We start from the raw sequence: 57,671 nt of genomic DNA, 5'->3' as shown, positions 1-57,671 counted from the left end.
ATAGATTAAACCTGATTGCATACTCGTTATGGTATTACGGCCAATTACCTTTTTAGGCTTCACCAATTCGATGCGAGGGAGTTTCGCCGCCCGCTGGAAAAGGGCTTCTGTGGCGATTCCTATGCCTGCCGTAATGGCGCCGCCTATGTACTCACCTTTGGCGCTGATCACACAAAAAGTTGTGGCAGTACCAAAATCTACAATAATCAGAGGTCCCCCATAAATTTCATATCCTGCTACAGCGTTAACTACTCTATCGGCCCCTATTTCCCGGGGATTTTCATAAAGAATAGGCATTCCCGTCTTTACCCCCGGTCCTACAATAAGAGGGTCAACATTGAAATACTGGCGGGCCATTTGTTCCAGAGTGGGCATCACCGGCGGTACCACAGAAGATATAATAATAGCTTCTACTTTGCGATAATCTAAATTACTGTGATTGAAAAGACTGCAAATCATGATGCCATATTCATCAACAGTCTGGTTGCGGTTGGTGGATAAACGCCAGTGCCTGATCAACTGTTCCTGCTCATAAACCCCCAGTACAATATTTGTGTTACCAACATCAAATACTAATAACATTATGGAGCACCATCCTTTTATCTCCTGTTAAACCTGCTCTAAATAGCGCTGCAGGGCTTTTACCAAAGCTACGACAATCGCCACCGCGACAATAACTTCGAAAATACTGTGAGTAGCAATGATCATCCAGACCACAGCCCATTTAATATATCCTTGTAAAACACCCAAACCTAAAAAACCAATGGTATTCGTCATAGTCCCGGCAACAGCGGCCACTCCCGCCCCAATAACGGGTCGTTTACGGAAAAGGGTGTATACATAATATGAAACAATACCAATTAAAATGCGAGGTGTAATAGCTACAACAGGATCTGCGGCCAGGGGACTGCTGGCAGAAAGAAAACTGTACAAACCAAAAATTAATCCCACTAAGGCCCCGACAACAGGTCCTTCCATAATTCCCGCCAGGATAGCGGGTATATGAAGAATAGTTGCTTTACCAATGGGTGTAGGCACCGGTATAAAGCCAATCCCTGTGGCTCCTAATACAATAGCAATAGCACCAAGCATACCGGTAATGACAATTCTCCGGGTTGATAAGGCCATTATTAATACCTCCTACGCGTAAAGCGATTTTATTCTAACAAAGATGTTGGAAAAATGCAAATTAAAAGCGTTAGGAGTGTTTCCTAACGCTTTTGGGGTTATTCAAATCTTGGGGTACTCTGGTTCGCCAGGCGTGTACGGATACCTCTGGCCGCTACTGCGGCCAGCAAACCTTTGATCAGGTCTAATCCGATGAAGGGCAGTAAGCCAACCTGTACTGCTTTCCAGAGTGTAAAGGGTTTACCAAGATAAAATTTGATAATCCCATAAAGGTAGGGAATTCCCACCAGATACATGACAGCTATCCCTACCACCATTGCCCCCAGGTATCTTACCATACTGCCTTGAGCTGCCCCTTCTAAGAGGAGGCCAATCACGTAGGCCGCTACAACAAAGCCTATAAGGAAACCAAAAGTAGGCTGGAAGATGTAAGTAAGTCCGCCGTAGGGCGGCTTAGCAAACACAGGAACCCCCATTAAGCCAATAAGTACATACACTAAGACACTGAGAGCACCTAAACGTGGCCCCAGAACGGCTCCTGCCAGCATTGTCATCAAGGGCAGGATACTGAAAGGCACCACCACTTCTCCGCCAAACTTAAGGATAAGGGAGGCTACACAAATAAGAGAAGAAAATAAAGCAACTTGAGTCATTTCCCGAATACTTAGTTTCACGATACTACGCCCTCCTTGTTAACCTGATTTCATAAATTAGTTAACATTCTTCTCTTATTATAGGTGGGGGGTAGGGATTATGTCAACCTATCGCCTATTAAGTTGCGATTGTTTACATTTAAGTTACAGTAAAAGCCGTTTCTTCACCCGCCCTTATCACTTTATTGTTTTCATCGACAAAAATCGTAAGGGGTTTATGTTTTAAGACCTGTTCCTCGGGGACAGCGGCGTAGCTGATAATAATCACGATATCCCCCGGCTGTACCAAACGGGCTGCCGCACCATTAAGGCAGATAACCCCCGAATGAGGAGGCCCGGGTATCACATAGGTTTCCAAACGTGCCCCGTTGTTATTGTTTACCACCTGAACTTTTTCATGAGGCAAGATATTGGCGGCTTGCAGCAAAGCCTCATCGATGGTAATGCTCCCCATATAGTTCAAGTTGGCTTCCGTGACTTTCGCCCGATGTATTTTAGATTTAAACATGATCCGGTACAAAGGATTCCCCTCCTATCACCATGTTGTCTATTAAACGGGTCCTGCCAATTTTTACGGCCAGGGCCACAACAACTCTGTTTCTTATTTCCTTCACGGGAACAAGAGACTCGGCATCGCAAATGGCAACATAATCTATCTGGGCATTGGGTTCCTGGTTAATCCTGGCAGACATGGCTTCAATGAGTTCACTTGTTGCAGTTACCCCTTTTTCATAGAGTTCCTGACACAGTTTTAAAGCCTCGGAAAGACACAGGGCCTCTTTTCTTTCCTCCGGGCTTAAATAAGTATTACGTGAACTCATGGCCAAACCGTCCTCTTCTCTCTTGATGGAAACAGTTTTTATAGTTACGGGAATATTGAGGTCCTTCACCATACGTTTAATCACCTGAACCTGCTGGTAATCTTTCTGCCCGAAATAGGCCCGGTCAGGCTGGACGATGTTAAAGAGCTTGGTGACCACCGTGGCCACACCGGCAAAATGCCCAGGTCGTGAGGCTCCACATAAGCCTTTGGTAATTTCCTTGACATCAACCACAGTAAGGGGGGGATAGTCGGGATACATTTCCTCCACCCCAGGGGCAAAAACAACATCAACACCCGCCTCTTCCGCAAGCCTACAGTCACGGGCCAAATCTCTGGGATAGGCAGCATAGTCTTCCTGGGGTCCGAACTGTGTCGGATTCACAAAAATGCTCATCACCACCCCCTGGTTCTCCTGGCGGGCAGCAGCAACCAGGCTGAGATGGCCATCATGAAGGTACCCCATCGTTGGTACAAAGCCTATTTCCTGTCCACTGTCTCTTCTTTCCTTTACCCAGTTCCTCATCTCCTGAATCTTAGTGAATACCAGCATCAAATCCCCCCTTAATACAATTTTGGTAAGAATGCACTGTTCATACCAAAACAGTGTTCCTCTGCCGGGAATTTACCGCTTTGCACTTCATCTTTATACGCTTTTAGCGCCTGTAAAATATGGGTGTATAAGTCAGCATACCTTTTTACAAAACGTGGTTTCATATTTTGCGTAATCCCTAAAAGGTCATGCCAGACCAGAACTTGACCGTCACATTGGGGCCCGGCACCAATACCAATAGTGGGAATGGTTAAGGAACGAGAAATGACCTGGGCCAGGGGAGCGGGAATACATTCTAAGACCAGGGCAAATACGCCCGCCTCTTCTAAAAGCTTAGCATCCAAAAGCAGCCTTTCCGCCTGTTCTTTTTCTTTCCCCTGGACTTTATAACCCCCCATCTGGTGAACGGATTGGGGTGTCAACCCCAGATGCCCCAAAACTGGAATGCCGGCAGAAATAATGGCCTTAATCACATCCAGCTTCTCCTGACCTCCCTCCAGTTTAACGGCCTGGGCTCCCGCTTCCTGGAGAAAACGGCCGGCATTGGTAACAGCATCTTCCCGGGAACGGTGATAGGAAAGAAAGGGCATGTCGCCTACCACAAAAGTATTTGCCGCCCCACGTACGACGGCCTTGGTATGATAAATCATTTCATCCATAGTTACCGGCAGCGTAGTTTCATGGCCCAAAACAGCCATAGCCAGGGAATCTCCCACAAGGATCATATCAATTCCCGCTTCTTCAGCTAACCTGGCACTGGGGTAATCATAAGCGGTAACCATAGTAATTTTTTCCTCTCTAGCCTTTTTTTCCTTAAGGGTGGTAACTGTTTCTCTAGCCATGGGTCATTCCTCCTGTACATGATTTTATTAAATCCCGATACTGTTCCGGGGACAACTTACCGGAGGCAAAAGCCATCTCCCCTATTACTGTAGCCAGGGTACAATAACTTGGTAAAGCAGAGGGTAATTCCCGGGCAAGACAGGTGATATGTCCCTTTATCACCTCCATATCCCCGCGGGATATGGGCCCGGTTAAAGCCGACTCAGGCGGTAAATGGCCGAGATTATGGAAAGTGCCTCTCATGAGGGGTAAAATAGCTTCTCTCGCTTCCCCTTCACTGAATCCTGCCGCCCGGAAACACTCCATGCTGAGTTTAAACAGGGCCACCAGGTAATTAGAGGCGATACACGCACCCGCATGATAAATCATTTTGCTCGCCGGAGATGACAGGATTTTCAGTTTGCCGCCCCACCCTTTTACCACGGTCGTCACCCATTCCTCCAGGCAAGAATCCCCTTCATAAGTGAAATAAGACCCTGGTAAATTATTGATAGCGCACTGGTGACTTGCAAAACTCTGCAAGGGATGTAAAGACCCTACAGCTATTCGCCTCTTTTTAAGGGGGGAAAGAACATCGGAGGGAAGAGCGCCGCTCATATGCAAGACAGCTTTGAGGTTAATTTCGCTATAATTCGCTAACTGCTGAACTATCGTACTGATGACACCGTCAGGTGTGGTAATAAAAAGAACTTCTGCTTTCTGCACCACGTGAGAAAGCTCACCTACCGTATAATTGCCTTCTCCCGAGACCTTTCCCTGTGAAGTACCCTTTGTGGCGGCATAAACAGTGAAGCCACATTTTTGAAAGGATAGGGCTAAAGCTGTGCCCACCCTTCCAAGACCAACGATCCCAATATTTCTCATTAAATCCCCCTTTCTCCCCCAAACCGTATGGGGTTTCGTTAACCGTTAACCGTGAACAGTTAGTTTTTAAATTAAAAAAACCTTCCGGACACAAAAGTCCAGAAGGTTATGCTTACAAAATGAGCTAAGCTGCTTTTCCTTCCGTCTCGGTCCACAGTGGCTCCAAGCGGTTTGTAAGTTAATCAGTATTTTGTTAAAGTTTGAAACAGCCTTTGTTACTACAGCTCCCGAAGGATGCCGTTTAACGCCGCTATGTTCAAACCTCTTTCTTCAGCTCCATTGTAACATCGCTACTCTCAATTAGCAAGACAACTTTTTGCGGAGGAATCACAACCCCCAGCTGGTGAAACACATCGGGAGCAATTTCCCGTAAGGGCACCAAGACAAAGGCCCTCTCTTTCAGGCGGGGATGAGGGATTTGCAAGTCTTCCTCATGAACCAGCCGCTCACCAAAGAATAAAATGTCTATATCAAGAGTACGGGGACCCCAGGGGATTTCCCGCACCCGACCAGACTCAACCTCTATGGCCTGACATATTTCCAGCACCTTACGGGGTTCAAGATCAGTCTCCATTTTTATAACCATATTATAAAAATCCGGCTGGTCAAGATACCCTACAGGCTCGGTCAGATAAATCCCGGAGGGTTTGATCATTTTAAGTCCCGCTTCTGTCAGCCTCTCGATAGCCCAGAGAAGATTCCTTACCGGATCACCTACATTGCTGCCTAAGGCCAGGAACAGTATTTCAGCCATAGTTCTTGCTCCTGACTATTTCTATTCCTGCATAACCCATAGGTCCTCCTAAAGGTGCACCAGGTTTTTTCACACGAACCTGCACTTTTTGTATCGAATCTATCTCCAGCAGTGCTCCTGCTATTTGGGAGGCCAGTTTCTCCAAGAGATTTACACTGGGCCCTTCTATGACGGTCTTAACCAGTTGATAGACTATACTGTAATCCAGGGCATCTTCCAGGTTATCTGTCTTCGACGCTTGCGTAAAATCCCCCCACATCTCCAGGTCCACTTCAAACCATTGCCCCAGCTTTTTCTCTTCAGGCCAGACGCCATGATAACCGTAAAACCTCAATCCATAAAGGAGTACTTTATCTAATGGTTCCATCACTTTCACCTGCACTTGACATAGCCTCCAGCATTCTTACCAGGCGTACTGTTTCTTTCACATCATGAACCCTTACCGCCTGGACTCCTTTCATGACACCCCAGGCCACCGCCGCCAGAGATCCTTCTAACCTATCATTTACAGGGGTGTCCAAAACAGCGCCAATAAAAGACTTCCGGGAGGCACCTAATAAAAGGGGCTTGCCCAGGGATTGGAAACTCAATAGGTGACGCATCACCACCAGGCTTTGCTGCGCATTTTTACCAAAACCTATCCCGGGATCCACCATGATTTTTTCGGGAGGCAAGCCAGCCTGTTCGTAGAGTTGAATACTTTCTTTTAAATCCTCAATAATATCTGGCACCAGAGACCTGTAGTTTGGTTCCGCCGGGTTATGCATGACTATGACGGGAGCATTTTTCTCTGCTACTACCTGAGCCATGTGGGGGTCCTTTTTTCCCCCGCCTACGTCGTTAATGATATGCACTCCTAAGAACAGGGCGTGCCGGGCTACTTCAGATTTATATGTGTCCAGGGAGATAGGGACCGGCAGCTCTTTTAACAATACTTCTAATACAGGCAGGACACGGTTTAGTTCTTCCTCCAGGGATACAGGCCGGGAACCGGGACGGGTGGATTCACCACCTACATCGATAATATCGGCTCCCTCTTCCACCATCTTTATGGCCTGTTTGCGGGCCAAATCTAAAGTATTGTACTTCGCCCCGTCAGAAAAAGAATCCGGTGTAACATTTAAAATGCCCATTACCAGGGTTCTCTCACCTAAAGTTAAGCTACGGTCGGCCCAGTTCCATTCCACCCGTGTTTTTTTACCAAGCTGTGCCGTTAAAGCCTTAATCTTCTTTCCCAGTTCTTTTAAGCCCCAGGGTTGATACACAAGCTTTTCCGTCAATCCCTTATACTGTTTTAAGGTACCCAGGAGTAACACATCTGAAGTGGGCTGACTGTTGTTAATCACACCTCTCCCCACCACAGCATCACCACCTAAAGAGAGCATGTGCTGTTTGAGGGCGTTGGCTCCCGGGCTTTTTACATCTTTAACTATCAGGGGGTAGATCTGGGCTTTATTTAACATAAGCTGCACACCTACGGGATCGCAGCCAATCTCGTAGAATACCTTTTCCGCATCTTCTTTTCCCTGTAAATCCAACAAGTACGGTCCCTGCATACTTTACCCCCTTTTAATACTGCTTTTCCCTTGATAATACAGGGCACTGCCTGACCCTTCCCTAGGACGTATAGCCAAACAGACTTGAATACCTTCTCTAAATCTAAAATAATCCCGTAATTCTACCCTCGGCATCTATATCAATCTCATTGGCCGCAGGCTTTTTCGGTAACCCGGGCATGGTCATGATATTGCCCGTCAATACCACCAGGAAGCCCGCCCCCGCCGACAGTCTCACTTCTTTGACATTGATGGTGAAACCTACGGGCCTGCCTAATTTGGTGGCATCATCAGATAAGGAGTACTGGGTTTTGGCCATACAGACGGGTAGGTGCCCATAGCCTAGGTCCTCGTAGCGCTGGATGGCTTTTAAGGCCTCGGCACTGTAGGAGACTCCCGATGCTCCATATATCTCCCGGGCAATTATCTCCACCTTTTCTTGCACAGGAAGCTTCCAGTCATATAAAGGTTGATACTTACTTTCCTTGTTTTCCAGGACATCCAGGACCTTTTGGGCCAGTTCCTCCCCGCCTTTACCTCCTTCAGCAAAGACCCGGGATAAGGCTGCATCTACCCCCAGCTCCCGGCAGCGATTGAGCACCAGGTTAATTTCTTCTTCGGTATCAGTGGGGAAGTGGTTGAGGGCTACCACTACAGGCACTCCATATTTCTGTACATTCTCGATGTGTTTTTCCAGGTTGGCCATACCTCTGGCCAGGGCCTCGAGATTGGGTTTGCCCAGTTCAGCTTTAGATACGCCCCCGTGCATCTTGAGGGCCCGAATAGTGGCCACAACCACGGTGGCAGCAGGCTTAAATCCCGCATAGGGACAGACCAGGTCAAAGAACTTCTCTGCTCCCAGATCAGCGCCGAAACCGGCTTCCGTCACTAAAATTTCTCCCAGCTTTAAGGCCATCTTGCTGGCCATAATAGTATTGGCGCCATGGGCAATGTTGGCAAAGGGCCCGCCATGGACGAAGGCGGGTGTATTTTCCAGGGTTTGCACCAGATTAGGCTTAATGGCGTCTTTTAAGAGGAGCGCCATGGAGCCTTCAGCTTTCAGGTCACGGGCCGTCACGGGTTTTCCGTCATAAGTATAGGCCACCACAATCCTGGCCAGGCGTCCTTTCAAATCCATCAAATCCTCGGCCAAACAAAGGCTGGCCATGACCTCCGAGGCTACGGTAATATCAAAACCGCTTTCCCGCGGTACTCCGTCTACTTTGCCGCCTAAACCAATGACAATATTTCTTAAGGCCCTTTCATTTAAGTCCATGACCCGGCGCAGGACTACCTGGCGGGGATCAATATTTAACTCATTTCCCTGGTGCAGGTGATTATCCAAGAGTGCCGCCAGCAAATTATGGGCGGTAGTGATGGCGTGAATATCACCGGTAAAATGGAGATTGATGTCCTCCATAGGCACTACCTGGCTGTAGCCACCCCCTGCGGCTCCTCCTTTCACGCCAAAACTCGGGCCCAGGGAGGGCTCGCGCAAGGCAATAATCGCTTTTTTACCCAAACGATTGAGTGCCTGTCCCAAACCTACTGTGGTAGTGGTTTTACCCTCGCCGGCTGGTGTAGGATTTATGGCTGTCACCAGGACCAGCTTGCCATTGGGTCTGTCTTTAATTTTTGGCCAGAGGGCCAAGGACAATTTGGCCTTGTATTTGCCGTAAAGTTCGATATCATCTTCTGTGATGCCCAATCCTCGGGCAATTTCCATGATGGGCAGCATTTTAGCCTCTTGGGCAATTTGGATATCGGTTTTCAGAATTACTCCTCCTATCCTAATTTCTTTTCTTCATTTTTTGCTAAAAACTTAGGGAGGTTGATAATATAGCGCTCATGGCTGCCTTCCCCAACCTTTTCACGTTCATCAAAGGCCTCCACCCGGAAAACCAGGCGCCGCCCGTCGATCTCTTGCAGTTCGGCTTTGGCGGTAACCGTCATGCCAACGGGCGTGGCCGCCATATGTTTGACATCAAGGTGTGTTCCTACGGTAGCCCATCCTTCCGGTAGTAAAGGGTCCACACAGCGCAGAGCAGCATTCTCCATTAAACCAATCATGGCTGGAGTTGCATAAACCGCTACACCACCACTGCCATACTTTATGGCAGTATTTTCTTCCGATACCAGTTCTTTTGCTTCGCCTACTAATCCAGGCTTGAGATTAAATTCCAAAGGTATTACCCCCTTTTATGTGATATGATTCGAGTTACCCTTATAAAAATTGCCCTGCTGTCCTAAAGCAAATGCGCTATTTGAAATAGGGAAATATTTAAAGTTATTCGCTATAGTAATTTATATTTCCTCCTTGCAGGTAAATATATGTATGTTTTGCCAATTAAAAAACTTATTATATACTAATAACTAACAACCATGAATAATAAAACCCAGGGCCTAGGGCCCTGGGTTTTATTATTCATATATCCACTTATCCATATCCCTTTGGTAATCCACTAATTCCTCTTCTTTAAAATAAATCGCGATTTCCCTCTGGGCGCTTACGGGTGAATCGGAGCCGTGGACCACATTTCTTCCCATATCAATCCCGTAATCTCCGCGGATGGAGCCGGGAATAGCTTCCGTGGGGTTAGTGATACCCATTAAGGTCCTAACGCCTTTCACCGCATTTTTCCCTTCCCAGACCATAGCTACTACAGGCCCCGAGGTAATGAAAGAAATTAATCCGGGATAAAAGGGCTTACCTGCATGTTCCGCATAATGCAAAGCCGCCGTCTCGGGGGTCAAGGTGAGCATTTTGAGGCCAATGAGTTTATAGCCCTTTTTCTCTAACCGCCCAATGATCTCGGCGATTAAGCCCCTCTGTACACCATCGGGCTTAACCATGACAAAGGTCCTTTCCATGAGCTTCCTCCTAAAAGATTAAGATGGCTTATTGTCCCCGTTTTTGGTGGAATGAATACCTGACTGCTTGATTAAGGCAGCAAATTCGTCGGCCTCAATGGTCTCTTTTTCCATGAGGGTCTGGGCAATCAGGTGCAGGACATCAATATGGTCTTTGAGCATTCTTTCTGCCTCTTTATAACACTCATCGACAATACGACGTACTTCCTTGTCAATAGAGTACGCTACCGCTTCCGAATAGTTTCTGTCCCGGGCAATATCCCGTCCTAAAAAGACCTGTTCCTGTTTTCTGCCAAAGGTGAGAGGCCCTAATTCATCGGACATACCATATTCGGTAATCATTTTACGCACTAAGTCGGTAGCCCTTTCCAAGTCGTTTTGGGCACCTGTACTGATTTCATTGAGAACCAGTTTTTCCGCCATACGACCGCCCAGGAGCATGGTCACCTGGTTCAAAAGTTGGGATTTAGTCATATAATGACGGTCCTCTTTGGGTAAGAGCAGGGTGTAACCTCCCGCCCGGCCGCGGGGTATAATGGACACCTTATGCAGGGGGTCAGTATGGGGCAAGAGTTCAGCCACCAGAGCATGACCTGCCTCGTGGTAAGAAACCAGCTTCTTCTCAAATTCACTAATGGTACGGGCTTTCTTTTCAGGGCCTGCTATCACACGTTCAATGGAGTCCTCAAGCTCTTCCATGCCGATACGCCTTTTGTTACGCCTGGCCGCGAGAAGCGCAGCTTCATTAAAAAGATTAGCCAGATCCGCACCGGTAAAACCGGGAGTCCTGCGGGCTAAGACGTCAAGGGTAACATCCTCAGCCAATGGCTTGCCACGGGCATGAACACCCAGAATCTCCTTGCGTCCCTTCACATCGGGAATATCCACGACGATCTGGCGGTCAAAGCGCCCGGGACGTAACAGGGCAGGGTCCAGGATATCAGGACGGTTGGTCGCAGCAATAATAATGATCCCCTCATTGACATTAAAACCATCCATCTCCACCAGGAGCTGGTTTAAGGTTTGTTCCCTTTCATCGTGACCCCCGCCTAATCCTGCACCGCGCTGGCGGCCGACAGCGTCAATTTCGTCGATGAAAACAATACAGGGAGCATTCTTTTTTGCCTGGTCAAATAAATCTCTAACCCGGGAAGCACCTACACCCACAAACATCTCTACAAAGTCGGAACCGCTGATGGTGAAGAAGGGTACCCCGGCCTCACCGGCCACGGCCCTGGCTAATAGTGTTTTACCAGTACCGGGAGGGCCAAACAACAACACACCCTTAGGAATTTTTGCCCCCAGTTCAGTAAATTTCTTGGGGTGTTTAAGAAATTCTACCACTTCCTCCAGTTCTTCCTTGACCTCGTCTGCCCCGGCCACATCGGCAAAGGTCACACGTTTCTTATCATCGGTATGCAACCTGGCCCTGCTTTTCCCAAACTGCATGACCCTGCTTCCGCCGCCCTGGGTTTGCTGCATCATGAAAAACATAACGCCTACCAGGAGAAGGATGGGGAGCAAAGTGCTCAGGAGGTTGGTCCACCAGGGAGGTTTCGGTGCGGGCTCATGGGTAAAAAGAATATCTTTGGCCTTGATGAGTTCTATCAACTTCTCATCGTCAGGCGGGCCATTAAGTTCAAAGTTTTTACCGTTCTTTAACGTACCTGTAATTTTACGTGTATCAAATTCCTGTACAATTTTTACAGTTTGAACCTGACCTTTTTCCAGGGCCTTGTAAAACGCCACGTAATCATTGTTAAAAGGATCTTCCACCTTAGGGGGAGTGCCTAGCTGGTGAAAAATGGAAGCTGCTATCATTACGATCAGTAGATAAATAGCTAAATTTTTTAGTACACGATTCACGAGTTTCCTCCTCTCGGTGCCCCAACTATTTACATAATAAAGGAAACAATATGCCTAGAATACCAATATACTTTACCATATTCTGAGTTTTTTTTCAAACTTATTCTAAACCCTCTTGATTTTGACCGTCATATCTTTTGCATCCAGGATTTGCAGAACTAAATATCTCTCACTTTCCCCGCTGTTAAGCTTATTACTTACCGCTCTTCCCGGTATCCAGAGGACCTCTTTTTCAGAAGCTACCAGTAAAATTTGATCCCTCTCCCCACGGGGTATTTTTTTTTCGATAAAATAATCTTTAAGTTTTTTACTTCCTGCCAGTCCCTTGGGCGAAAATCTATCCCCCGGGCGACGGGCACGGGCAACATAAGTTAAAGGCTGGCCCGGCCATGGTAGATAAACAACGGTATTTCCGGGGTTTTGGGGTTTTTCCCTTTCTATTGCCGCAACTATATACTGGTTTGTTTCCGGTATATGCGTCCGGCCGGGAATCTTTAAAGGGTAGCTTCCCAGTGTTTTTTGCTGTTTCTTTGCACCTTCTTTATAAAAAAGAAGAAAATCATAAGTTTTTTCTACAATTATTTTCCCTGGCAGGTGCAGAAGTTTTCCCACCTGTCCGCGCTGAGCCAGCTCCCGGATATCCTCAACATGCTGGAAATAGAGCCCCTGTGCGGCTCCCCGAAAACTGTAAGCGTGACGGATCAGCCGTCTCTGCAGGGCCAGGGGTATTTCCTCCCACCGGCGTAAAGATAATTTTTCATAATCCCCTTCATGGGCGAGATATTCTTTTGCCTTTTTTTTCGTTACATATTCAAGATATTCCTCTTCGGCCCAAAGTATTTGCGCTGTTTTATTGAGCGTAGTGATAAGATTGGGATTGATATTCTCCAATAACCAGGGCATGAGCCGGTTACGAATTTTATTTCTTAAATAGATGTCCTTCTCATTACTGGGATCTCGCCTTGGTTCCAGGGCATGGGCACGGCAGTATTCCTCGATTTCTTCCCGGGTTACATATAAAAGGGGCCGGATAATAGGACCATGAACGGGAACTATCCCGCGCAGCCCCTCAAGTCCACTTCCGGTAAACAAATGCATGAGGACTGTTTCTGCCTGATCATCGGCCTGATGGCCGAGAGCAATTTTCTGGGCACCCAGTTGTTTAAGAAGGCCAGATAAAAATTCATAACGTGCCAGGTGTCCTGCCTCCTGAGGTGAAAGCCCTTTTTCCCTGGCCAGGGCCGGTACGTCCTTTTTAGCAATGGTGACGGGCAGCCCCCAATGGGTGGCCAGTTCTTTTACCCATCTCGCTTCTTCCTCAGCTTGCTTTCCGCGAAAAGAGTGGTCAAGGTGTGCTACATGAAGTTCACAGGATAATTCCGGCCTTAACGTTTTCAGCACATGCAAAAGCGCCAGGGAGTCAGGCCCACCGGAAACCCCCACCACCACCAAATCACCGCTTTGGATAAGGTTATACTGCTCTATGGTTTCTTTAACTTTTACTCTAAACTGGGAAATATCCATGACCAAGATCAATTACCTTCTCATTTATTTAGTGCTTAAACATTTCTTCTACAAATAACAAGGGAGTCCTTCTTTAAAGGATTCCCTTTTTTTCCTCTTCCCTATCGTTTAGTACGAAAATAACCCTATCAAATAATCAATATGCTTGTAAGGCAAAAAAGACAATAACGAACTAGCAGATGCAAGTTCATGCATCTGACGGATTAATCCTTCTGGAGGATATAACTGTTAGACAGCTTACTGGACTTCTCTCACCTCCAGACCGAGTTTTTTAGCTTCGGCAATAATTCTTTTTACACGGAATTTTTCCTGTTTTTGTTTAGCTTTTTCAAAGGATGTCTCGTCGTAGTCAACATCTTTCTTCAATAAGTTGTAAATGATCACGAGGAGCTTTCTGGCTAATGCAATGAGAGCTTTCTTGGCCCCGCGGCGTTGTTTTATCTTCCAGTACCAAGACGATAAATAGCTATCGCGTATTCGGGTGATGCACCAGGCAATTTCGCAAAGGATTCGTTTTAGATAGGTGTTGCCATGGGTGGTACGGGTGGACTTTTTTTTCCTGCACTTTCATTATTACCAGGACTTAAGCCCGCCCAGGAACAGATATGTTCCGCGGTTTTGAATCGGCTCATATCAATGCCGATTTCCGCCAAGATTGCAGCAGCGGCGGTTTTGTCAATCCCCGGGATGCCGTCCAGTTGCTCCAGTTGTCTTTGATATTGCTTGAGTTTTTCCTCAAGCTTTTGCTCTACCTGGTGAAGATGCTCGTAGTGCTGATCCAGCCACCCTAGCAAAAGCTTGAGGAACTCCCTTTGGTGAACATCCATTTTACCATTGACAGCCTGTTTGATCTCATGGAGCTTGCTCTTAGCGCGCCCCTTTACAAATGTTTCTACTTCGCGGGCAGATATCTTCCCGTAGCAGCAAAGGTGATCTATAATTGCTCGGCCTGATACGCCGAATATATCGGTAAGAAATGTTGACAGCTTAAAGCCGCAGCTTTGTAAGTGCTTTTCAATCCGATTTTTCTGGGAAGTAATTTCCTCGACGATGCTTTTACGGTACCGGGTCAGATTACGGAGTTCCCGGATAGGTTTCGAGGGGATAAAACTTCCTTCTAACAATCCGGCACGCAAGAGAGTGGCTATCCATTCAGCGTCCTTCATGTCGGTCTTTTTGCCAGGAACATTCTTCATGTGCCGGGCGTTGGTAACAATCAAAACCATACTGCCGTCAAAGGCTTCTTCCAGTACGTTATATACAGGCTGCCAATAAACACCAGTACTTTCCATAGCCACATTCCGGCAGTTTTCCTCTTCCAGCCAGGCTTTTAGTTCATCAAGTCCAGCAAGAAGGGTGGAAAAAGTGCGGATGGTTTTAACTGGTTCCCCGTCAACATTGCCTTTTAATAAGCAGGCGACAACAGTTTCCTTGTGGACATCAAGACCACAACAAATTTCCAGAATGTCTTGCATACGACTCACTCCTGCTCCAATGGATTTCAGGGATGATTGCCCGAGAAAATATGGAGTTTAGTACCCGTGCTGTTCCCAAGTCCTTAAAAACAAGGGGCGACAATTGGCCGTGCTCAAAGGCAATCAGGTTAGGTTTTTAGTCGAGGTTATACCATCAAAATACAATCAACCTTTGTCCCTGATAATTCCAATGTAGCAGAAAATTAGACCATTGTAATCACTTCTACATATTTTCATAATTGGTTGTGCCTTCTAGGCATGGGTGGTTTTTAGGCAATTTCTCTCTGCTCTATGCGTGCTACCTGTATACTCATGTCATCCAGGGCCTTATTTCCCGCCGCCTTTTTCGCCAAAAACAAAATATAATTGGCTATCTGCTGCGGGTCAGTGTATTCCAGTTGTGTCAACAGGTCTTCAAACCAACCTGCCGGCCCGTCGGTATTATAGAGGACATCCCAGATACCATCGCTCATCATCAGGATAATATTCCCCGGCAGGAGAACATGCCTGATGGTCTCAACCTCGATATTCTGCAGGATACCGGCAGGTGGTGAAGAAGCCCTGATGATTTTTATGCCCTTGGCCGAGCGAAGGAAGGTAGGTGCCCCGCCCATCTTAATAAAATCCGCCTGTCCATTGATCTGGTTAACAATCACCACATCCAGGGTAACAAACTTTTCCTTAGGTGAACGGATATATAAAGCTGTATTCACGGTTCTGACAGCCAGCTCTGGCGACAGTCCCGTCAAAAGCAGTTTTTCCAGGAGATTAACGGCAACTGTGCTTTCTGCATGGGCTTCCGGCCCTACACCCATCCCGTCTACCAGAATAAGGGCAAAACGATGATTGGGCAGGGTCAGGGCAGAACAAATATCCCCCGATACGGCTACGCCTTCTTTGGGGCTTTGGGCTTTACCCACATTCATCTGCATCGCCCTGCTCGGCACAAGATGATAGGAACAGCTGCCGTTCTGCCCCAGGGAGCGGCACTCCTGGCTTTTCAGAACATAGGTTTTCCCCAGTACCTGGGAGATGTTGGGGGCCACCAGGGATTTGCACCAGTTTTTTTCCGGACAGTGGGTTTGCATAATATGAATTTCTTTTTCCCCATCGGCTAAATCTATGACGGTGATCTCATCCACTTCAATTCCTTTTTCTTTGAGTTTTTCCTTTAGATATGAGCTGAGGTTGGTATCACATCTCACTTCTGTCTTCAGTTCCTCCGAAAAGTCCTGGATGATATTAGCCACTCCATTGAGCTGGTTATTAATGAGCTCGCGGCATTCAACCAGCTGCTTCTCATAAGAATTAATTAACTTTAAAAGCTCCAGCTGTGAATTAAGGGCTACGCTTAACTCTCTTAAGCGAACACAACGCCTTTTTAAATCCGTACCAAATTCTTTTTCACTGATAGAACCGGCCGATTCCAATTTGGTACAGGCCTCCAGCATGGCACGGTACGTTTTATAAAAATCCTGTTCCCAGCAAACCCGGTGCAGGCTGCATTTTTCACAGACTTGTGAGGCAACCTTGTTGAACAAAACATTGAGTTCATTGGTCTCTTTTTTATTTTTCTCCTGGATCTCAAAAACAGTACGCAGTTCCACAAAGACCTGGGCAATTTTCTGCAGTTTATCGGCAGTATGGAGTTTCGTGTTTTTGATATGATCGTCTGTTTTTTGCTCGTATTTTAGATATTGCTGTTTAGCCTGGGGCACCTGGAAAAGGATAAACAGCAAAGAAGCAGCGGCAGTTTCTTTTAAAGTGTCTAATATAGCTATTTGTTCAGTAAAGAACAGGGATAGGATCAGGTTAGCCAGGGTAAAGCCCACAATAACCCCGGCTTTTCTAAAGGTGTTGAAGACCCCGCCTAAGAGCCCGGCCAAAGCATAAAAGGCAATGGGACCCGTGGTTAATGTTCCCTGGATACTTGGTACAATACCCACGGCAACCCCCACGGCGGCACCGCCGCCCGGTCCGGCCAGGAGGCCTCCCCACAAAACCAGGAGACGGCTAATCACACTTTGAATCCCCAGTTTCCATACTGCTACCTGCCCCAGCCCTACCAGAATTCCTAAAATCAATAAGCCCATGCTTGTCTTTTCCTCCGTGGTAAGGGTAAAACCGCGCAAGGCTTTGGGATAAGATTGGACACAGTTAATGGCTACCAGAGTTAAAACACCGGTAAAAAAGCTTTCGAAGGCCAGACCGATCCACTGGTATAACCGGTTGTCCATAATCAGGATAACACTGCCCCGGGCCAGAAGATGAATGGCGAAAACCAGCGCCGGTATGGTGAGCCAGTGATAATCCTGCTTATTGTAGCGGTATAAGACCACATAGACCACACCAATGCTGAGCAAATAGCCCACCATAGACGAACCCTCTATAGTTAACAATGTCCCTAATACCACACCAATCAGGGCAATTCTGGCGGGTCCTGGATGGCTGACGCAGAGTGCCGCCAAAAAAGCTACACCAAATGGATACAATTCTCCCATCACTACCGCTCTGGCCAAAAACAAACCTAAAATACCTGCTCCCAAATAACTGTACCAACGGGTATGCAACAAGCCTGTCCACAAATCCTTCGTAGAGTTTACTGTCCTTGGTAAAACCTTTAACAAATGCGACACCACCCTTGCCGTGAGAGACTGTTTCCATTATATTACAGTTGATATGGTATATTTTGCCATTTGCTGTCCCCGGTTGTTATTTTTTTCCGACATATAAAAACAAGAAATGCGTGTTTAGCTACGCATTTCTTAGAGCATGCTTTTTATTTAAACCGCCTCAGAACCTTACAGTTATGGCCTTTTTGGAGAATGATGACTGGGGTTGTTCTTTCTTATCCTTTTTTAGCCATTTTTCTCCCGGTTTTTTACGCGGTGGCGGAAGGGCTGCCACTAAGGTGTTTTTCCTCTTTTCTTCCAGAACAGTAATTTTTTCAGTTCCCATTTCTTCTATGGATCTGACAAACCATAAATAATCCCCCTGGAACAAAATCTGGTCTGCTGCAACCTTCACGAGACCAAGCCATTTGTTAAATACCCCAAAGTCTACCGGTCTCTTCCAGTCCCGAGGCCAGAAAGGGATAACCTGCATTTCTTCCATGAGGCGGGAGACCGTTAAAATTCGCTCCCCACCTTTCTCACCATTAATAAAGATTATACCTACTTCCTTAAAGTTTCTAAGCTGTAGTTTCTTGGACTCCAAATCATAGACCGGCTGGTGAAAGACCCGCTGTACAGTAACACCTAATATTTGCTCAATCTCCTGCCCCTCTATTTTAAAAATCAACTCTTCCCTGGGCAGTAATCCGTATTCCAGGAGTTGAGTATTTAATAAATCTAATTCATTATTGGCTGTTAGGTGGATCAGTATTTCTAAGAGAAGCGTATTTAAACCCACTTGAGCTATATGAACTTTCTCAACCTGCGGGTCTTGATGCTTTCCCGTACCATATAACCAGGCCTGCCAGGGCAATTCCAGATGCCATATTCCTTCTCCTTCGGAAGGGGATTCATTTCCGGTATTTAACATGTTTTTATCAAGCAAGATACTGGAAAAGGCTGTTTTGACCCGACTGTCCTTTCTCACTATATTTTTGCCTGTAACTGTCTCATCCTTTATAAACGATTCCCTGGCCAGGTGTTCATCAACCCACGTTTCTCGGGGTAACTCTTCGTCATGATGTTGCGCCTCGCTGTATTGAACAGTTAAGGAAACAGTACCCTGAAACAGTGTTTTACTTAACGCTTTAGTAAATATCCTCCAGTTAAAATCTTTCATAGTAATATTCTTTAATTGGGCTATTTGTGTAACTGGCAGTCTTGCCTTGTGGCGCAGGATTATCCATGTTTCACCATCCCCCGCTGCAATTTGCCAAGGATAGCCGGGCAGGTCAGTTCTGAATTCCACCACATTATTCCTTGCTGTCATTTTTGTCCCACTCTCCTATTAACCAATTCTCCAATTGGTCTAAACAGATATCCCGCCAGTAACATTCCAGGATATATCTTTTTAGTTTAGGTGTAAGGTCATCACTGCTCAGCTGCCCGCTAAAATACTGATGGCTATAAAGCCAGTAGCGCCTGGGAAAACGAAGCTGCGCCAATAAAAGATGCCTGGCTTTTTGGTCTAAAGGATTCTCTTGATGATATTGAGTAATTAAGTCTTTGATTAAATCAAGGTCCCAGCGATGAAGGGGCAGGTAGCTGTTGAGCAGCAATGAGAAGTCCATAGCCTGAGGCCCCGTATTCCATTTCGTGATATCCAAAAAAACGAGTTTGTCATCAAGGAGTGTTATATTTTCGGGCAACAGGTTGTTTATGATAAAGGCTTCTTCCTGCCCCGCCAGAACCATGTGCTCTAAAGACTCCTGCCCTTGGTCATAGAAAAAATCAAAGTTCTCCATAAACAGCCGTTCAAAGTCGGTTAATACCTTATTTTGTTTGAGGTAATGGAGATAGGTAAGAAGATCCCTTAACCTGTTCTGTTTAACAGTAAGCCAAAGATTTTGTTTTTTGCTTTGTTCCTTTCCCCAACCCCCGGTTTGTCGGTGCAGGATTGCTAAATTTTTGGCAGCCAGGCGCAAGTGAGAAATATCGTCTCCTTTGAAAAAATTCCCTTTCCGGTAGTGTGTGAGATAATACAGTTTCCCTTCCGTCTTTTCATAAGCTTTGCCCGACTTGGTCTTCTCCAGAGGAAACAAATTTGCAATTCCCTGTTCTAGTAACTGTAAGTAGAGCTCTATGGTTTTCACCTGGATATTTTGGTCCGGTAATTCACGGAGCAAATATTCGCCTTGGGGGGTATTGAGCAGCCAGGAGTTGGGAGACTTTCTCTCCGCACTTCTTATCTTCAATTTATAAGACGAAAGAACCTGCGGAGGTACTCCTTTAACTGTTACTTCAGGTAATGCCTCAGGGTTGGCCTGGGGTAATACCTCGGGACGTCGGCCCTCTTGTCCTCTCATATATCTAGCGGAGCTGAATTGCCAAGCCATCCTAAACCACACTCCAAAAATTTTTCCTAAACTTATGTTATGTGGTGTAAAACAGATATGTGCTTGAGGAGAAAAAGAAACACCCTAAAGGGTATTCCCCCAAGGGCGCTTCTTAGTAGTCTTCGTTAGAGATCCCCAGACTGGGGCAGGTTTCCACAGTGCACATAAAACCACAGGAAGGACATTTTTTTTGCCGCTCTCTTCCACGGCTGAATGAATAACCACATCTACTGCATTTAAAACTCTCTTCCGCATTATCCGGCTTGATAATCATTCCCCATTCACCCTTTTTAATAATCTCTTTAAAATAGGCTTAAGAACTTTCTGTTTCTAGGATAAGCGTTATTAATCGTTTTTACTCATATTTCTTTACTTATTGCCTAAGTAAAAGGAAGCCCCGTAAACAGCCAAAAACGTTAAAAAGCATCAACTGCAGCCTTTTCCAATTCACTCTTATAAAATCCCTGTATGAAGAGAGCAAAACTATTAAATTATATTATAAAAAATAAAGAAAAACTGCAACAAAACAGCCGTTGCCAGTATCATAATAATAAATAGGAACTTAATTAGGGGAGTGTGATCTATGGGCAATTTCTTTTATCATGAATTCTTGCCAAAGTTTGCAGTTATGTACCCCTTTTTAAAAATCGTTTTTAGTGTATTTATGATTTTCTTTCTAATTAGGCTCTTCAAAAGAAATTGATTAAAAATAGGACAAGGGGACGGTTCTTGAAGGGGTCAATCGGAAGTTTTGCGTGTAAAAAAGGCTCAACAACCATATAGAGATAATTGATGAGCCATCGTTAACCGATATTCCTACTGACAAAATTTCCGTTTGCCCCAGAAGAACCGTCCCCGCGTCTGATTTTCTTCATCAAATTGGGATAACAAGGTAAGGGGCCGCTCAGAAGTTTTTTACTTCTGAGACGGCCCCCTTTACTTTGCGCGAAACAATATTAAGTTAGAAGTAAAAGAGCACTCCATAAACAGCAATAATTGTTAAAAGAAAGTGAACTGAAGCCTTCAAAAATTCATTCTTATAAACTCCCTGAATAGAGAGCGAAAAACTACTAATTGCTATTACTGATAAGAGTAGTTTAAGAATAGAGAATATTATTTCTCGTGACGTTGTAAAAAACGAAGTAATAAGAAGACAGACAGCTATAAATTTTATTAAGTAGTTACTGATTTTCTCTATCCTATTTGTTATATTAATTATGTACATTTTGCCGTCCATATAATAAGAACTCCTTACATTCTTTTTACCGTTATTATATTATAAACCCACAAATGTTGTAATAGGAAAAGGTTTTAACTTAAAAAAGGGGCTAACCACTTAACAGTTAGCCCCTTTTATTCTAAGGCAGTGGAGCATATTCTTGCCAGTATTCAGTGTCATAGCAATTAGTACGTTGACTGTCCCAGTAAGCATAGCAAGTAATATCATCCATGTAGGGATAATAGTAACCGCCTGAGGTATAGTCATAATATCTCCAGTAATCTTTCTTCCACCAGGTAGTATTAATTCCAGCGTAACCAGCTACATAAACAGAAGCGATGGCTAATGCCTTGTTGTAAGGGGAAGGAATATCTGCGGCTAATGCTGAGGCTACGGCTGCTACAGTTATCATATCAAAGTAAGTACTACCGTACTCAATAAAGTGGCTGGCGCTGCTGTATCCCATTATAGTAATACCGTTATTCCTTGGCTTATCTATTTTTATTTTTGTGACTTTTGTTTCACTGACAAGGGTGCTGCCGTTTAGGTACAGTTTCCTGTTTTCTTTATCATAGGTATAAACCTCCGTGGTATTGCTTTCTTTTTCTGTTACTACGTTTCTAAAGGAGCCATCTTTGCCTCTGTCCAATACATAAGTATAAATTTTTCCTTTATACGAATAGGACCCTTCTTCGCGCACACCTTGTTCGGTAGTATAAATCTTAGACTCAATTATAGTAACTGAATGATCTTGTGCAAAAGCTGGTGCAGTTAATGAAAATATCAGTATTAAACAAAGTGTTAGAGTTAACAATTTTTTCATCATAGCACTTTCACACTCCTTCTATTATAAGTTAACATTTATAATGGAATGACAAGCAAGCCCAATGGAATCACCCCCTTCCGCGAGGTAATATTTACCTCCTATCAATAAGAGAGTGATATTTTCAAAAAGGTTGCATAAACTAATTATTTTTTTATATATGCAACGAAACGGTAATCGATCGCCTCTATATAGTGAAAACTTATGGAGGTGGTAACGTGAAAAGAAAATTTGTACCCTTGCTGCTCATGGTTTTTCTTACTTTATCCCTGGTAGGTAACGTCTCATTCGCACAAGCAAATCTCAAATTGGAGCAAAGCGAACCACTAACTAGCTCTACAGGAACTCTAATAAACTATGTAGATGGGACAATAACTCAAGCCGGACCGGAATTGGTTGCTTTATCAGCGGATACTAGCTGTAGTACAACTGTAAGTTCTATAACACAAACAATGTATCTACAAAAAAAATCTGGAACTTCCTGGTCAACAGTAAACTCTTTTCAGAAAACCGTTTATAGTACAGACTACATAAGTGACTTTAGAACGGCTTCTGTATCAACGGGTTATACCTATCGCCTGTTAATAGTATCAAAGGCCACTTCAGGAGTTAATGATACCAGGGAAGCATACTCAGATCCCATTACAATACAGTAAAAAAAGCGCGACCAAGGTCGCGCGCTCTTTGGTTCCTATAACTCATATTTAATACCATGCACACCTAAGTATTCTTTTGGGCGCATCTCACCGCCACAAACCTCACAACTAAACCTTGGTGGAACTGAAATATCTCCGTCATCCATCATATCGCAGTAATCCACCACTTCCTTCGGAATGTCTTCTTCTATGTTACACTGCAAACAAACAAATTTGATGGTTGCCTTGCCGCCTACTTTAGGCGGCTTTTTCTTTGCGTGTTTCTTTCTTTTTCTGCTTACTGGGCTCATCTATTCCTGCCAACTCCTTTAGTCTTTTTTTAGCAAAGTCATCTACGGCATCAACAACTTTCAATATCCCTGATTTTAGACACACTTTCCCCTTGTATTCCATTATCTCTTTACATCTCATACATTCTAACGGGTCTTTTCCTGTGAATTCTTCTATTTTATTTCTCCAGCCTATCCGTTGCTTTCCTCTTTGGCCGTTTTTCCTTCTTTTCTGCCTTCCCAGGTATGCTTCCATTAATTTGTCAGCCAATCTTTTACTCCTTCTGGAGTAAATTCCATAATACCGGATTGTTTTAAATTGCTCATCCGGTATATGCCTTATTATCCGTGATATGAATTCTTCTACGGTGATGGTTTCTTGTTTTTCTTTTTGCTCTGTTTTATCAAAGTATTTAAAGGTTACATTTTCCCCGTCATAGTCTACAATTCTGCTTAACGCCATGGCAGGTCTTCTCATGTACCGCCCTATATATCCTACTTGGGCTTCTACTGACCCTTGTCCTTTTTTATTGGGCGGACCATAGATTACAAATCCTTCAGGGTTATCATCCCATATCTTTTGAAACAACTTCTTATATCGTTTAACTTCTTGTTCCGGCAGTTTTTTCTTCAACATCTCCATTACTGCCGCCTGCCACCTTTTCCTCAGCATTACATATGGGATAAAGTCTTTAACAACCCATTTCCCCGCTCCGTCAAAACCACCTTCAGTTACTAGGATATGTACATGGGGATTGAAGTTCATTCTTGCTCCAAAGGTATGTATTCCTACCATGGCGCCGGATTTGACTTTTCCTCTTTTCTTCAGCCATTCTAATAGTATTTTTACTGCCAGGTCCATTAGATCTTTCAAGAGTTCTCTATGACGGGTAAATATTTCCCACAAACGTTCGTCCACTGTAAACATGATGTGGCGATGAGGAACCGGATACATTCTTTTACTGGTTTCTCGACTCCATTCTTGGGTGTATCCGGTTGCGCACGATGTACAAAAACGTCCCTTACACGTGTGAGGAACTATTTTCATTTCTCCACATACCGGACATGCGAACAGAGTAAATCCTGCTTCTTTTTGTCCACATCGATTAAATTTATTGATTTCCTTTATCACAACAGGACGTATTCTGTCTTCGTATTTATTAACAAACTTTTCCCAATGCTTGTTCTCATCAAAAAATATCTCTCTTAAGATATTATCCTGGCCCATATGTTCTCACCTTTCTAACGACTACTTCCTGCTTTCGTTAAAAAATGAAAAAACCCTTGCTTAGCAAGGGCTGAGAACCACAAAAATTTTTATACTTTCCTATACGTTAAAATAGAAGGCGACTAACCGGTTATCCGGAAGTCGCCTTCTTTTTATTTGATGCTGGTCAATGCTTTGGTAAATTCATCGAATGTAAAGCCTTTGGCCTCCACCATAATTAACAACTGATCATCTGTAAACTTACATATAATGTCGCCATTTTTGAAAACCACAATATCGTATACTTTGTTGTTAAAAACAAATTTTTTGATCTCACTGTTACTGCTGTCCACAACACTAACCGAGGAACTGGAACCTGTCAACAACCATTGGGTAAAGCGGAGACTCTTACCGTTTCCCCTCATATAAAACAGTATTCGTTCAGTGTTATCCGCTTTTTGGAATGTAATTTTCTCAACTGTTACTCCAGCAGGCAAGTCACTGATTTCTCTTATCATAAAGGATGCCCGGGATTTTATTTCTTCTATACTTTTGAATTCTTCTTCAAGGGGTGTCTGGACTGGTTTGCCCTCATTGATATTAATGGTGCTGCGTAGCAGATTGCTACCTCTTATCCAATATGTTTTTATTACGTTACCTGCGGCCGTAACACTACCAGTAAATATGTTACCAAGTATAAAGGCCCCTATTAAACCTGCAGCAATCAGTAGTTTTGAGTAATTTGCACGGGACCTCTTTTCTTGAGGAGTATTGGTGGTTGGAACCTGGGAGGTTCTCTCTTTTATTTTAGCAAGGAACCTATTATAAGCCTCTTCTGTATCTACATGAATCTTTTCATCCAATTCCTTAAAAGATTCTCTGATTTTATCGTCTAAAAAATCACTCATAATACATCGCCAACTTTCTCTGCATATCCGCTCTCATAATTTTTTATATAGTGAACCAGTACCTTTTTGCCACGATGTATAATGCTACGTGCTGTACTTTCGTTTATGCCCAGTGTCTCGGCAATCTCTTTATAAGAGTACTCTTCGTAATATCTTAAGATAAATATTTCCCGTTCTAATTTACCGAGTTGCTGTATAAATTTTAAGATTTCATTGTTCAGTTCGTTTTCTTCAATTATATTCAGGGGATCATAACACTCTTCATTTGTAAATTTATTTGCAATAATTTCAATATTATCCGTCAGGTAATATTTTGAGTTCGTTCTGAGGATTTGATTAGTACAATTGATTACTATTTTATTTAACCAAAATCGAAACTTTCCCTTGTCCCTTAATGTGTTTATTTTATTATAAACAATTAGAAATGCTTCTTGTACAATGTCATCCGAAAGAGTTTTATCATTAGTCATAAAGTAAGCGAGACGAAACGCCCTGCTATAGTATTGTCGAAATAATGTATTAAAATCCAGCTCAGGAGTCATGAAATCACGCCCTTTTGTTTATGCCTTTGTTATATATTTCTTCATATGTCAGCTAAATTCCTTTTCCTGCCATATGATTTTCTATTATCATTTACATTATTTATTGAGATAGGTGGTGCAAGCAATGGAAAATCGGTTAATATAAAAAGCACTCCTTAAGGAGTGCTTGATTATCTCTCATATTGGGGACATTCCTGTCCATTTTCTGATTTCCAACTTCCAATCCCCGACTTCAGCATTGCACTGAAAGCCACCGGTACCTAATAACTAATAACTAATAACTAATAACTAATAACTAGTAACTAGTAACTAAATAGGTGTGTCCCCTTTCCTTAATTAATACCGGCTGGAGCCCCTTCCGCCCCTTTTGGCATCGGTGCTTCTTTTATATTCCTGAAGCCTTTCATCACTATCTTTCATAAATTTGGCTAATTTATCTTCGAAGGAAATCTGGTTCGCACGGGGCTTTTCCCTGCGTCTATCCTTTCCGGGAGAATTTGGGTTTGGATTGGCTTGTTTAATGGAAAGACCGATCTTTCCTTTGGGATCAATGTTGATAACCTTGACCTTTATTTTATCCTGTTCTTTTAGATAATCTTTTACATCTTTGACATAAGCGTCGGCGACTTCGGAAATGTGAACCAATCCCGTCACCCCACCCGGTAACTCTACAAAGGCCCCAAAACTAGTGATTCCGGTAACAACACCCTCAATGATTGCCCCTACAGCAATAGACATGCGAAAAGATTTCCTCCCTAAATTTTTATTTTTTATTAGCATAAAATCATTATAGCTTAAGGGTTTTGCCAGTGTCAATATGACACTAGTCAGCTATTTCAGCACTGTTCACCTCTTTGGGTTTAGGTATATTTTTTCCCGGAATGGCCGGAACAATCACCGTTTCTCCCGGCTTCACCAGTCCCAGGCTTTCCCGGGCAATCCTTTCGATAATTTCCGGTTCCTGTAAAGCTTTAATATCTTGTTCCAGCCGGGTTCGCTGCTCCAAGAGTACTTTCTTTTCCAAATCAATTTGTTCCAGTTGTTTTTTTAACTGCCAAATCTCATATCCTCCAGCTAAAAAGGCAAAGAGCAAGTACACCCCTAAGGCGCTTGAAAGCAGTTTGAAATATTTGGGGATTTTTCTTCGCTTACGGATAGTTTTTGCTGCCTGCTCTTCATTGTTAAGGACATACAGGCGCGGTACTTCTTCGCTATACAGTTTCTTCTCCTTCCGTATCAAAGAGACCTACACCCCATTCTTCCCCCGGAATAATGACGACAACCTGGTAGCCTTTGGCCTTTGCTCTGTTATAGAGGGTATTTACAGTAGCAGGGCTTAACCCCAGAACTTTGCTGATATAATCGTGACTCTTTCCCGTTTCCTTTAAGGACACAACCTGCCTTTCACGGAAGCTAAGTTTCTCCGCACCGCGAATTTCGATATGCATAATGACCAGCCCACTGTAAGAATTATCCACATATTATACACAAACTGTGGACATATTTACTACATATTAATTACATTTTCTAGATTCAACACCGCTCTATGTTTTCCTGCTTGGTATTAAGATAAATTTTCGGGGGGTGGATCATCAGGAGGATCTCTACGAATTTTCATACGTTGAACAACTTTTTTCATCATGTTTAATAATTTTTTGCCACCCCGACCCAGAATTAAACCAAAAGAAACAACCAAACCTACTGGGAAAAGGACGATTCTATAAAAAATTTTAAAAGGTACTAAAATGATTTTAACAATGCACTTCAATACACGGGTAACAAATCGATAAACACATTCCAAAACACAACGGACTTTTTTGCTCACAAATTTAAAATACAACAATAACCCCAGGGTCATCGCTAAAAAGACATAAAGTCTTACTTCTCCCCAGGTACTTAATAACAGGAAGAAATAAGCAAAACTTGTCACCACGATCCAGAATAAGACATCACCGATGATTGTCCCCCAAGGCCCCGGTCGCCAGATTACTATTAACGTACGATAACAATCAAAAAGCACCCCCACAAAACAACCCAGGATCATTACCAGTATAAAAGCAATCATCTGGTCGACCACAGACTGCATTGTGTCACCTCGTTTCTTTATTTAAATAGCCTATCCATGATTCCCTTACTCCTCGTTTTAAGTTTAGCCTTCCTGTCCTCTACGTATTGGATACCGCTAACCACACCCTCTAAAGTTAATTGCCCTTCCTCCAGGTTTAAATGAGTAATATGCAGACCCTCACCCTTAATCACTAAGGGTCCTAATTTAGTTGCAGCAACAATTTGACTGTCATCGAAACTTTCTACCTGGAGAACACCGGTTGCGCTTAGTACCTCCCGATTGGTTAGTGTTAATTGATAAAGAGGAGAACCTTTGTTTTCCATTTCCCCTTCCTCCTCCATAGTTCTTTTTCCATATCCATATGCAGCAGTGCTGTAATTATGACTCTGGGGCATAATTACAGCAAAAGAAGAGCCAAGCACCCTGTGCTTGGCTCTTCTTTTGCTGTTTATTCATTAACCCAATTATAAGGGGAATCCTCGTCATTCTGTCCGCTAAAATCCTGGTAGACCTGCCCGTCTTTGGCCTTTTTGGCCGCAATCCCTTCATAATCTTCTACTATACCAATGTTTTCATCGTTATCAACAAAGGTATCGTTATAGTTTTCCACACTGCCTATATCGGAAGGAGATTCGCTGCTTCCATAGCGGGCCACCGCCTGCCAGGCATCTTCCCCGTCGAAGGCATTGTTATCTGATGCATCGCCGGCTGTTTCCAGCATCCGGTCATGGTTGAAACCGCCGAAGGGAGGAGAGATCACATCCTCTTCAATGGGCCGGGGATGACGCTCTAAATCTTCCAGGTTGTTTTTACAGTCTATACATAAGGTAGTATAGGGCACAGCTTCTAATCTTTCTATATCAATTTCTTTTCCACACGATTCACAGGTACCATAGGTACCTTCATCGACACTGTGGAGGGCTTCTTCAATCATGGCCAAACGGTCTTCCGTAAAAAGCTTTAGCCCTAAATCCTTCCCCCGCTCAAAGGTGGTATCACCTACATCGCCGGGGTGATTGTCATAAAGGGAAAGTTCGTCAATGGAATCCGTTAAAGCTGTTCTTAAACCATCTTCTATGCGCTGTGCTATCTCTGTTTCCTCTTGCTTCATCTCTTCCAAACGTTTTTTTAAACGGTTAAGCTGTTCCTGCTTCATCTTCGTCTCCCATCATTGCCATTCCTTTACAATTTCAATATCCTTAAAAAAATACCTGATGATATCTTCCGGTGATTTGCCCTGTTCAGCCAAGGCCTTCGCTCCCCACTGGCTCATGCCCACGCCATGTCCAAAGCCTTTCCCGGATACAATCAGTTTGTTACCCGTTACTTTAAGATCTGTTAACAGCGTAGAGCGCATTTTTTCACTGCCTAAAGCGAGGCGAAGAGCAGGCCCGCTTACAGATACGTTACCAAGCTGTATAGTCATAGCCCGACCTGAGGGCCCTTTTTTTGTTATGGTGGCCCGGGTAATCTGACCGGGGTCTTGTCCCGCAGCTTGCTTTACACTATCCCGGACAACACTGAGAGGAAATTCAGCTCTCCAAGCCTTGTTTTCCTCCTTGGTAATGGCAAAACCGGGGTCTTTAACACTTTGTACATAAGGGGTGGGTTCTTTGGTATAAGCTAAGCCTTCTTCTGCAGAGGCAGCTGTTTGCCCACCGGCATCAGCAAAGAACCATGCTTTGATATACCTGCCCTGGTATTTGGCCACTTCTCCCCTGGTCATCTCCACAGCCCTACTCACATTGTCATTGATACGCTTAGGGTCATAGGCCTGGAATTCCTCCACACTGGTAGAGGCGTCAGTCCCTCTGGCCGGTACGCCACCCATTTTTTTGATGCGCTCCAGAGTAAATGTCCTGGCGAGAATGGCCTGAGCGGCCAGGGCTTCCACCGGCCAGGTAGGCTCCATTTCCGCTGCCACCACGCCTTTAAGATACTCTTCTATGGCGATTTGTTTCTTCTCACCGGTTTCATTGATATATAAAGAGATGGTCGGTTCCTTTCCCCTTGGCTGTTGTGGTGGCTTGCGCTGCGGTCCGGGGCAGCCTGTAACGACAAGGGAAAGAGACAGGATACATAAAAAGAGAAGTACACCGATAGTATTTTTACGCATAAAAAATCCTCCCTACCATATTTAACTAGTTCTAGTTTGGCCTTTAGGGAGGTTTATATGAATGGCAATTTATTCTACTATCCGGTAAAGGTTTTTGGCTTCTTCCGCTTTCACCGTTTCCTTTAGCTCCAGGATTTCTGCCCGCAGCATTTTAGCTCCAAAGCCTATTTCCAAAATATCCCCCACTTTCACTTCCGAACTGGGTTTGGCCACACGGCCATTAATCGTAACTCTTCCCGCATCACTCACTTCTTTGGCCAAGGTCCGTCGCTTTATTAATCTTGAGACTTTAAGGAATTTATCAAGGCGCATCTTTAACCCTTCTTTCGTCATTTTTTGGCAAAGTTTAATATAAACACAGGAGGAAAATCAATGTTTCTGTGGAATTTAATAGCAACTAATACTAATTGTAAAACGGGAGGTGTTATATGAAAGGATCAGTGGTTGGTACTTGGCTGAAAAGTTTAGAACAGCTTTATGGCAAAGACCTTGTACAAAAAGCCCTTTTAGAGATAAACTGGCCCGCTGACCGGATTATCTCGCCCGTCGAGGATATACCCGATAAAGAACCTAAAGAAATTGTATCCTTTATTGCCGCCAATATCAATAAAACCCCCGGTGAAGTATGGCGGGAAGTGGGACGCCATAACATCGCCACCTTCTCCCAGTGGTTTCCTTCTTATTTTCAACGCAGCAACCTGAAAGATTTTCTCCTCATGATGGATGAGGTCCACCTGCAGCTCACTAAGCGTATCCCCGGGGCTCATCCTCCCCGCCTGGTGGCCAGGGAAATATCCCCCCGGGAGATCGAAATGACCTATTCCTCTAAAAGAGGAATGCAGGATTATTTTTTAGGTCTTTTGGAGGGTTCTGCCAAATTCTTTAACGAACATCTCGTCATTAAAATATTGGATAAAGGTAAAGACGGGGAAAAAGATTTCCTTAATGTCTCTCTCCAGTTTGAGAAAAGCGAAACCAAACACCAGAAATTCACCCTTAATCATGTGCTTTCTTTTGGGTTCGTCAAAAACCTGGCCCTTAAAGGTGCCCTGCTTACGGCCATAGCTGCCGCCCCCATCTATTTCCTCACTAAAACTCTTCCCCTTAATCCTCTTCTTTTTCTCATCATCAGTATTTTCTTCATCTCCTGGGGAGTAAATCATCTCCTTTTCCGTCCCCTCCTGGTTTTAAAGGAAAACCTTGGAGAGATGGCTAAGGGCGATTTTACGAAGAATACCAATATCACTACAGGCGATACCCTTGAGGAATTAGGAAATCAACTTCTCTCTATCCAGGAAAATATTAAAAAAGATTTTCTCTTTATCAAAGGCGGGACAGACGATTTACACACCTTTACCAAGAAATTTAGTGATATTGCCTCTCAAATGGCCGGAGTTTCCGATGTCATCTCCTCTGTAGTTCATGAAGTGGCGAAAGGGGCTGTGTACCAGGCCCAGGAAACGGAAAAGTCAGTAGGTATCCTCACTGCAAACATCCAAAAGCTGGAAGAGCTGGCGGGCCAGGAACTGCAAACCAAATCCCAACTGGAAGAGGCCGTCATGAATATTCAAAGGTCTTACCAGCAAGTCCAAGGCGTCTCTGACCACCTGACCCAAACCAAAGACAGTTTCGCTAAAGTAAACCAGCAGGGACAGGAAATCAAGGAAAGAGTCAAAGGGATTATGGAGATTGCCACCACCGTTGAGCAAATCGCGGATCAAACCAACCTCCTGTCGCTAAACGCCTCTATTGAAGCGGCCCGTGCCGGGGAAATGGGCAGAGGGTTTACTGTAGTGGCCCAGGAGATCAGGGGACTGGCCGATGACGTAAAACAAGCGGTAAAGACAATCAATGAAAATTTGGGCTTTTTCATTAAAGAAGTTGGGTCTCTGGTCAATCACATCCAGGATCAATACCAGCGACTGGAGGAAAGCAACAAGAGTTTAAACGGGGCAGTACAGGATAATATGTCCGCCACCCAAAAAATCGCAGGCGTAGCCAATCAGATTGTTAGACTGGTGGAAGAACTATCCCGGGAAACCAAACATATTGCCGAAGTGTTCCAGAATCTCCATGCCCTGGCCGCCATCGCCCAGGAAAACTCGGCCTCCAGCGAAGAGATGAGCGCCAATGTCATGGAATACTCGGAAAAGATCAAAGAATTGACAGGCTATATCAGCCAGTTGGAACAGCTTACCGTTGGCTTCAAAGAAGAGCTGGATAAATATAAAATTTAATTTATTCAACAAAAAATCAGGTTCTAATCTAAATGAACCTGATTTTTATTTATTACGTATTAAAATTATGTATTAAAAAATATGAATTAAAATTACTTGCTTACTGCGTCTTTCAGTGCTTTGCCGGGCTTAAAGCCAGGAACTTTGGCGGCAGCGATTTTGATTTCCTCACCAGTTTGAGGATTGCGTCCGGTACGGGCCGCCCGTTCTCTTACTTCGAAAGTACCGAAGCCCACCAGCTGGACTTTGTCGCCTTTGGCTAAGGCTTCCTCTACAGCCTCTAATACTGCATTGATGGCTTTTTCTGCATCCTTTTTGGTAAACTCAGTTTTTTCAGCTACCGCACTAATTAATTCGGTCTTATTCAAGTTTATCCCTCCTAATTAATAAATATGTTTGTCCATAACCTAGATTCGTCAAAACCTACCAAACTCCTGCCTGCCGTGAAGTTTTTCTTTGCATTTAATAGGCTAAAAACCTGATTTTTTGGCCTCTTCCCACATTGTATCCATTTTTTGCAAATCCAATTCCTCCCATTTTAAGTTTTGCTGCATAACCTTCTCCTCCATGTAATTGAACCGCCTGATAAACTTTTGAATGGTTTTAAGAAGAGCCGCTTCCGGTGAGATTTTGCCAAACCTGGCTACATTGACTACGGCAAATAAAAGGTCCCCTAATTCACCTTCCAGATCCCCTTTCTCCTGCCAGGCCTGTTTTGCTTCCTCCATTTCCTCTGTAAGCTTGTCCCAGGCTCCCTGGATATCATCCCAGTCGAAACCAACTTTTTTAACCATTTTCTGCACTTCTTCAGCCAGGAGTAAGGCGGGTAAGGACTTATTCAGTTTATCCATGACCCTGCCTTTTTTCAAGGGTTTACCTAATTCTTTTGCCTTGATTTCTTCCCAGTTTTGCAAAACCTCTTGGGAATTTTTCACCTGCACGTTACTAAAGACATGGGGATGGCGCCTAATCATCTTGAGGGTGATCTCCTCGATGACGTCATTGTGGTCAAATTCGTTCCGGCTTTGGGCCAGAGCCGTATGAAACACTATCTGCAGCAGTAAGTCTCCCAATTCTTCCCGCAATTTATGCATATCACCGCTGTCAATGGCCTCAATGACCTCATAAGCTTCCTCCAGAAGATAGGGTTTCAAGGTGAAATGATTTTGCTCCCTGTCCCAGGGACATCCCCGGGGCGAAAGAAGGGTTTCCATGACCTCAACCAGAGGGTCCAGGGGATATTTGCACCCATGCTCCTTAACCTCTCCCGGTAAGGGGGGAACGTAAACCGAGGTCAAATGATCAAACCAGTTGATATGATCCAACTGGTAAAGGGGAACTTCACTGATTCTTTCTATCCCGGGAATACCTGCACTTGAAATGACTTTCACAGGATGTTCGGGAGGATATCGTTCCAACAGGATGAGTTTTAGATCAGAGGAGACCAGGCGGTTGTAGACCTGGGTAAAGATGGTATGCTGTCCGGTATTTAACTGGGACTCCTCCACTCTTAAGGCATCAAGGACCAGTAACCCCTCAGTGGGATCAATTGTTAACGCAGCATAGAGGCTATCCAGGAAACTCATGCTGGGGATTAACCGAATAGTCACACCCTCCTCCTTGCCCCTGGCCAAGAGCATCCTAACTGTCTCCTCAGCAACAGTGGGATGCCCGGGTACACAGTAGATCAACTGCTGAAGGGAGGAGTCCCTTTTTACCGTTTCTATAAGATATCCCACTATGGCCTGATAAACATCGTAAAAAGTATCTTTCTCCTCATAGAAGCGGTCACAGGATTCATAGTTGATATTGTAGCGATCCATTTCTGCCACCACCGGGTGTTTCGCTGTCCTTAGGATAATTCTCCTATCACCTTTTTGGAGGAGCTGCCAGACCCCAAAAGAGAGATGGTCCAGACTCCCCGGCCCTAAACCGGCAACAACAATTTCTTTCACCATTTCATCTCCTTTTTCCAACTACCAACTAACAACTATATAGTATTCTTAATCATTTACACTTTCAACGCAAAAAAGGAATTTTGTCCAGAACGTTGTTCCAGTGGTTATCATCACCCAGGAGAATGGCTATCTCTCTTTTCTTGAGAAGACCGAAGAGGAAGATGAATACAAGGTAAACAAAGGCTCCCAGGGGAATAGTCAAAAGCGTAGTAAAATCAGCCGAAAAATACTGCTCTATTACTGCATAACCGGTTACAACCGACACGGCCATCAGAAAAACACTGAGAGCGGCGAAAAAGATATCCTTCCACCACTGGATACGCACAGCCACATTGTACTTCAAAAACAGCAGATTGATAAAAGCAGCCACCATAAAGCCCAGTACTGTAGCCAAAGCTGCCCCCTTAATCCCCCACTGGGGAAGGGGGGTTAAGTAATAGGTTATCATCACTTTGACCCCACTCCCCGTCAAGAGGGCTATAACGGGGAGAAGTGTTTGTCCCAGCCCCTGTAGTATTCCCGTACTGACATGATATAAGCCAACGAAGATGATTCCCCCTGCCAGCCAGGCTAAAGGCTCACCCGCTTCAGGTAAGGCAAATAACAGGCCGGAAATAGGTTCCGCCAAGATCATAAGCCCCATGGCGGCAGGCAAAGTAATAATGAGATTTAATTTCAGGGCAGCCGAGGTCAGGTTAGCCAGCACTTCCAGCTTTCTTTTTCTTACTAAACTGGAAACAGCAGGAACGAGACTGGCTGAAAGGGCAATGGTCACAATGGTGGGCAAATTAATAATGGAACCAGCCATCCCGGAGAGCTGTCCATAAAGACTGGTAGCTTCCGCCACCGTATGTCCTCCCTTTTGCAGGCCCATGGGCACAAGGGAAATATCCAGCATCTGCATGAGGGGGAAAATTAACCCCCCGAGGGAGATAGGGATGGAAAGGGCCAGGACTTTAAAGAGAATGCGGGCCAAGCTACTTTTAGTACTCCAGCGGCTCACACTTTGCCGACCGTCTGTTTGACGCGCGAAAATCATAACCAGTACAAGTAAACCTGCTAACCCTCCGGTAGCCGCACCAAAAGTGGCTCCCGCTGCCGTAATCTCTATCCCCAGGGGAAGTAGAAAAAGAGCCGCCCAAAATACTGTCACTATACGGACTGTTTGTTCCAGTATTTGAGAGAGGGCCGTGGGAATCATGTTCTGCTGACCCTGGAAGAAACCGCGGAAGGCGGACATAATCGAAGTAAAAAAGATAGCCGGGGCAATAGAACGGATAGGTAACAAGGCCCGGGGTTCTCCCAAAACTTTCAGGGCCAGTTCATCGGCATAAACATAGAGACAAAAACTGGAAATCAGGCCGGTGAAAAAAAGAAAGCCTAACGCCACCCAGAAAATACGTAAAGCCCCGCCTTTGTCGCCTAAGCCTTCATGTTCCGCCACCAGCTTGGAGATGGCAACCGGTACGCCGGCGGTACTGATGGCCAGCACGATAGTATAAAAAGGATAGGCCATCTGGTAAAGTCCTAAGCCTTCATCACCTACCATACGGGCAAAGGGGATGCGGTAGACAGCTCCCATAATCTTTGTTATAATTCCGGCAAGACTCAATATTGCTGCACTTTTGATGACTCCTCCCATGTAATTTTCTCCTCCCGTATCATACCAGTTTCGTTAACCGTTAACCGTATTTGGTGACCAGTGACCGGTGACCGGAGTCCAGTAAACGAATTTCGATTTCCGACGTCCGACATCCGACAAGAATCACTAGGACTAGTAACTAGTTAAGCAGGTGTGTCCCCTTTCCTTATATTACGTGAAAGAGGTGGTGTTTATCACACCACCTCTTTTTATTGTTCCATCTGCTTAGCCAGGAAAGATGCCGCTGTTTCCGCCAGTTTAAGCTCCAGGTCACCAAACTTAGTGTTAGGTTCCTTGCTTGCAATAATAACGGCACCAATGGGGTCACCCTCGGCAATAATGGGGGCGATGACCTCAGCCGTATATTTACATTCACCTTCTTCACCGGCACAGATGCTGCAGTAAGCATGTTGGCCGGGCTGGTTAATCAATACGGCTTTGCGTTCATCCATGACTTTTTCTACTGCCGGTCCTATGCGTTTATTCAAGAACTCTTTCTTGGGCCCGCCTGCTACAGCTATGATCTGGTCCCTGTCTGCAATACAAGCGATGTGACCAATAGCCTCATAAAGAGAATCAGCGTATTCCTTGGCAAAATCCCCAAGCTCACCTATCGGTGAATACTTTTTCAGAATCACTTCCCCTTCACGATCTACAAAAATTTCTAAAGGATCACCTTCGCGAATACGCAGGGTTCTCCGGATCTCTTTCGGAATAACAACGCGACCTAAATCATCAATTCTGCGAACAATACCCGTTGCTTTCATTCGGGTCACCGTCCCTCCTTATGGTTATTAAGGGAAACTATTTCAGTGATAGTATATATCCTCTAATCGCTAATTATTCATTTTTTTCCACCAAATAGCCTAATAATGTCAACCTCCTCTCACTTTTACCAGTCCTTCCAGTTCTAATGTTTGTCTTAAAAGACATTTTTATACTCAAAAGAAGAGACGCGCTTTTCTGCGCGTCTCTTCTTTTCCCTTTATTTTTCTCTAGTTTCCTTTATTTTGCTCTTTTGCCTGGTCGTTACCTTTTGTTCCGTCTTGATTCTGTTCATTAGCCTTTTTATCCGGAATTTTCTTCTCTATTTTTGCTTTTTCCATGACTTCATCAACATAATTGGCAAATTTTTCGTTTTTCTCCTCAAAGACAAAACGTTCCTCCAGCTCTTTTTTCACTTCTTCAAAAGTTGATTGTTTGGCAGGTGTTCTATCTTCCACCTTAATGATGTGATACCCAAAAATGCTTCGTACCGGTTTCTTGGTATATTCGCCAACTTTAAGGGCAAAAGCGGCAGTTTTGAATTCCTCAACCAAACCGGCATCTTTATCAAAGTAGCCAATATCTCCCTGGTTTTGTTTCGCCGTGGGGTCAATAGACTTTTCTACAGCAAGCTTGGCAAAATCCGCCCCCTTGTCCAGCTCGGCAATGAGCGCTTTTGCTTCCTCTTCCGTTTTCACCACAATATTGCGGGCTTTGACCTGTTCGGGTACAAAAAATTCTTCCTTGTTTTCCTCGTAATATTGTTTAATATCTTTGGAAGTAGTGGTGATATCTTTGGTGACTTCATCAAAGAGTTTGTTCAGAATCAACTGGTGCTCCAGGTATACTGTCAGGTCTTTTTCCGCAAATTTCCGTTCTTTCAGGAAATCCTGAAATTCTTTGTCACCGGGAAACTGGCTTTTAATTTTCTTCAATTCCTCTTGTACGTCTTCCTTTTTCACGGAAATCTTCTTTTCCTTCGCAACCTGCAGTACAACCTTCTCTTCGATTAAACTCTGCAGAACCTGCTCTTCCAGAAAACCGCGTATTTCCTTACCCTGCTCACTATCCAGGTTATAGCCGTACATAGCCGCCACCTGCTCTACGCGGGACTTCAGCTCGGGTTCCGTAATCTTCTCCCCGTTGACTGTAGCCACAACTTTGGACCCACAGGCGGAAACAAGTAAACTAAGGATAAGCAAAGTCGCAATAACTAAACGTTTTTTCATGTATTTTCCCCTCTTTCTCTATGCACCAGTCTAGCCCATTATACCAAAGCCGCTTCCTTCCGGGCAAGGGAGGATATTTCCAAAATAATTTCTTCTAAGAATAAGAGCATCTGTTTCCTTTCCAAGTTCCGGATATTTACCACAATCTCTAAACCGGCCGCAGCACTGAAACTGACCTGCCGCCGGTAACGCCTGGCCAGGCTCATCAGCTGGTTGCCGGTAAGGCCGTGGTCATCCTCCATTTTAATTTTGATCAGATCTTTTTCCTGGGTGATAGACTGGATTTTTGCCGGGACAGCGGAAATTTTAATGGCGGCAATGCGCAGCAAGTTGACGAGGGGCTCGGGCATGTCACCAAAACGGTCCTCCAGTTCTTCGGCCAGCTGGTCTATTTCCTTCACTTCTTTTATGGCATTAATTCTCTGATAAAAATCAATTTTGACGCCGGTATCAGGGATATATTCCTGAGGGATGTAAGCTTTTACCTGAATATCAATGCTTATGGTTTTTTCTATGGGCAATTCCTCGCCCCGGGCTTCTTTGACCGCATCTTCCAACATGCGGCAGTATAAATCAAAACCTACAGCGGCCACATGCCCATGTTGCTCGGCACCCAGGATATTACCTGCTCCCCTGATTTCCAAATCTCGCATGGCTATTTTAAAACCTGAACCTAATTCCGTAAACTCCCGTATGGCGTTGAGGCGTTTCTCGGCTACTTCCGACAGAATCTTATCCTTATTGTAAGTTAAATAAGCATAGGCTACCCGGTTGGAGCGTCCTACCCTGCCCCGCAGCTGGTAAAGCTGGGATAGTCCTAATCTGTCAGCGTCATCAATAATTAAGGTGTTGACATTAGAAATATCCAAGCCCGTTTCAATAATGGTTGTGCAGACTAGAATATCCAGTTCCCCTTCCATGAAATCCAGCATGACATTCTCCAGTTGGTCTTCAGACATCTTACCGTGGGCCACCCCCACACGGGCCTCCGGCACCATGTCTTGTACAAAATGGGCAGCCTTTTCAATGTCCTCTATATGGTTGTGCACGTAATAGACCTGCCCACCACGGCCTAACTCCCGGCGGATTGCTTCCCGTACAAGTTGAGGGCTGAATTCCACCACAAAGGTTTGCACAGGATAACGGTCTTCCGGAGGTGTTTCAATCACGCTCATATCCCTTACTCCTACTAAAGACATGTGTAAAGTCCGGGGAATAGGTGTAGCCGTTAAGGTTAAAACATCTACCGTTTTACGGATTTTTTTCAACTTCTCCTTATGCACTACCCCAAAACGTTGTTCCTCATCGATAATCAGAAGCCCCAGGTCTTTAAATTTAACATCAGTGGATAAAAGCCGGTGCGTACCAATGATAATATCCACACGCCCCCGGGCCAGTTCTTGCAGGGCAGCTTTCTGTTCTTTGGCGGAACGGAAGCGGCTTAGGACGGCAACATTTACACCAAAACCCTCAAATCTTTCCTTAAAGGTATTGTAGTGCTGCTGTGCTAAGACCGTAGTGGGGACTAAGACGGCTACTTGTTTTCCATCGGTCACGGCTTTAAAGGCTGCCCGGATAGCGACCTCTGTTTTCCCATAACCTACATCACCGCAAAGGAGTCTATCCATGGGACGGGGCTTTTCCATGTCGCGTTTCACTTCCCGGATGGCCCGCAGCTGGTCCTCTGTCTCTTCGTAAGGGAAGGCATCTTCAAATTCCATCTGCCAGGGTGTATCGGGACTAAAAGCAAAACCGCGGGCCGACTCTCGTACAGCGTAAAGATTTAACAATTCTTCGGCCAAATCCTTTACCGCAGCCTTAACTTTGCTTTTAACCTTATTCCATTCATTGCCCCCCAGCTTTGAAAGCTTGGGCACCTGCCCCTCCTGGCTGAAGTACTTCTGCAAAAGCCCTACCTGATCGGTAGGAACATACAGTTTATCTTCACCCTGGTATTTGATAACGAGGTAGTCCCTTTCCGCGTCGCCCACAGCCAGTTTTTCAATGCCCATGTAGCGGCCAATACCGTGATTAATATGGACCACATAATCCCCAAGTTTAAGGTCCTCCAGGACAGTTACCTTCTTACCTTCCTGGAACATCTTGCGAGGTGGGCGTTTCTTGGGCTGGTGGTAGAATTCATGTTCTGTGAGAACAACAACTTTCCAGGTGGTAAACTCAAACCCGCTGGTGAGATAACCAAAACTGACGGTGATATTTTCTAAGGATAAGGGGGATCCTCTTTTCGCGATAGAAACTTCCACACCGCTATCCCAGAGGCTTTGTTTTAACCTCTCCGCCCTTTCTTCAGAGTTTACCAGGATTAAAACACCATATTTCTGTCTCTTCCACTCTTTTAATTCATCAGCCAGGAGTTTAGTCTTACCCATAAATAAACTGGGGGTCTTGGCGGTAACACCTACCAGGTTGACGCTTTCGGATCCCACCGGTTTTTTGGGGAGTAAAGAAAAAAATAGGGGTCTTCTCTTTTTCATAGTTTCCCATAATTCATCCCAGGAGAAATAATTAGCGGCCTGACCCGGTAATACTTTCCCTTTTTCCAATAAGGCCACATAAGTTTCCTGGTGTTCTTTTTCCCGGGCTAAGGCAGCCTCCCTCTGCCGGTTGGGCTCATCCAAAATGATAAAGGGATCCTCTCTGAAATAGGATAAAAGGGAGTATTTGCCCTGGGTGAAATAAGGCTGCAGCTGTTCAAAACCGGGGAAATACTGGTTCTCCCTGATTTTTTCCAGAATTTCCTTCATCCTGGCGGTCAGATAGTTAAACCCGTCTATGTTCCCCCGCTTTTCCATGGATTTTAAGAGCTGCTGGGCTTCAGCCTGTAAGTGCATGAGCGCCTCTTCCGTATCATGTCCCCAAAGGAAGAATTCAGCGGCGGGGGCAATCGTCACTTCTTTTATTTTGTCAATAGAGCGCTGGCTTTCTATGGAGAAAACCCGGATAGAATCTATTTCGTCGTCGAAAAATTCAATCCGGTAGGGTTGTTCCGCCGTAACGGAGAAAATATCCAGGATCCCCCCCCGCAAAGAGACCTGCCCTTTGTCCTCCACCATATCTACCCTTTGGTAACCCACACTGATCAAGTGCTGTAAGAGCTGGTCAATCTGCACCCGTTCCCCTACTGTAAGGTTTACTATAGCCCTTTTAAAATTTTCAGGTGCCATCAAGGTTTTAATGAGGGCCTCCCAGGTAGAGATAACCACATGTTTCTTGCCATTTGTCACCAGGTTTTGCAGCACTTCCAGCCGCTTGCGCTGGGTCTCATGGCTCTGGGCTATGACCTCAAAGGGTAAAGTCTCAAAGGCAGGGAAATACTGTATCAACCAGTCAGGTAATAAATTGTTCAAATCATCAAACACTTCTTTACCCCGCTGGGGATTCTCTACGATATAAAGCAGGGGCTTCTCCTGGTCAACCAGTAAAGCAGCTGTAAGCAGGGTTTTCTGGGAACCGGCAACACCGTAAACAAAAGTTTCCCTGCCTTTTTTCAATTGCTCCAAAAGATAATTAAATTCTTTAATTTTTTTGAGATGTGCAATGATGGATTGCAAAGCCATTGATGTTCCTCCAATGCCAAATAGTGGGCGTCCGGCTGACCCCCACCTACCTTCATGATGTTTTGTAGTTACCACTACATTATATAATATATTGCATTTTTTAGACTAGAGTTTCTTCGTTAATTAAATGAGTAAAGAATACTTAATGGGGTCCATAGGGAACCCACAGGCTTACAGTGCCATCATTTAATTTAGCCATACAGGTATCACAGATGGCTTTTACCGTTCCTACCTGTCGCTCCCAATCCAGGTGCACTAAATCCTCCCGTTCCTCTTCGGTTAAGATATCAAAACCCAACCGTCCCTCATCCAGGGCGTTCATTTCAATTTCATCAATATAATTAGCACAACGGTCACAAATATAGATAAGCCGCAAAGACTAAACCCCCTTCTTTCACTTTATCCGCTGCAGGCTGGCGAAGAGCCGGGTAATAGCCAGGTTCCATGAAACATGGACAAGAGCTGCCGCGCCTGCACCTAAAAGCCAGTAGCCGGTTTGGCTGAAAAGATATTGGGTAATTTGTCCAAAGAACCAGTGACTCAAGACACTGGCCAACCCGGCCCAAAATCCCAAACGGCGGGAGGACAGGTAGTCGTGTACCGCTTCCACCAAACCAAAGACCCCGTGGGTAAGGGGGATGGAAGTTCTTAAAAGTAAGGCGGTTCCCGTTTTGATGAACTCCTCCAGCCAGGGAATCACCCAAATGATACATCGTTCTCCCCCGCCCTTGACTATCAGCACGTTTAACCCCCAGGCCAAAAGCGCAGCCACCAGGCCTGCTCCCAAATACGTCATGTCATCCTCCATTCCACAAGGCTAGTGAATAGTATTAACATAATAGGGGAACGTTATCCACCTTCCGGGTAACATTCCCCAATAATCTCACCATCTTTATTCTATATCTGATTTAATATGTACCCCATTAAAATCATTCATGGCTTTTTCTATGCCGGCACTGCACCAGGTCTTTAACCCGGTCACTGCCACTTTTATCAGTTCAGGCAAAACCTTTGTTTCCGCTCCGGTGAATTCACTTAAAACATAGTTTTCTACCTTCATGAACTGGGGAGGACGGCCAATGCCAATTTTTAGACGGCCATAATCGGGAGAATTCAACATTTGCGTAATGGATTTGAGGCCATTGTGGCCCCCCGTCCCTCCTCCCGGCTTAAAGCGGATGCGGCCGAATTCCATATCCAGATCATCATGTATCACAATGAGATCGTCGATGCTGTCCTGGTAATAATTTAACAGCTCCAAGACGGCCTCACCGCTCCTGTTCATGTAAGTTTGGGGTTTAGCCAACAGCACTTTTGCTCCGTCCAGAAATCCCTGGCCTAAAAGAGCCTGGTTCTGTTTTTTTTCAATCGCAACTTCCAGGATTGATGCCAGTTCATCCACAACCATAAAACCAATATTATGGCGGGTTTTTTCGTACTTCTTCCCCGGATTGCCTAAACCAACAATCAGCTTCACGTTATCTCCTCCACCTCTCTATACCCTAAAGGAGGCGAGTTACTCCTGCCCGTTTTCTACCACAGGGTCCCCGTGAGGAAGCTCCGGTGCAGTTTGCTCCTCCTCTATAGTCTCTGCCGTTCTGGGCGCTACCACCACAGCAATAACAGAATCCAACTCACTTATAATCTTTAAGGGCGTAGTTTTTTGCAGGTCGGAAACGGTATACTTGTCTCCAATTTCCAGAGCAGTGATGTCCGCTTCCAGGTAGTCGGGAATTTCCGCCGGTAAGGCCTCAACTTCCACAGACCTTTCACCCAACTGGAGCACACCGCCCATTTTTATACCCACAGGCGTACCGGTGACCTGGATAGGTATCTCCGTACGAATTTTCTTATTAAGGTCCACCTGCTGCAAGTCCACATGGTGAATCTCTCCGTTCACCGGATGTTTTTGTATTTCTCTAATAACAGCAGGATATGACCCTTGGGGCAGGGTAACCTCGATGACATGGGCGCCGCCCACTCTGCTTAAGTCTCTCTCCGCTATTTTAATAGGAATATTACCGATTTTGCTCCCGTAAAGAACGCCGGGAACGTATCCTTTTTTTCTTAGTTCCCTTACTGTATGTTTGGTATTGACAGGACGTTTGTCCGCCCTTAGGACATGCTTTCCCATATTTTATCACCTCTGACATGTATATTGGGGACATCTTTATTATTGCCAAAGGTGATTTATAATAGACAAACCCCAGCAGCCTGGGGTTTGTCCGTTTATCTTAGTCGAATAATTTACTGACGGAAAGGTCTTCATGAATCCGGATAATGGCTTCACCTATTAGAGGTGCCACGGAAAGAACCTTCATCTTATCCAGCTTCTTCTCCGGTCCCAGGGGAATCGTGTTGGTCACTACTACTTCTTTGATGGGTGACTTGGCCAGTCTCGCAATGGCAGGCCCTGATAAAACGGGATGGATGCAGCAGGCATATACTTCTTTGGCTCCCCTGTCCATGAGGGCTTGGGCGCCCAGGGTAATGGTACCGGCGGTATCGATGATGTCATCAATCATGACCACTGTTTTCCCTTTCACATCGCCGATAATATGCATAACCTCAGCCACATTGGGCATGGGACGCCTCTTGTCGATAATGGCCAAAGGTGCATGTACCCTGTCGGCCAAAGCGCGGGCTCTGGTTACACCGCCAAGGTCCGGAGAAACCACGACAAGGTCGTCCATCTGTTTATTCAGGAAGTACTCCGCTAAAATAGGCACACCCAGTAAATGGTCCACAGGAATATCAAAAAAGCCCTGAATCTGCCCGGCATGCAAATCTACGGCTAAAACACGCCGTGTCCCTGCAGCGGTTAGGAGATTGGCCACCAGTTTAGCCGTAATAGGGTCTCTGGCCTTGGCTTTTCTATCCTGTCTGGCATAACCGTAATAGGGTAATACGGCAGTTATCCTGCGGGCAGAGGCCCGTCGTAAAGCATCAATTAAAATGAGAAGCTCCATGATGTTCTCATTAACAGGCGAAGAGGTAGGTTGAATAACAAATGTATCGGCTCCCCGCACACTTTCGTCAATGGCTACATTAATTTCTCCGTCACTGAATCTTTTTACATGGGCGGCACTGACCTCAACACCTAAATACTCGGCGATCTCAGCCGCTAATTGGGGGTGAGCGTTACCTGTGAATATTTTAAGTTTTTTAGTCATGATTTTTGTCCTCCCTAACCTCTTCTTTTCCTGTACCTTGGGCCCTGCTTTTCCAATTCTCGATATTACGCTGTTTTCCCCGGGCAACAGCAAGGGCTCCTGCCGGTATATCTTTGTTCACTGTGGAGCCAGCCCCAATATAGGCACCCTCGCCTACGGTGATAGGTGCCACCAGGTTCGTATTGCTGCCGATAAAGGCGCCGTCACCTATATAAGTCGGGTATTTATTCACCCCATCGTAATTACAGGTTATGGTACCCGCCCCAATATTGACGCCTTTACCTACGGTACTGTCCCCTACATAACTCAAATGGGGCACTTTGGAACCAGGACCAATATAGGAATTCTTAACTTCCACAAAATCTCCAACTTTAACACCTTCAGCCAGAACCGTACCGGGGCGCAGGTAACTGTAAGGCCCGATGGTACAGCTTTTGGCCACCTTGGCCTGAAACAGATAAGAGTAATTGATTACCACATCATCCTCAATGATGGAATCGACGATACGGGTATTAGGTCCGATTTCGCAGTTCTCCCCGATCCTGGTCTTCCCTTCCAGGATCACACCTGGATAGAGTATGGTATCTTTCCCAATGACCACCTCTTCTTCTACATAGGTGTGGTCGGGGTTGATCACTGTTACCCCTTGATCCATGAGCTTTTCTAAGATACGGCGGCGCATCTGGACTTCGGCTTCTGCCAGCTGCCGGCGGTTGTTGATGCCCATGGCTTCGTTGGGATCAGTAAGCAACAGGGTATCAACCTTCTCCCCATCCTCCACCAGGTACTTTATGACATCCGTTAAGTAGTATTCTCCCTGGGCATTAGCCGGAGTTAAAAGGGCTAGTTTCTCCTTAAGACTTTCGATGCTGAAGCAATAGGCACCTGTATTAATCTCCCTGACAGCCTTTTCTTCTTCTGCCGCATCCTTCTCTTCCACAATTTTCTCTACACCTTGAGCATTTTTTATGATACGACCGTATCCTGTGGGGTCGGAGAGCAGAGCCGTAAGAATCGTAGCTTTGGCTCCAGCCTCATTATGTTTTTCGCGAAGTCTTTTTAAGGTTTGTCCTCTTAAAAGAGGGGTATCACCACAGACCACCAGGCAGTCCCCGCTGGAATATTGCTGTAATAAGGGTAAAGCCTGCAGGACTGCATGTCCTGTTCCCAACTGCTCTTTTTGATAGACTATTTGGAAGCCGGCCCCTAATACGGACTCCACACGTTCCGCCTGATAGCCCAGAACCAGAATAATGTTTTCCACATCCGCAAATCTTAAAGAATTTATGACATGCTGTATCATGGGCTTACCCGCCACGCGATGAAGTACTTTGGGCATGTTCGACTTCATCCTGGTCCCTAATCCAGCTGCCAAGACAACTGCAACTGACTGCGGCAAACTAACCCCTCCTTAGTCCCTGTTAGTACATAAATATTTATATCATAAATTTTAGCCAAAAGTAATCACTAATTATGGTAACTGCCCCATACTTTCCGCACAAGGACAAAAGCACGTACGTGCACTAAATTAATTGTTGTGCTTTTGTCCTTTCAAAGGGAACCCCTGCGTTCCCTATGACGCTCCGCTGTTACCCTCCTCATTGAAACTTAGGGGATACCTCCCCTAACACCCCTAATTTAAGAAAGTTATACTTTCTTAAATTAAAAAAGGAGCCTCTCTCGAAAGCTCCTCTCTCTGCTTGTCCTTTTTCACCGTTATATGGCTTCCTGATAAGCCTTTAGGACAGCTGTCTGAATAATTTCCCGGGCATTAGCTGAAATAGGATGGGCTATATCCCTGAATTCCCCCTCGGGTGTTTTTCTACTGGGCATTGCAACGAACAAACCGTTAGTCCCTTCCACAACTTTAACATCATGGACAACAAAAGCATTATCAAAAGTAACCGAGACAATAGCCTTCATTCTACCTTCCTGATTTATCTTTCTAATCCGGACATCTGTAATATTCATAAATGTTCACCACCTTCCCCACATCCTGCTGATTTATACCTATTCGTCACATTTTTGGATTTTCCTTCTTCTCTTTATGAAATTTCCCATTATTTAGCTATTTTATACATTTATTTAGGATATATTTTCCATTTCAGCAATGAGGATGGAGCATAATTTTTCTTTCTATTTCATCGACTTTACTCAATTTCAAGAGAGAGTAGTAATTGGGTACCAGTTTTTGTTCCGGAAGCTCGGTATCCACTAACACGCCAATCCCCAGGACCTCAGCTTTAAATTCCGCCAGGAGTTCCACCATACCTTTCGCCGTCCCCCCGGCTTTCATGAAATCATCAATGATTACAACACGACTTTCTGTTGGTAAGGCCCTTCTGGCCAGGGACATGGTACGAATATTCCGGGAAGAGCCCGTTACATAGTTGAGGCTTACCGCCGAACCTTCGGTGACGCGGCTCCCGTCACGGATGATCACCAAGGGTAGATTGAGGGCCTTGGCGGTCATGAGGGCTAAAGGAATACCTTTGGTTTCTATAGTGACGACAAACTCCGGCTCTAATTCTATAAAATGCTGGGCAAATATCTCACCGACCTTTTGGGCTAACCTCGCATCAAAAATGATGTCTGTCATGTAAAGATATCCCCCGGGTAAAATACGGCTGGGATCAGAAAGCTTTTCGGCGATTTCCTGTAAAAATTCATCTTTCTCCCGGGGCCCCACGAGGGGAGAATAAATCACGCCTCCTCCTGCCCCGGCCAAAGTCTCCACTTTACCTAAAGTAAACTCCCGAAAAACGTCCCTGATAATACTAATATCTTCGCTGATACTGGATTTGGCGGACTGGAAAAGTTCAGCAAAAAAATTGAGGGAAAAAAGGGTATTAGGTTTTTCCAGGAGATACTTGGTGATAATCACGACTCGTTCACTTCTACGCCATTTTTCCAAAAAATCACCCCCGCTAGGAGAATAAGCCAAGGAGAATCACGAATATTTAAGTAATATTTTAACCTATTTATTCAGGTTTAGCCAGTACCAGGATTCCTTTTTAAGGAAAAAAATAAGGAGGCTGCCCTCCCTATGAGCATAATACTTTTTGTACCAGCTCTAAATCGCTGGTTTTATCCACATCTATACCAATTTCGGGAAAGGGGGAAATAATACCCACTCCTTTAATCCCTAACAGTTCTAAGGCTTTATCTTCAGCATCTTTAATGGAGAGCCGTCCCATTAAATAACGCAGCAAGAAAAACCACCCGATATAGGAAGCCAGGGATAAGGGTTTCTTGCGTAAACGTACCAGTTCCTCGGCAAACCTGCTGCACTTTTTCATAATTTCGGGCTTAAGGAGAAACATGTTCCCTCCTGTGAAAACACCTTCTTTAAGGTTCACATAGGTCCTTTGCACACCGGGGTATTTACTTTCATTGGTTTCCTTCTTTACAATAGGATAAAACAGATCACCCTCCAGCCCCCGGCAGCTCTCCAGGAAACCGTTCACAGCCTCAGTTGTTAAGAGGGGAATATCTCCTGTGGTCACAAGTACTTTTTCTTGATATTCCTCGGGGGAAAGGCAATCTAAAGCCTTTAATAAACTATGTACAAGTGACTCGCCACTTTCCACCAGTTCAATTCCTGGGTGGTTTGGAAAATATTTTTTTAGTTCGTGCCGGGGACCGGCAATAATAATCCGCTCTATATATGGGGAACCCAGGACCGCATCCACAACATACTCGACCATTACCCTACTACCGATGGGTATCAGCGCTTCATTCTCCGGTAAATTCCCGCCTTTCAAGAGGTTTTCTTTTTTTCCTCCTGCCAGTATGATTCCTGAGGTCATACCAAGACTCCCTTCAAGGGGGTTATTATTGTTTACTTTTTAAGAGCTCCAACAAGGCCTGCTGCGCACGCTCAATGTGTTCCTCTCCCAACCTCTGGGCAAGGTCCACATCCCGGCTGCCGATGGCCTCCACAATGGCCCGGTGCTCCTCCAGGGTCTTTTTCATCCGCCCCGGGTATTTAATAGAAGTAACGCGAAGACGATGAATCTGCTCCCTTAAGTTGTTTAACATGACCACCAGTCTTTCATTGCGCGCGGCTTTGTAGATTAGGTCATGAAAACCTGTATCTATTTCAATAGTGGCCGGAATATCCGTGGTCTCTAAATACTCGGTTTCTTTGATTAAGTGTTTTTCCATTTCTTCGATCTCAGCAAGACTTGCCCGTTCCGCAGCGAGACCACAGGCCAGGGCCTCCAAAGCTCCCCGTATTTCATAGACATCGGAGATATCCTTCAGGGAAATATCAGCCACATAAGCCCCTTTACGGGGAATCATAATGACAAACCCTTCCAATTCCAGTTTGCGAATGGCCTCGCGCACCGGTGTACGGCTCACGCCCATTTCTTCCGCTAACTGGATTTCCATGAGACGCTCCCCGGGCCTCAGCACCTGCTTAATGATAGCATCTCTCAAAGCTTCAAAGACAATATCACGTAAAGGTTTATAATTATCCAGTATCACAGGGGTTAAACGCCGTTCACTCATCGACAACTATCCTCCTATCCAAATCCCGGGGACCCAGGGACCGTGTCACCACTACCTGCCAGCCAGGTTTTATCCAACAGGAAGCTAATTCTTTTGCTTCCGATTCATTCTCCATAAAGGCGATAAGGGTCGGCCCGCTCCCCGACATCATGGCTTTTTTCGCTCCCAGATCCCTTAATTCCTCCAGCCAATCCCGTAATTCCGGATACAAATCAAAGGTGGCATATTCCAAGACATTGGCCATGGACTGATATAAAAGCCCCAAATCACCTGTCTCCAAAGCCGCCAAGGCTCTCTTAAGAGAGGGTCTTTCTTTAATGATTACCTCCTTTAAGTGCCCATAAACCTCCTTCGTAGACACTCCAAAAGGAGGCTTTACCAGCACGAGCCAAAGCGGAGGACAAGGAGGAAGCTCTCTGATCATTTCCCCCCTGCCTGTAGCCAGGCCAGTTAGGGGGTGCAGACAGAAGGGCACGTCCGAACCCAGACGGGCCCCATATGTTCTTAAGTCATCAAGGGATAAGCCCATGTCATACAAACGATTAAGACCCAGTAAAACGGCGGCGGCATCAGTACTGCCTCCGGCCAATCCCGCGGCCACAGGTATCTCCTTCGTAAGCTTGATGTGAACCCCTGCTATGTCCGGAAAATCCTTTTGGAGTAAAGTTGCCGCCCGATAAGCCAAATTATCGGGACCCGAGCTTAGTTCCGGCACATTGATCTCCAGTGTAATCCCTGTTTGTCTCTTTTCCAGGGTAATAAGATCATGAAGTTCTATGCCCTGCATAATCATAGCCACTTCATGATAGCCGTCATCCCTCTTGCCCAGGACATCCAGGGTTAAATTTATTTTAGCATATCCCTTCACGGAAACCTGCTGCATCCTATTCGCCAACCTTATCGTATGAGGATTTCTAATTTTAACCTATTGTAACATGAAATCCTAGCGGTTGTTGAGGGTTTTTTGCATAAAACAGGTCTCTTCTACTATATTCCCCCAAGGAGTTTCCTTACTTAAGTTTTCTTCCTGCGCTGTCCTGCTTTCCAATTTATGCAATAACTCCTGCAAGGGCTCAAGTTTCTCATACAAGATGACCAGCAAATCCCCCGGTTTGCATTTACTGAGTGCTACCAGTACGGCTGTAAGCTCCGGCAGGATAATTTCACCTGCCTTGTTTTTATTGGTCCCCAGTTTAAAACCTTCCCACAAGAGGGAAGCTGCCTCACCCGCTCTCCTGCCGCGCAAATCCTGATCTTCTTTGATAACACAATAGTCCAGGTAGTTTCCTGCCACCCGGCCCGCTTCCATGATGTCCCGGTCTCTTCTATCTCCCGGGACCCCCAGGACCCCTAATAAACGCTGGGGTTCCAGCTTCTTTGCGTACTGGAGAATATTTTGAATGGCTGCCGGGTTATGGGCATAGTCAAGCAATACCCTGATATCACCCAGCTGAAAAAGCTGGCAACGCCCCGTATTATGCCATGTGGTAAGATTGAAGGTTTGCAGGCCTTCCCTGATAACGGACACAGGCATGCCCAAACTGATACATGCTGCTGCAGCCGCCAGGGCGTTAGCGGTATTAAAGGTGGCACGGCCGTGCACGGTTAAGGGAATGTCTTCCACAGCAACAATGCTGTGATACCCATCCCCTACGGCATAAACAAGCTGGTCTTTTTTTACAAACACCGCCTTTTGTCCTGTACTAAGATGTCTCTTGATAATCAGGTTATCTTCAGCCAGGGAAAAATAAAGGAGGTTTTCTTTGACACGGGAAGCTATAACCATGCTCCAGGGATCATCGGCATTTAACACTGCTGTTCCGTTCTTCACCAAAGCCTCAATTACCAGAGACTTCACATGGGCTAATTGTTTCAAATCCTTAATTCCGTCTAAACCAAGATGATCTTCACTAATATTGGTGATCACCCCCACCGTGGCTTTATCGTAGCCAAGACCGGACCGGAGAATCCCGCCCCTGGCTGTTTCCAGAACGGCTATTTCCACCCTGGAGTCCCTTAATACGGCCTGGGCACTGCGGGGACCTGTTGTATCACCTTTTATCAGGCACTCCCTCCCCACAAACACTCCCCCTGTTGTCGTTAAACCGACACATTTCCCCCACAGACCCGCAATATGCCCTACCAGTCGAGCTGTAGTTGTCTTCCCGTTGGTACCTGTTATGGAAACCACGGGAATCCTCCCCGAATGGCCTTGGGGAAACAAATAATCCACAATGGCTCCTGCTGCATTGCGGCTGACTCCCCGGCTAGGGAAGTGGTGCATACGAATACCCGGCGCAGCATTGATCTCAATGACTGCACCCTCCTTGTCCAAAGGCCTCTTTATATCCGGGGTTACTAAATCGACTCCCGCCACATCCAACCCGATAATCCTGGCCGCACGTACAGCAAGCTTACTGATTTCCGGATGAACCTCCTCGGTCACATCTACCGCTGTACCACCCGTACTTAAGTTGGCATTTTCTCTTAAGTAGACCACTTGCTTAAACTCGGGTACAGAGGAGGGATGCATTTTTTGCTTGGCTAAAACGAGAAGAGCAGCAGGGTCAATTTTTATTTTCGTCAGTGGCTTTTCATGTTCTTCTCCGCGGCTGGGGTCCTGGTTTGCCAGCTCTATTAACTGTTCCACACTGTGTATCCCATCGCCGATCACGTGGGCGGGAATTCTTTCGGCCGCCGCCACCATCTTGTTCCCTACGACCAGAAGGCGGTAGTGTTTGCCCACGATATATTTCTCTACAATAATGTCCTCGCTGTAGGCTTGAGCAATGCGAAAGGCTGTCCTGATTTCCGCCTCACTTTCCAGGTTAAGGGTCACACCTTTCCCCTGGTTACCGTTACAGGGTTTTACGACCACACTATCTCCAAGTTTGACCGCTATTTTTACAGCTTCATCTTCCGTGCAGGCCACATCTCCCCAAGGTACAGGTATCCCACCTTCAGCCAAAAGCTGCTTGGTGAGGTTTTTATCACCGGCAATATCCACACTAATGCAAGAAGTCAGTCCTGTAATGGTGGCCTGAACTCTCTGCTGCTTAATCCCGTGTCCCAGCTGAAGCAAGCTTCCCTTGCCCAGGGGCATCACGGGGATATCCCTTTTCCTACACTCTTCGATGATAGCCTGTGTACTGGGCCCAAATCCGTATTCCCGTCCAGCCTGGCGGATTTTCTCTATTTCCCCATGTACATTGCATTCCCTGTTATTTATTAGTACCTGAATAAGATGGAGGGCACTCTTTAGAGCCTGGATCCCCGCTTCCATGACCCCTGCCTCCACAATTACCTCATATATACCCGGGTTATCGGTCGCTACCGTCTTGCCGTAAATTACGGAGAATCCTGCCATGCACTGGAGTTCCAGGGCAACGTGTTCAACAATATGACCAAACATGGTCCCTTCTTTAACCCTTTCCAAAAATCCCCCTTCACGCCCCCGGGAACAATGATGCCCTTGCAACTGTGGAATATTACGGGCCAGTTTTTCCGCAAAACCGGGAATCTGGTCACTCCAGATGTTAGCCAGGTCTTCCAAATCAATGATTGCCTTGACTACGGGATAATGACTGTAGATATTTCTACCGCGGTATTCCCGTATTTCCAATATCCTCATCACGGAACCCCCTAAAAAAATATCCCCAAAATGTATTATTTACCACATTCAGGAAGTATAGTCTTGCTTTACTTATTTCAGGGAAGCAGGGGTTCTCTTTTACTAAGGTTAAATCTGTAGCCATGGGGCAGGATATGGGTTGTGACATGAGTAAGGGCCAAATACTGGTTAGGCTCCAGCAGGGAAGCATTGGTATGGGTGACACCCCTTCCGTCGAGAATGGTCACCGTCTGGCTCCCCCACACCAGTAACTCATCCTCATCAATAATCACAGCAGTATCCTCGTCAATGCCCAGACCTAACACGGCTGGGTTTTGGGCTAAGGCGGTTAAAAGCCTGCCAATACGACCGCGCTGGGCAAAATGCTGGTCTATGACGATACCGGACAGCAAACCGATTCCGGGAGACATTTTCACCGTATTTAGTTTAGGTGATTCATCACTGTCTCCCTCCGTAATCATGGTAGAACTCATCACTGAGGCCCCGGCGCTTGTTCCCGCCACCACCAAACCCCGGTGACGGGCTTTTTCCAGGGCGGAAAGAAGCGCGGTACCGCCCAGAGCACTGGTAATCCGTAACTGGTCACCTCCTGTAAAAAATACTCCCGTGGCGTAAGCAATCATCTGTTTAACCTTTTCCGAATTAGACGCCGTCCGGTCGGGTACATCCAGTACCTCTACCTTTTTACAGCCCAGTTTAGTAAACACTTTCTGGTACATGGCTCCCACTTCATCAGGTGCTTCTGTGGCCGCAGTAAGAATAATCACCCGGGCTTCCTCCCCACCTGCCAGGTCCAGGAACTTTCGCAAAATCAGGCAGGACCCTTCTTTGTCCTCAGCCCCGCCGATAATCACCAGTTTGCCGTTGATTTCTTGCACGAAAAGACCTCCTGTATTAGTTGGTAGTTGATAGTTGGTAGTGAAGAAGATAAAGCAAAAGCGCCTCCAAGGGCGCTTAGACGGTGTCGGGGTGCCATATGGTCTCATCCTGGGGACGGAAGGTCTGGCATGCAGTGGCTACACTGGTAGTAGCCGTAGGCCAGGGATGGTCCGTGGTCACTTCTATACCCTTGGCATGACATTCTTGAGCCTTGTTATACAAGCAATTGATAACACTGCATTTTACCACGGGCGGCTTGCCCTCTCCCCCGGTAACTTGAGCATTGTTGTACTCCATTGGCTATTCCTCCTTTTTCTCACCTGTAGTATTGGTTAGGAGAAAACAATATATACAATTTAGGAAAGGGGACACACCTGTTTAGTTACTAGTTACTAGTTATTAGTTATTAGTTATTAGTTACTATACCTCCATGCTGTTAACAGCACCAGCAGAAGAATGAAATTATTCAGCTTGTCGACACCTGATATCTTTTTTTAAGACATCCAATATCGGTAATCGGAAGTCGTAAGTCGGGAAATAGACAGGAATGTCCCCAATAAAAAAGAAACTTGGCTTTGCTGCCAAGCTTCAAGTTTGACACGTGGTATTTACCCCTTTTAATATTTTACTTCCCACTTCTCATTTCTCAAAGTTCCCTTTTACTACTGCCTGTCCCTGTTTTACCATGCACTGGCCCCGGGCAAAGACGTATTCAATATTTAAGTCTTGATCCAGAACGACAATATCGGCATCACCACCAACCTGCAGGGAACCTTTGCGAGGATAGAGTTTTAAAGATTGAGCGGGATTTTGGGTAATCACTTTAAGGGCATCACTCAAGTTTACTTTCTCTTCTAAAATAAGACTTTTAAATTCCGTATAGAGAGAATCCAGTTCTGCTACCAGGAGTCTCTGGATTCCTCCCTTTTCATCAAAAAGGGGCATACTTCCGTTCCCATCAGAACTCATAGTGATCCGGTCTATAGCCACCCCTTGCTCCAGGCAATATTTTATAGCCCGGGAGGCTTTTACCGATTTATCGGCCCCGGCCCCAGGACTTACCCCCGAGGTCATGTCAATCATCCCACCCATTTTGGCAAATCTGATACCATCTTCCAAAAGATACGGGTTACGATTGATATGGGTTGGAGTAAACTGGCTGATGGGAATCTCCGTTTCCTCCAGGATCTCAAACAACATTCCCAGCTTGTGCCGGCCGTCCCCTACGTGGAGGTGTAAGACGCCGGCTTTTCCGCTTAAGATTCCTCCTACCCTGGCCTCCGCCGCCAGTTTAGCGATATCCTCCTTGCTGGGCTGAGCCGAGCGGTGATCTGAGATGGCGATTTCTCCACAGCCTAGGACTTTATCAATAAGAATAATGTCATTCCTCACATTATCCGTAATGGTACGGGTTGGAACTTCATAAGCCCCTGTATAAATATACGTAGAGAGTCCTTCTGCCTCCAGTCCCCGGGCTTTGGCCAGTAATGAGGCCATATGGCGTGTGGTACCGTCAGTTCCCAGGCAGCCAACCACCGTGGTAATGCCTGCTCTGGTTACCCTGCTCAGCATCACCTCGGGGGTACGGGAGGCAAAACCTGCTTCCCCGCCTCCCCCGATCAAATGAACGTGCTGGTCGATGAACCCAGGAACCACGTATTTTCCCTTAACATCGATGACCTCTACCTCTCCGTAAACCGGTGAGGGATCAATCTTTTCCGCTATATAGGCAATGGAATTTCCCGCCAGGAGCAAGTCTTTCTCCCCTGTGTCCTCGGGAGAAAAGACCCGGCCCCCTTTTAGAATTTTAAACAATGCTGACACCTCCAATGGGCTGAAAGGTTATTACATGGCGACAGAATTCTCTCTCTTGGTTTCTCGTTGTTTCCAGATGGCCTTACCGGTGTAACCGTAAAGCCAGGCAATGATAAAGCCCAGGTAGCACATGACGGCCCAGGGGGCATAGGCTTGGGTGGGTACGCCCAGGGTGGCCGCCATGTAAACGCCCGCGGCACTCCAGGGAATGAGAGGTACCACCACGGTACCCGAATCTTCTGTGGTCCTGGATAAAACATTCAGTTTAATACCAAATTCTTTGAAGACCGGATGATAAATTCTTCCCGGCACGATAATGCTCAAGTAAGAGTTGCCTGTAACCAGACCTGTTAAAATACCCGTTAATGAGGTGGAGAAGATGAGGTTACCAACTTTTCCTTTAATAAAGGATTCCTTGATAGAATCCAGTATTTTACCCAACATTCCGGTATACTCCATCTCACCGGCAAAGATATAGGCCATAAAAACGGTAGCAATGGAAGAAACCATACTGGTTATGCCGCCGCGGTTCAGGAGGTTATTTAGTTCGGGAATAGACGTTTTGAAATTGCCACCGCTGTACATGGCTGTAATAACTTCCTTAAAACCGGCACCCTGGACAGTCCAGGCCAAAATCATGGCGATAACCGTACCGATCCAGAGGGCAGGAATACTGGGTACTTTTTTGTAAGATAGGTAAAAGACAACTACAGGCGGTAAAAGCAGTAAGGGGTTCAGGTTAAAGGTGGCGTCTATCCCGTTTAATAACTGGTTAATGCGGCTGTAATCAATTTCGCCGGATATTTTGAAACTGAACACCTGATAGACCACTAAAGAGATTAAAAAGGCGGGCAGGGTGGTCCAGAGCATGGACCTGATGTGATCAAAGATGTCCACTTCCGCAGTGGCAGCGGCTAAAATGGTGGTGTCGGAAATAGGGCTCATTTTATCTCCCAGGTAAGAACCGACCACAATGGCTCCGGCTGCCACGGGCAAGGGAACGCCTAGGCCATAGGCCACACCCATAAGGGCTACGCCCAGAGTGGCGGCTGTTCCCCAGGAGGTACCCGTCATAATGGAAGAGATGGCACATAACACGGTGGCAGATACCAGGAAGGTTTTGGGCGTTAAGATCTTCATGCCCAGGTAGATAAAATAGGGAATGGTCCCGGAAATGAGCCAGGCTCCTACCAGAGGACCAACCATGATAAGGATTAAGATGGCACCCATGGCCCTGTCAATGGTAGGCCTGATCCCCTTCTCCAACAATTCTTCCCAGGTAAAGCCCAGGTGAAACACACTCAGAAAAGTAACAAACATGGAAATAATGAGAAGCATGATGGCGGCATTGGCCCGGAGAATACCTACTCCGTAAAACAATAAAGCGACGGCAAAAATAATGGGCAGCAGTGAAATTCCTAAAGACGGCTGTTTTTTTGCTTTTTCTTGCACATTTGACCCCTCCTTGGTATTAGTTTCTTTTTCTAAATGCAATATTCGTGCCAGTTTTAAAAGCGTTCTTAATAACCCAGAACGGCAGTCATTTACGCCCTTTTGCCAATTTTACACGTTTTTCCCGACAAAAAAGGGAAGGCCATTACCTTCCCTTTTCCATCCCTTTTCTTCCCTTTTCCAGTTCAATCAGGACAAAGCTCCCAGCCAACGATGACCTTCCATACTTAATTCCAGCCCTTTTACTCCTCTTCTTACCTTGAGCAGGCCTTTTTTACGCAATTTTTCAATGAGCTGGCGCGCCTGTCCTTCGGATATCCCTACTTTTTCGGCCAGGGATCTCCGTCCTATAGGTTCTCCTCTTTTATTGGCTTCAGCAATTTCCGTGAAAAGATTCCTTATAAACACATCTTTTTCTGTGTTGAGGCTCTCCTCAGGTGCAAAATCCTTTATTTCCTCAGGTAATAACTGAGGCTCAGGTGCGCGATCAGGGCAAATGTTGACCAGGTATTCCACCACGTTATGAAGCTGCCGGATATTGCCGGGCCAGGAATAGGCCAAAAAGGGATCCCGCACAGCTTTAAAGTACTCTTCCGCCTTTAAGCTGGGACGCCCTTTAAAAAATCGTTTATAAAATATTTCCACCAGCGTCATGATGTCCTCTTTTCTTTCTCTGAGGGACGGCAGCTTAAGGGGAAGCACATTTAAGCGGTAATAGAGGTCTTGCCGGAAAAGACCCTTTTCGATCAGTCCCTTTAAATCTTTATTGGTGGCCGCAATCACCCTGACATCGACAGGAATAACCCGTGATCCGCCGATGCGACGTACCTCTTTTTCTTCCAGGACCCTGAGCAGCCGGATTTGAAAAGAAAGGGGGGCATCACCAATTTCATCTAAAAAGATGGTACCACCGTGGGCCTGTTCAAAGAGACCGGGCATTCCGCCTTTCTTGGCCCCGGTAAAAGCTCCTTCGTTATAGCCGAAGAGTTCACTTTCCAGAAGACTCTCCGGTAAAGCGGCAAAGTTAACGGCAATAAAGGGCCCCTTTTTACGCGGCGAGGCATTGTGAATGGC

At 45.5% G+C, this 57,671-nt stretch carries 56 protein-coding genes and 1 pseudogene (2 of these 57 cut by a window edge); 2 read left to right on the top strand and 55 right to left on the bottom strand.

Annotated elements, in window-relative coordinates; translation table 11 throughout:
- From BR63_RS14620 to BR63_RS14525, 20 genes and pseudogenes are all read right to left on the bottom strand, one after another.
- Window positions 1–582 carry the 5' portion of a type III pantothenate kinase gene (locus BR63_RS14620; RefSeq protein ID WP_034425246.1) on the bottom strand. Its footprint begins 186 nt before the window's first position, so 582 of the gene's 768 nt are visible here — the first part of the coding sequence; it begins with the start codon at window positions 580–582; the stop codon falls past the left edge of the window.
- Window positions 583–609: 27 nt separating this feature from the next.
- Window positions 610–1,128 (bottom strand): ECF transporter S component, encoded by a 519-nt coding sequence (locus BR63_RS14615; RefSeq protein ID WP_034425248.1) that lies wholly within the window; start codon window positions 1,126–1,128, stop codon window positions 610–612.
- Window positions 1,129–1,226: 98 nt separating this feature from the next.
- Window positions 1,227–1,802, bottom strand: a complete 576-nt coding sequence (locus BR63_RS14610; protein ID WP_034425250.1) for a biotin transporter BioY — start codon at window positions 1,800–1,802, stop codon at window positions 1,227–1,229.
- A gap of 118 nt (window positions 1,803–1,920) precedes the next feature.
- Window positions 1,921–2,301 carry an aspartate 1-decarboxylase gene (gene panD, locus BR63_RS14605; RefSeq protein ID WP_034425252.1) on the bottom strand — a complete coding sequence of 127 codons (381 nt, stop codon included), beginning with the start codon at window positions 2,299–2,301 and terminating at the stop codon, window positions 1,921–1,923.
- Window positions 2,282–3,154, bottom strand: coding sequence for a pantoate--beta-alanine ligase (gene panC, locus BR63_RS14600; RefSeq protein WP_034425254.1), 873 nt, complete (start codon window positions 3,152–3,154; stop codon window positions 2,282–2,284). The genes panD and panC overlap by 20 nt, the downstream gene beginning before the upstream one ends.
- An 11-nt stretch (window positions 3,155–3,165) precedes the next feature.
- On the bottom strand, window positions 3,166–3,996 hold the full coding sequence (gene panB, locus BR63_RS14595; protein WP_034425255.1) for a 3-methyl-2-oxobutanoate hydroxymethyltransferase: 831 nt from the start codon (window positions 3,994–3,996) through the stop codon (window positions 3,166–3,168).
- A complete protein-coding gene (locus tag BR63_RS14590; protein ID WP_051966197.1) occupies window positions 3,989–4,861 on the bottom strand; it encodes a Rossmann-like and DUF2520 domain-containing protein in 873 nt (290 codons plus the stop codon). Before BR63_RS14590 ends, panB begins: the two co-directional genes overlap by 8 nt.
- Window positions 4,862–5,117: 256 nt before the next feature.
- Complete coding sequence (gene folK / locus BR63_RS14585; RefSeq protein ID WP_051966199.1) at window positions 5,118–5,615, bottom strand: 2-amino-4-hydroxy-6-hydroxymethyldihydropteridine diphosphokinase; 498 nt, start codon at window positions 5,613–5,615, stop codon at window positions 5,118–5,120.
- Complete coding sequence (gene folB, locus BR63_RS14580; RefSeq protein WP_051966200.1) at window positions 5,608–5,997, bottom strand: dihydroneopterin aldolase; 390 nt, start codon at window positions 5,995–5,997, stop codon at window positions 5,608–5,610. The genes folK and folB overlap by 8 nt, the downstream gene beginning before the upstream one ends.
- Window positions 5,966–7,171, bottom strand: a complete 1,206-nt coding sequence (gene folP / locus BR63_RS14575; protein WP_034425257.1) for a dihydropteroate synthase — start codon at window positions 7,169–7,171, stop codon at window positions 5,966–5,968. The genes folB and folP overlap by 32 nt, the downstream gene beginning before the upstream one ends.
- A 103-nt stretch (window positions 7,172–7,274) precedes the next feature.
- Window positions 7,275–8,945 (bottom strand): formate--tetrahydrofolate ligase, encoded by a 1,671-nt coding sequence (locus BR63_RS14570; RefSeq protein ID WP_034425259.1) that lies wholly within the window; start codon window positions 8,943–8,945, stop codon window positions 7,275–7,277.
- An 11-nt stretch (window positions 8,946–8,956) separates the two neighbouring features.
- Window positions 8,957–9,355, bottom strand: a complete 399-nt coding sequence (locus BR63_RS14565; RefSeq protein WP_034425261.1) for a thioesterase family protein — start codon at window positions 9,353–9,355, stop codon at window positions 8,957–8,959.
- Between the two features lie 237 nt (window positions 9,356–9,592).
- Window positions 9,593–10,042: a nucleoside-diphosphate kinase gene (gene ndk, locus BR63_RS14560; RefSeq protein WP_034425263.1), complete on the bottom strand. Its 450-nt coding sequence runs from the start codon at window positions 10,040–10,042 to the stop codon at window positions 9,593–9,595.
- 18 nt (window positions 10,043–10,060) lie between these two features.
- Window positions 10,061–11,908, bottom strand: a complete 1,848-nt coding sequence (gene ftsH, locus BR63_RS14555) for an ATP-dependent zinc metalloprotease FtsH (RefSeq protein ID WP_034425265.1) — start codon at window positions 11,906–11,908, stop codon at window positions 10,061–10,063.
- 105 nt (window positions 11,909–12,013) lie between these two features.
- Window positions 12,014–13,432: a tRNA lysidine(34) synthetase TilS gene (tilS, locus tag BR63_RS14550; protein ID WP_243270122.1), complete on the bottom strand. Its 1,419-nt coding sequence runs from the start codon at window positions 13,430–13,432 to the stop codon at window positions 12,014–12,016.
- Between the two features lie 237 nt (window positions 13,433–13,669).
- A pseudogene (locus tag BR63_RS14545) lies at window positions 13,670–14,907 on the bottom strand (IS110 family RNA-guided transposase).
- 269 nt (window positions 14,908–15,176) lie between these two features.
- The gene (gene spoIIE / locus BR63_RS14540) at window positions 15,177–17,534 is read right to left on the bottom strand and encodes a stage II sporulation protein E (RefSeq protein WP_034425961.1); all 2,358 of its coding nucleotides are present in this window, start codon (window positions 17,532–17,534) and stop codon (window positions 15,177–15,179) included.
- A 166-nt stretch (window positions 17,535–17,700) separates the two neighbouring features.
- A complete protein-coding gene (locus tag BR63_RS14535) occupies window positions 17,701–18,849 on the bottom strand; it encodes a hypothetical protein (protein WP_034425963.1) in 1,149 nt (382 codons plus the stop codon).
- Window positions 18,833–19,915 carry a protein kinase family protein gene (locus BR63_RS14530; protein WP_153802199.1) on the bottom strand — a complete coding sequence of 361 codons (1,083 nt, stop codon included), beginning with the start codon at window positions 19,913–19,915 and terminating at the stop codon, window positions 18,833–18,835. Before BR63_RS14530 ends, BR63_RS14535 begins: the two co-directional genes overlap by 17 nt.
- A 1,358-nt stretch (window positions 19,916–21,273) precedes the next feature.
- A complete protein-coding gene (locus BR63_RS14525; protein ID WP_034425968.1) occupies window positions 21,274–21,960 on the bottom strand; it encodes a hypothetical protein in 687 nt (228 codons plus the stop codon).
- A 215-nt stretch (window positions 21,961–22,175) separates the two neighbouring features.
- Here BR63_RS14525 and BR63_RS14520 point away from each other — a divergent pair, with 215 nt between their 5' ends.
- On the top strand, window positions 22,176–22,613 hold the full coding sequence (locus BR63_RS14520) for a hypothetical protein (protein WP_034425970.1): 438 nt from the start codon (window positions 22,176–22,178) through the stop codon (window positions 22,611–22,613).
- A gap of 35 nt (window positions 22,614–22,648) precedes the next feature.
- Here BR63_RS14520 and BR63_RS14515 read toward each other — a convergent pair whose 3' ends face one another.
- From BR63_RS14515 to BR63_RS14460, 12 genes are all read right to left on the bottom strand, one after another.
- A complete protein-coding gene (locus BR63_RS14515; RefSeq protein WP_243269976.1) occupies window positions 22,649–22,903 on the bottom strand; it encodes a hypothetical protein in 255 nt (84 codons plus the stop codon).
- The gene (locus BR63_RS14510) at window positions 22,851–24,110 is read right to left on the bottom strand and encodes an IS91 family transposase (RefSeq protein ID WP_187142658.1); all 1,260 of its coding nucleotides are present in this window, start codon (window positions 24,108–24,110) and stop codon (window positions 22,851–22,853) included. Before BR63_RS14510 ends, BR63_RS14515 begins: the two co-directional genes overlap by 53 nt.
- Before the next feature lie 152 nt (window positions 24,111–24,262).
- Entirely contained in the window at window positions 24,263–24,997 is a 735-nt protein-coding gene (locus tag BR63_RS14505; protein ID WP_034421226.1) for a DUF4367 domain-containing protein, read from the bottom strand.
- Window positions 24,994–25,539, bottom strand: a complete 546-nt coding sequence (locus BR63_RS14500; RefSeq protein WP_051965573.1) for an RNA polymerase sigma factor — start codon at window positions 25,537–25,539, stop codon at window positions 24,994–24,996. Before BR63_RS14500 ends, BR63_RS14505 begins: the two co-directional genes overlap by 4 nt.
- 336 nt (window positions 25,540–25,875) lie before the next feature.
- Window positions 25,876–26,277 (bottom strand): S1 RNA-binding domain-containing protein, encoded by a 402-nt coding sequence (locus tag BR63_RS14495; RefSeq protein ID WP_034421228.1) that lies wholly within the window; start codon window positions 26,275–26,277, stop codon window positions 25,876–25,878.
- A gap of 85 nt (window positions 26,278–26,362) precedes the next feature.
- Window positions 26,363–26,779: an FtsB family cell division protein gene (locus BR63_RS14490; protein ID WP_051965574.1), complete on the bottom strand. Its 417-nt coding sequence runs from the start codon at window positions 26,777–26,779 to the stop codon at window positions 26,363–26,365.
- Complete coding sequence (locus tag BR63_RS14485; RefSeq protein WP_034421230.1) at window positions 26,751–26,987, bottom strand: helix-turn-helix transcriptional regulator; 237 nt, start codon at window positions 26,985–26,987, stop codon at window positions 26,751–26,753. Before BR63_RS14485 ends, BR63_RS14490 begins: the two co-directional genes overlap by 29 nt.
- Window positions 26,988–27,103: 116 nt before the next feature.
- Window positions 27,104–27,625 carry a spore cortex biosynthesis protein YabQ gene (gene yabQ / locus BR63_RS14480; RefSeq protein WP_051965576.1) on the bottom strand — a complete coding sequence of 174 codons (522 nt, stop codon included), beginning with the start codon at window positions 27,623–27,625 and terminating at the stop codon, window positions 27,104–27,106.
- A 17-nt stretch (window positions 27,626–27,642) separates the two neighbouring features.
- On the bottom strand, window positions 27,643–27,930 hold the full coding sequence (gene yabP, locus BR63_RS14475; protein WP_034421232.1) for a sporulation protein YabP: 288 nt from the start codon (window positions 27,928–27,930) through the stop codon (window positions 27,643–27,645).
- 125 nt (window positions 27,931–28,055) lie between these two features.
- Window positions 28,056–28,763: a TraR/DksA C4-type zinc finger protein gene (locus BR63_RS14470; protein WP_034421233.1), complete on the bottom strand. Its 708-nt coding sequence runs from the start codon at window positions 28,761–28,763 to the stop codon at window positions 28,056–28,058.
- A gap of 12 nt (window positions 28,764–28,775) precedes the next feature.
- Window positions 28,776–29,723, bottom strand: a complete 948-nt coding sequence (locus BR63_RS14465; RefSeq protein ID WP_034421235.1) for a SpoIID/LytB domain-containing protein — start codon at window positions 29,721–29,723, stop codon at window positions 28,776–28,778.
- A gap of 69 nt (window positions 29,724–29,792) precedes the next feature.
- The gene (locus tag BR63_RS14460; RefSeq protein ID WP_034421236.1) at window positions 29,793–30,035 is read right to left on the bottom strand and encodes an RNA-binding S4 domain-containing protein; all 243 of its coding nucleotides are present in this window, start codon (window positions 30,033–30,035) and stop codon (window positions 29,793–29,795) included.
- A 116-nt stretch (window positions 30,036–30,151) separates the two neighbouring features.
- Here BR63_RS14460 and BR63_RS14455 point away from each other — a divergent pair, with 116 nt between their 5' ends.
- Window positions 30,152–31,960: a heme NO-binding domain-containing protein gene (locus BR63_RS14455; protein ID WP_034421237.1), complete on the top strand. Its 1,809-nt coding sequence runs from the start codon at window positions 30,152–30,154 to the stop codon at window positions 31,958–31,960.
- A gap of 92 nt (window positions 31,961–32,052) precedes the next feature.
- Here the strand turns inward: BR63_RS14455 and BR63_RS14450 are convergent, their stop codons facing one another.
- The 23 genes from BR63_RS14450 to BR63_RS14340 form a co-directional block, all read right to left on the bottom strand.
- Entirely contained in the window at window positions 32,053–32,328 is a 276-nt protein-coding gene (locus tag BR63_RS14450; RefSeq protein WP_034421238.1) for an HU family DNA-binding protein, read from the bottom strand.
- 102 nt (window positions 32,329–32,430) lie between these two features.
- Window positions 32,431–33,918: a bifunctional methyltransferase/pyrophosphohydrolase YabN gene (yabN, locus tag BR63_RS14445; protein WP_034421240.1), complete on the bottom strand. Its 1,488-nt coding sequence runs from the start codon at window positions 33,916–33,918 to the stop codon at window positions 32,431–32,433.
- Between the two features lie 61 nt (window positions 33,919–33,979).
- A complete protein-coding gene (locus BR63_RS14440) occupies window positions 33,980–35,560 on the bottom strand; it encodes a putative polysaccharide biosynthesis protein (RefSeq protein WP_034421242.1) in 1,581 nt (526 codons plus the stop codon).
- Between the two features lie 209 nt (window positions 35,561–35,769).
- A complete protein-coding gene (gene spoVT, locus BR63_RS14435; RefSeq protein ID WP_034421244.1) occupies window positions 35,770–36,327 on the bottom strand; it encodes a stage V sporulation protein T in 558 nt (185 codons plus the stop codon).
- Window positions 36,328–36,555: 228 nt separating this feature from the next.
- A complete protein-coding gene (locus BR63_RS14430) occupies window positions 36,556–37,554 on the bottom strand; it encodes a peptidyl-prolyl cis-trans isomerase (RefSeq protein ID WP_051965580.1) in 999 nt (332 codons plus the stop codon).
- Between the two features lie 38 nt (window positions 37,555–37,592).
- Complete coding sequence (mfd, locus tag BR63_RS14425; RefSeq protein WP_243269995.1) at window positions 37,593–41,132, bottom strand: transcription-repair coupling factor; 3,540 nt, start codon at window positions 41,130–41,132, stop codon at window positions 37,593–37,595.
- Between the two features lie 142 nt (window positions 41,133–41,274).
- Window positions 41,275–41,508, bottom strand: coding sequence for an anti-sigma-F factor Fin (locus BR63_RS14420; protein WP_034421246.1), 234 nt, complete (start codon window positions 41,506–41,508; stop codon window positions 41,275–41,277).
- Between the two features lie 18 nt (window positions 41,509–41,526).
- Complete coding sequence (locus BR63_RS14415; RefSeq protein ID WP_034421247.1) at window positions 41,527–41,928, bottom strand: hypothetical protein; 402 nt, start codon at window positions 41,926–41,928, stop codon at window positions 41,527–41,529.
- Between the two features lie 96 nt (window positions 41,929–42,024).
- A complete protein-coding gene (gene pth, locus BR63_RS14410; RefSeq protein ID WP_034421249.1) occupies window positions 42,025–42,609 on the bottom strand; it encodes an aminoacyl-tRNA hydrolase in 585 nt (194 codons plus the stop codon).
- 39 nt (window positions 42,610–42,648) lie between these two features.
- On the bottom strand, window positions 42,649–43,266 hold the full coding sequence (locus BR63_RS14405; protein ID WP_051965581.1) for a 50S ribosomal protein L25: 618 nt from the start codon (window positions 43,264–43,266) through the stop codon (window positions 42,649–42,651).
- A 100-nt stretch (window positions 43,267–43,366) separates the two neighbouring features.
- Window positions 43,367–44,305, bottom strand: coding sequence for a ribose-phosphate diphosphokinase (locus tag BR63_RS14400; RefSeq protein WP_034421250.1), 939 nt, complete (start codon window positions 44,303–44,305; stop codon window positions 43,367–43,369).
- Window positions 44,298–45,704 (bottom strand): bifunctional UDP-N-acetylglucosamine diphosphorylase/glucosamine-1-phosphate N-acetyltransferase GlmU, encoded by a 1,407-nt coding sequence (glmU, locus tag BR63_RS14395; protein ID WP_034421252.1) that lies wholly within the window; start codon window positions 45,702–45,704, stop codon window positions 44,298–44,300. The genes BR63_RS14400 and glmU overlap by 8 nt, the downstream gene beginning before the upstream one ends.
- A gap of 317 nt (window positions 45,705–46,021) precedes the next feature.
- Window positions 46,022–46,276, bottom strand: a complete 255-nt coding sequence (spoVG, locus tag BR63_RS14390; protein WP_034421253.1) for a septation regulator SpoVG — start codon at window positions 46,274–46,276, stop codon at window positions 46,022–46,024.
- A 133-nt stretch (window positions 46,277–46,409) separates the two neighbouring features.
- Window positions 46,410–47,219 (bottom strand): pur operon repressor, encoded by an 810-nt coding sequence (gene purR / locus BR63_RS14385; protein WP_034421255.1) that lies wholly within the window; start codon window positions 47,217–47,219, stop codon window positions 46,410–46,412.
- A 130-nt stretch (window positions 47,220–47,349) separates the two neighbouring features.
- A complete protein-coding gene (locus tag BR63_RS14380) occupies window positions 47,350–48,114 on the bottom strand; it encodes a nucleotidyltransferase family protein (RefSeq protein WP_034421257.1) in 765 nt (254 codons plus the stop codon).
- Window positions 48,115–48,139: 25 nt separating this feature from the next.
- On the bottom strand, window positions 48,140–48,820 hold the full coding sequence (locus BR63_RS14375; RefSeq protein ID WP_034421259.1) for a GntR family transcriptional regulator: 681 nt from the start codon (window positions 48,818–48,820) through the stop codon (window positions 48,140–48,142).
- Window positions 48,813–49,703, bottom strand: a complete 891-nt coding sequence (gene ispE, locus BR63_RS14370) for a 4-(cytidine 5'-diphospho)-2-C-methyl-D-erythritol kinase (protein ID WP_034421261.1) — start codon at window positions 49,701–49,703, stop codon at window positions 48,813–48,815. The genes BR63_RS14375 and ispE overlap by 8 nt, the downstream gene beginning before the upstream one ends.
- Window positions 49,704–49,763: 60 nt before the next feature.
- The gene (gene cphA, locus BR63_RS14365; RefSeq protein ID WP_081908082.1) at window positions 49,764–52,451 is read right to left on the bottom strand and encodes a cyanophycin synthetase; all 2,688 of its coding nucleotides are present in this window, start codon (window positions 52,449–52,451) and stop codon (window positions 49,764–49,766) included.
- Between the two features lie 77 nt (window positions 52,452–52,528).
- A complete protein-coding gene (locus BR63_RS14360; protein ID WP_034421262.1) occupies window positions 52,529–53,329 on the bottom strand; it encodes a cyanophycinase in 801 nt (266 codons plus the stop codon).
- A 76-nt stretch (window positions 53,330–53,405) separates the two neighbouring features.
- Window positions 53,406–53,627 (bottom strand): DUF1540 domain-containing protein, encoded by a 222-nt coding sequence (locus tag BR63_RS14355; protein WP_034421264.1) that lies wholly within the window; start codon window positions 53,625–53,627, stop codon window positions 53,406–53,408.
- A gap of 342 nt (window positions 53,628–53,969) precedes the next feature.
- Window positions 53,970–55,154, bottom strand: coding sequence for a beta-aspartyl-peptidase (iadA, locus tag BR63_RS14350; protein WP_338055988.1), 1,185 nt, complete (start codon window positions 55,152–55,154; stop codon window positions 53,970–53,972).
- Between the two features lie 21 nt (window positions 55,155–55,175).
- Window positions 55,176–56,597 (bottom strand): Na+/H+ antiporter NhaC, encoded by a 1,422-nt coding sequence (nhaC, locus tag BR63_RS14345; protein WP_034421267.1) that lies wholly within the window; start codon window positions 56,595–56,597, stop codon window positions 55,176–55,178.
- A 189-nt stretch (window positions 56,598–56,786) separates the two neighbouring features.
- Window positions 56,787–57,671, bottom strand: partial view of a sigma-54 interaction domain-containing protein gene (locus tag BR63_RS14340; protein ID WP_207724729.1) — the end only. The gene runs 1,131 nt beyond the window's last position; 885 of the gene's 2,016 nt are visible here — the last part of the coding sequence; its start codon lies beyond the right edge, outside the window — the gene reads right to left on this strand; it ends in the stop codon at window positions 56,787–56,789.

The organism is Thermanaerosceptrum fracticalcis (genome assembly GCF_000746025.2).
GTDB classification, from domain to species: Bacteria; Bacillota; Peptococcia; order DRI-13; family DRI-13; genus Thermanaerosceptrum; species Thermanaerosceptrum fracticalcis.
The sequence above is the reverse complement of the archived record's forward strand: the minus strand, read 5'-3'. Positions and strand labels throughout refer to the sequence as shown.

Excerpts from the sequence above, each read along its gene's own strand:
- yabQ (WP_051965576.1), bottom strand. The coding sequence starts at position 27,625 with ATGCAGTCTGTGGTCGACCAGATGATTGCTTTTATACTGGTAATGATC.
- BR63_RS14535 (WP_034425963.1), bottom strand. The coding sequence starts at position 18,849 with ATGACAGCAAGGAATAATGTGGTGGAATTCAGAACTGACCTGCCCGGC.
- BR63_RS14355 (WP_034421264.1), bottom strand. The coding sequence starts at position 53,627 with ATGGAGTACAACAATGCTCAAGTTACCGGGGGAGAGGGCAAGCCGCCC.
- BR63_RS14495 (WP_034421228.1), bottom strand. The coding sequence starts at position 26,277 with ATGTCTATTGCTGTAGGGGCAATCATTGAGGGTGTTGTTACCGGAATC.
- spoVG (WP_034421253.1), bottom strand. The coding sequence starts at position 46,276 with ATGAATATTACAGATGTCCGGATTAGAAAGATAAATCAGGAAGGTAGA.
- BR63_RS14455 (WP_034421237.1), top strand. The coding sequence starts at position 30,152 with ATGAAAGGATCAGTGGTTGGTACTTGGCTGAAAAGTTTAGAACAGCTT.
- BR63_RS14430 (WP_051965580.1), bottom strand. The coding sequence starts at position 37,554 with ATGAAAAAACGTTTAGTTATTGCGACTTTGCTTATCCTTAGTTTACTT.
- tilS (WP_243270122.1), bottom strand. The coding sequence starts at position 13,432 with ATGGATATTTCCCAGTTTAGAGTAAAAGTTAAAGAAACCATAGAGCAG.
- BR63_RS14505 (WP_034421226.1), bottom strand. The coding sequence starts at position 24,997 with ATGAGTGATTTTTTAGACGATAAAATCAGAGAATCTTTTAAGGAATTG.
- BR63_RS14515 (WP_243269976.1), bottom strand. The coding sequence starts at position 22,903 with ATGAGCCCAGTAAGCAGAAAAAGAAAGAAACACGCAAAGAAAAAGCCG.
- BR63_RS14590 (WP_051966197.1), bottom strand. The coding sequence starts at position 4,861 with ATGAGAAATATTGGGATCGTTGGTCTTGGAAGGGTGGGCACAGCTTTA.
- BR63_RS14400 (WP_034421250.1), bottom strand. The coding sequence starts at position 44,305 with ATGACTAAAAAACTTAAAATATTCACAGGTAACGCTCACCCCCAATTA.
- spoVT (WP_034421244.1), bottom strand. The coding sequence starts at position 36,327 with ATGAAAGCAACGGGTATTGTTCGCAGAATTGATGATTTAGGTCGCGTT.
- cphA (WP_081908082.1), bottom strand. The coding sequence starts at position 52,451 with ATGAGGATATTGGAAATACGGGAATACCGCGGTAGAAATATCTACAGT.
- ispE (WP_034421261.1), bottom strand. The coding sequence starts at position 49,703 with ATGCAGCAGGTTTCCGTGAAGGGATATGCTAAAATAAATTTAACCCTG.
- BR63_RS14510 (WP_187142658.1), bottom strand. The coding sequence starts at position 24,110 with ATGGGCCAGGATAATATCTTAAGAGAGATATTTTTTGATGAGAACAAG.
- panC (WP_034425254.1), bottom strand. The coding sequence starts at position 3,154 with ATGCTGGTATTCACTAAGATTCAGGAGATGAGGAACTGGGTAAAGGAA.
- ndk (WP_034425263.1), bottom strand. The coding sequence starts at position 10,042 with ATGGAAAGGACCTTTGTCATGGTTAAGCCCGATGGTGTACAGAGGGGC.
- BR63_RS14465 (WP_034421235.1), bottom strand. The coding sequence starts at position 29,723 with ATGCGTAAAAATACTATCGGTGTACTTCTCTTTTTATGTATCCTGTCT.
- BR63_RS14375 (WP_034421259.1), bottom strand. The coding sequence starts at position 48,820 with ATGAGTGAACGGCGTTTAACCCCTGTGATACTGGATAATTATAAACCT.
- BR63_RS14525 (WP_034425968.1), bottom strand. The coding sequence starts at position 21,960 with ATGATGAAAAAATTGTTAACTCTAACACTTTGTTTAATACTGATATTT.
- BR63_RS14485 (WP_034421230.1), bottom strand. The coding sequence starts at position 26,987 with ATGCATATCGAAATTCGCGGTGCGGAGAAACTTAGCTTCCGTGAAAGG.
- BR63_RS14500 (WP_051965573.1), bottom strand. The coding sequence starts at position 25,539 with ATGACTCCTGAGCTGGATTTTAATACATTATTTCGACAATACTATAGC.
- yabN (WP_034421240.1), bottom strand. The coding sequence starts at position 33,918 with ATGGTGAAAGAAATTGTTGTTGCCGGTTTAGGGCCGGGGAGTCTGGAC.
- BR63_RS14530 (WP_153802199.1), bottom strand. The coding sequence starts at position 19,915 with ATGGCTTGGCAATTCAGCTCCGCTAGATATATGAGAGGACAAGAGGGC.
- yabP (WP_034421232.1), bottom strand. The coding sequence starts at position 27,930 with ATGGAAAACAAAGGTTCTCCTCTTTATCAATTAACACTAACCAATCGG.
- BR63_RS14405 (WP_051965581.1), bottom strand. The coding sequence starts at position 43,266 with ATGGGAAAGCATGTCCTAAGGGCGGACAAACGTCCTGTCAATACCAAA.
- folK (WP_051966199.1), bottom strand. The coding sequence starts at position 5,615 with ATGGCTGAAATACTGTTCCTGGCCTTAGGCAGCAATGTAGGTGATCCG.
- BR63_RS14440 (WP_034421242.1), bottom strand. The coding sequence starts at position 35,560 with ATGGGAGGAGTCATCAAAAGTGCAGCAATATTGAGTCTTGCCGGAATT.
- BR63_RS14380 (WP_034421257.1), bottom strand. The coding sequence starts at position 48,114 with ATGACCTCAGGAATCATACTGGCAGGAGGAAAAAAAGAAAACCTCTTG.
- BR63_RS14615 (WP_034425248.1), bottom strand. The coding sequence starts at position 1,128 with ATGGCCTTATCAACCCGGAGAATTGTCATTACCGGTATGCTTGGTGCT.
- mfd (WP_243269995.1), bottom strand. The coding sequence starts at position 41,132 with ATGGCTTTGCAATCCATCATTGCACATCTCAAAAAAATTAAAGAATTT.
- panB (WP_034425255.1), bottom strand. The coding sequence starts at position 3,996 with ATGGCTAGAGAAACAGTTACCACCCTTAAGGAAAAAAAGGCTAGAGAG.
- BR63_RS14460 (WP_034421236.1), bottom strand. The coding sequence starts at position 30,035 with ATGCGCCTTGATAAATTCCTTAAAGTCTCAAGATTAATAAAGCGACGG.
- folP (WP_034425257.1), bottom strand. The coding sequence starts at position 7,171 with ATGCAGGGACCGTACTTGTTGGATTTACAGGGAAAAGAAGATGCGGAA.
- BR63_RS14470 (WP_034421233.1), bottom strand. The coding sequence starts at position 28,763 with ATGAAGCAGGAACAGCTTAACCGTTTAAAAAAACGTTTGGAAGAGATG.
- BR63_RS14415 (WP_034421247.1), bottom strand. The coding sequence starts at position 41,928 with ATGACGTATTTGGGAGCAGGCCTGGTGGCTGCGCTTTTGGCCTGGGGG.